The following is a 53,663-nucleotide window of genomic DNA, read 5'->3' as shown; positions in this document are numbered from 1 at the left end:
CGCGATCTTGAGCTTGCGGATAGCCTCGGCCTTGCCGACGCCACCAGCCACACGGCGGCGGCCATGGAAACGGCACATGCCCTTGGTGGCCTGCGTGAACGGGTCGCGCGTCAGGGCCAGCGGGATGCGGTCGAAGATGCGGTAGCCGGCGGAGAAGTCGCCGAAGACGATGGGGTACGCACCCGCGCCAACGTCGGGCATGTCCGGGGCCTCGATCACCGGGCGTCCCAGGATCGTGGTCGCCATGGAGCCGGCAAGGCCGGTGGTGGCGAGAAGGTACTGGCCGTTGCCGTCCTTCAGCTTGCGCACGGTGCCGATGGTGGTCGAGTTCATCATCCACACGGCATTGGCGCGGTAGGGCGTGGGCACGGCGTGGTACAGGTCGATCAGACCATCCGCCGTAACCTGCGAGGCGTGCCCGCTGGTGGTGAAGCTCAGGCCGGTATCCGACATGAAGCCCAGCGGCTTCTTGGTGCCGTTGCCGGTGACGAAGGCGGCGCCTTCCTTGCTGCCGAACTCCTCCGCGAACTCGAACGCCAACAGGGCGTTGATGTCGAAGGCCGAGTCCTCCAGCAGACTGAACGGCACATCCACCCAGGCGGCCAGTTCGGCAACGTCGTAGGTGGCGGCACCGAAGGTGACGGTGGTCTCGGGCCGGTCCTCGGTGTCACCCACCCACGAAGCCGTCATGCCGCCCGTGCGCTTCGGCATGGTGGCGGAGCCGGAGCCGATGCCGCGGACGTTGGCGACGGCGCGGACCGGGCTGAACAGCACCACGTTGCGCTGAAGCTCGGCGATGAACTCGCCGGGGGCCAGGGCGCCGCCCTTGGTGTCGTCCGACGCCAGCAGCGAACGAACCTCGTCCGCCGACATGCACTCTCGGCCGTTGCGGATGAACGCCTCGAAAGCGCGCGTCTCCGGGGCCGGCCCCTGCCGCTCCTGCCGCTGCTCCTGCGAGCCGGGCCGGCGGAGCACGCGCTCGATGGCCTCCATGCGGGCGCGGATCTCGGTCACGGTGGCCTCGGTGCTGTCCAGCCGGCCCGTGGCGTTGCCGGTGAACTGCTCCAGCGCGGCGCGGATCTCGTCCAGGCCCTCGCCGCCGTTCTCGTCTCCCTGTTCCTCACGCACCTCCCAGTCTCGCGACCGGGCGTTCAGACCCTTAAGCATGCTGTCCTCCAATGATTGCCGCAAAGCGGCGGATGTGCTCGGCTAGCCCGGTCGGGCTGGCGGTTGCGCTGCGAACGTCCGTGACGCGCGCCCTCGGGTTGGAGGGGCGCCGCACGGGCGAAATCTCGATGAGGTCGGCCTGTAGGATGGCGGTGCTCCCATCGGCCAGAAGCGAGGTCTTGCGCCGGCGGAACCCCACCGACAGCCCGCGCACCTCGGCACCCTTCAGCATCCGGTGCGCCTTCGCTCCGCCTGGTGCTTCGAGGTCGATGCGCCCGCGGACGAACAGCCCTTGCGGGTCTTCCCGGATCTCCAACCATTCGCCGATCTCGCGGGAGGGGGAGTGCTGCCAGAGCATCATGGGGACAGTGCCGGCCGCCCGGTGCTCGGTCAGGGACGCGGCGAACACGCCCGGCATGAACACCGTGTTGTAGCTGTCCAAGACGCCGTACACGCTGCCGTAGCCCTCGAAGACACCGGGGGCGGTCTCGTCCAGCGCGAACCGAACCTCTACGGCGCGATAGCCCGTCTTCATGCGTCACCTCCCGCAGCGTCCGTTCGGCTGGGGTCGCTGGCGTTGTTGAAGTCGGAGGCGGGGGTGTAGTTGAGCGAGCGCCCGTAGACTTCACCGCCCTCATAGCCGGGGCGGTTCTCCATCGCGCGGGCCTCGTTCGGGTTCAGCACACCGGAGTCGATCGCCTTACCGTACGCCTCGAAGCGCTTCAGGATCTCGGCGCGGGCGAGGTCATCGACCAAGAATTCAAAGTAGTGCGTTTCGCGCTCGTCTTCGGTCAGCAGCGAAATCGCCAGCGCGTCGCACCACAACTTGAGAATGGGCAGGATGCAGAAGGTGAGGAACTGTTGCCCCATCGCCTCCGCATTGTTGTGCGTGGCCCGCTCCAAGTCGTTCAGCATGTGGAGCGGGATGCGCCAGTACCGGGAAATCTCCGCGATCTGGAACCGGCGCATCTCCAACGTCTGCGAGTCCACAGAGGAAAGCTGAAGTTGCTGGAACTCGGTGCCGTCCTCCAAGATCATCGTCTTGCCGGCGTTGGCGCCGCCGGTATACCACTTGCTGAAGCTGCCGCTGATGCGAGCGAACACCTTGTCGCTCATGGTCTTGGCGTGCTTCAGGATGCCGCTCGGCTTTGCGCCGCGCCCGAACAGCCCAGCGCAATGCTTCTCCAGGGTCAGGGCAAGGCCGATGGCCTCCCGTGCCAGCGAGACGGTGGAGGCGCCCTTGTAAACGTCCAGCCCGACGCCGCGGACGTGGAAAATATCAGCCCGGCTGTAGTCCCTCGTCTGCCCGTCCGGGGTGGTGACGGTATAGATCGGCTCCAGCGTGAGCGGGTCTTGCTTCACCGCGACCAACCGGGCGTCCAGCGGGATCAGCTCGGCCGGCCGGCCACCCCCGTCCCGCCCGATGAAGGCATAGCCGTTGCCGACGCTGGCGAAGTGCGTTCCGACGATCAGCCGGAATTCGCTGGCCGGGGTCCATGGGTTGGCGGCCTTGGCTACCAGCTTGTAGGCGGGGTGGTCCGTGGCGCGCTCGCGGTCGTCGTCACCCTTCTTGCGGTACAGGTGCGGGGTGAGCTGCGCCAGCGTTTCACCCACGATGCGAATGCAGGCGAAGGCGGCAGAGCACCGCAGCGCGCTATCAGGGGTGACGTTCTCGCCGGCAACAGTCGGACCCATGCCGCCAAGGATGAACGCAACATAGGGGTCGGTCAGGTCGTAGCTTTCGCTACGCTGCTCAACCGCGCCTTTCTTGCCCTTGCCTAACTTCCACACGCCGCCCGTCCGGTATGGCTATAATTCAGCCTTGACCTTGACGGGCGGTTACTGAAAGAGAAAGACGCATTATTTGTCAGTAAAGCGCATCTCGATCCGCAGTCTTCAGGATCTCGAATATCCTGCGGCGGCTTGTCGGAAAGCGAACGCCCAACTTCATCGCTCGCCATAGTAGAGCGGCGGTCGGATCTTCTGGCGGGATCGGCTGCTCTCGCTGAAGCTTCCACGTGGCGGCAGCATACCGTTGCTGTACGGTGATGATCTGCTCGGCCGCCTCCCAAGCGGGGAGGTCGGGGAACCGCTCCCGCCAGAGGCGGAGGATCAGCCCGTCACGAAGGCGCTGACGCTCCACCCGCCACCATGGCGGTTCCCCTGGTGCGCAGTCGAGCCACAGGGCGTGCTCGAGACCGCGCTGCGGATTGCGCAGGTAAGAGCCCAGACGGGCGGACAACCATGTCAGGTCATCCGCCGACGCCTCGCCGGCCGCCACCCGCTTCAGACGGTCAATGGCCTGCATGGGCCGCCCACCTACAGGACGGCGATCCCGCCGCCGTTGTCCCAGAAGCTCCTTTGCTTGGCCTCCAGTTCGGCGACGATGGACTTGAAGCGCTCGACACGGGCGTCCATCCCGATGGGACCGGGCGATGCGGCCAGCAGGCCCACACCCATAGCTGCGTCGGTGCTGGCGTCGTCCACCGCGGCGCGGGCAAGCTCGCTGTAAGTGACCAGGATAGCCGGCTCGGGTGTCGGCTCGCCCTCCAGCGCGACGGCCAGCAGCTTCAGGGCAAGGGCGTTCATCTTGTCTTCGTACTCGGACATCACTCGTCTCCAGGTTGGTTGGTGAAAAGGTCGAGTTGATGCGCGCCACTGCGGCGCGGCTTCCTGCGCGGCTTCGGTCGTTGGCCGGGCATGGCACTGGTGGCGGCCATCTTGAAGCAGCCGATCACCAGCTTCCCCTTGGGCTGCGCCGGGATGGCGTCGCCCGGTTCTGTGGACTTGGGTTGGGTGCGCCGGATCATGCGGCCCTCGTCTCGTCTAGGATCTGACGCAGGACGGCGGCGGCGGTCGGGTTCAGTCCGAAGGTGCCGCTCTTGAAGTTCGAGAGCTGCGGCCGGCTCAAGCCAACGCGCTCAGCGAGCCGCTTCAATTCGCCCGGCGGCGACTTGCTCACATGCTCGGCAAGATCGGCGCGCAGACGATCAATGGGCGGGGGCTCGGTTGAGGTCGGCCGCCCGCTCTTGGCCGCGATGATCTCTTCTAGGTCGATCTGGCGCGGATCGGCGATGACGGCCGGCGCCGCGTCAGATTGCCCACGCATAGCAGCTCGGGCGGAGGCGGCGGCGATGGTGGTCGATGCGGGGTCTACGTGCCCACGCCTATCGGCGCGGGTCCATTGCGCCCTTTCGGGCGCACCACCTACCAACCTACCATTTTCACATTTGGGCTTGGCGACGATGGTATCGGCAGCCGCTGCGATGTCAGCCGCAACGCCGTCTTCATCGCCACCCCCATGGTATATAGAAGTGTCCGGTAGGCCGGACCGAGAAGGCGCTGTTTCGGCCTCTGACGGTCCGGTACACCGGACCAATCCGGGCAATTTCGTTGCGCGTCGGTGCCCACGGTCCGGTACACCGGACTGTGTGTCCGCTACACCGGACCGTGTTTTGATTTTCGGCGCCTCGTCCTCAGGTCGCTCCCACCGCATGAAATCCTTCGTCGCCGGCTGGTCTTGGTAGCGCTCCATGGTCAGGATCCAGGTCCGCGCCTCCTTGGTCTTCAGCGTGAACGTCGAATTGCGCGCCACCTTCAGAAAGCCGCGCTGCTGTAGGTCGGCCAGCGCAACCGCCGTCTGGGATTTCCCGATGCCCAGCCGCTCGGCCTCGCGGGTGCCGAACACGATCTCGCCGTTGTTGATGCCGTTGTGTCGCTTCCACACCTCGATGAGGATCTTCATCGACGTGCCGCTCATCGTCTCCCAGGCTGGGCACTTGAGCATGTAGTGGTGCAGTGCCACGAACCGGACGGTTTCATTCCGGCCGGTCGCGTTGGCTCTGCCGTGGCGGACCTTCTTCGGCATCGGTGCCCCTCAGTGCGAGCCGTGCCGGCGCAGCAGTTCGTCGGCCTCCGCGTCGCTCGCCACGTTGACGAACTCGACGCGGTGCCGCTCGGCCCGGCCGCTAGCGATGATGCGTTCCAGCTCGGCCCGGCCCTTCACTACTCGGTGCGCGCCATCGGGCAGAACGGCAACAATCACATCGGGGACAGCCGTCATTGCGCGGCCCTCCCCTCCTGCTCGGCAATCCAACGCACGATGGTGCTCTTCCGGGCGAAGAGCTTTGCGCCGATCTGGAACACCGGGAGCTTGTCTTGCAGGTGGTAGACCTGTCGGGGCTTCAGCCCCATGAAGGCACCGATTTGCTCGGCGCCTTCAAGCATATCGTCAGCCAGCGCTTCGCCGTGGGGCTTTCCACCCCGACCATTTGCGCTGTCGCCGATGCTATGTTGGCCCTGGCTCATAGTCTTCCTCATCATATTTGTCGGGATCATCCTGGTAGTTCTCACTGCGCTCCACCGGTAGCCCCAGCAGCTTTCGGAACGTCACCGAAAGCCCCATGTAGAGCGCGATTATTTGGAAGTAAGATGGAAAGTCGCTAGGGACACTAAGCATGTAGCGCGGCTTTCCGTTATCTGCTTCAATTTTTTTCCACTCTTCCTTAGATACGACTTTGAGAGCTAGCGTCTTGGGGTCGATATCCGACACCCCCACTCTACGGGGCGCGCCATCAACATTGCTGGCGTACATTCCCCAGTAGAATTGGGAGGGGTCCTTGTAAGTGACATAGGTATTCGTTGAGCGATCGATGTATCCAAAAACGGTCGGTGACTGAGCAAGCGCGTCCGTATAAACAAATCCTCCCTTTGCGATCACCACATGCCCAATGCGACGCCAGTAATATTCAAAGGCCCCGGCGTCCGGGTGCATCAGTTCGGCGAAATCTGGGTCGTCACGTTTCCCAAGCTCCTCCCAAAGATCCACGTCATAAAACATCAGCATGTCATCAAGCGGCAGGGCGTAAGCAAGCGTATGGGCCATGCGAAGACTAAGCCCCGCATTGAAAAGCTGTGCCGTGACGCTGATACGGTTCGCCTGATTAAAATCCCACAAGCGTACCTTTCCACGTCCGCCACCTGACTGTACTGGTCGGACTGCACCCCATTGGATCAGCTTTCGGAGATTTTCCTGGCTGATCTCACAGGCGTCCATAACCTGCTCGTCTGTGAACGTTCGTTTCTGGGTCATTCCATCCACTCCACAGGCTCCAACCTATAAACATGCGCTGCGCGGCGCAAGATAAAACTTGCGCCCTTCAGCGCAGGTAACGTACATTCCTATCCGTTACCACGCATTACGGCAATGGGAGGCGCAGCATGGCATCAGTCCGCAAGCGCACCCTGCCCAGCGGCGAAACCCGCTGGCAGGTGGACTACAAGGATCAGGCCGGAAAGCGCCGGTCGAAGCAGTTCGAGACAAAGAAGGAAGCGGTCGGCTTCGAAACCCAGGTTCGGGCCGCCATCGCCAATGGCACCTACATTCACGCGGCCGACTCGATCACGGTGGAGGAGGCGTGCCGGCAGTACCTTGAGCACCTAACGGTTCGCCGGGACACCGGCCAGGAGATGGAGCGCGCCACCTACCGCAACTATGAGGGCGCGATCCGCCTGCACATCCTCGAACCGGAAATCGGCATCGGCGGCATGAAGCTGGCCGAGTTGAAGGCGAAGCACGTCAACGCCTTCCGTGACCGCCTCTTGGCCGGCGGCCGATCCGTCACCCGTACCCGGCGCATCCTCATCATCCTCGGCTTCGTCCTGAAGCACGCACGCTCGAACGAACTCATCTTCACCAACCCACTCGAAGGCGTCGAGGTGAAGCGCCAGAGCCGCGCCAGCGGCGCCATGACGAAGGAGGCGGCGCGGTCGCTCAAGGAGAACGTGAAGCGCCTCATTGACGCCGCGGAGGGTGATGAGTTCCGCACCTATCTAATCGTCGCGGCGCTGGCCGGGCTGCGCGCCTCTGAACAGCGCGGGCTTCGCTGGGAGAATGTGGACCTGGAGGCGGGTTACATCCGGGTTCGGGAGCGTGCCGACATCTTCAACGCCATGGGCGAGACCAAGAGCGAGGCAGGCAACCGCGACGTTCCCATTGGCCCGTTGATCGTCAACACGCTGAAGCGGTGGAAGCTTCAATGCCGGAAGTCGGATCTGAACTTGGTGTTCCCGACCAAGGCCGGCGGCATCATCGCCCACACCAACGTGCACTCCCGGTGGTTCAAGCCGCTGTGCCGGAAGCTGGGGATCAAGATGCGCTGGCACGATCTGCGGCACTTCGCCGTGTCGGCCTGGATCGACCAGGGGTTCAGCGTCAAGGCAGTGATGGAGTTCGCCGGCCACAAGGACTACCGGCAGACGATGGAGCGGTACGGCAAGCTCTTCCCGTCCGAGGATCACCACAAGGCGATGGCAGCCATGGAAAAGCGGTTGCTGGGGTGAAAGCCCCCCGCATGCAACACCAATGCAACACGAACTGCTAAGTTAATTGATTTGTTTAGCTTTTTCGAGCCAATCCATCATCAACATGGGATGATGGGGTAAACATGGGTCAGGCACGCCTCCAGCGCGTGCCTGACCTTCCATTCCCGCAGCCGTATGTCCATTGTGTCGGTAGGAAAAAAGGATCAAGGTCCCGGCATTCCCCGTTTGCACATCTGGACGTTCCACCGTGAGCTTCATCACCCTTCAGCCCGTCGCCGGCGCTGACGACCGCACCCCTGCGCAGCCGACCGCCCTGTTGCTGCTGACCGGCAGGTTCCGCGCCTTCTTCGCCACCATGCGCGCACGCCGCGAGTTGAAGGCGATGGACGATCGCCAGCTCCGGGACGTCGGCATCCATCGCTCGGACATCACCATCTTCACCGCCATGGGCCGGATGGGCGGCTGAGTTTTGGTTCCGCTCGGCCCGCCGGTGCACTAGGGTGCGCCCTCCAACCAGCGAGGACGACGATGGACAGCGACGTGACGTGCCCCGAGTGCAGCTCCGAACACGCCTATCACGACGGCAGCCTGTGGATCTGCCCGGAATGTGGGCATGAGTGGAACCCGGAGACCGCCGGCGCCGCTGCGGCCGACGCCTCGCAGGAGCAGAGCGTGCGCGACGCCAACGGCAACGTGCTCGCCGACGGGGACAGCGTGACCGTGATCAAGGACCTGAAGGTCAAGGGCTCGTCGCTGGTGGTCAAGGGCGGCACCAAGGTGAAGGGCATCCGCCTCGTGGACGGCGCCGACGGGCACAACATCGCGTGCAAGATCGACGGCATCGGCGCGATGAACCTGAAGTCGGAGTTCGTGAAGAAGGCCTGACGCGCGCCGAAGGGGGAGGGCACCGCTTTCGCGCAGTGGCATCGGCGCCCCATGCCCATATCTGTATCCAGACGACCCGGGTCCCGGGTCGGGAGGACACAGATCATAGGTGCTGCCATGGAGATCGTTGAAACGGATGCCGTCGAGGCACTTCGCCATCGCCATGCCGAGCTCGAAGCCCAGCTTCGGGCGGAGTATGGCCGCGCAAGACCGGACGACCTGGCCCTCAAGCGCCTGAAACTCGAAAAGCTGTACGTCAAGGAACGGATCGACCGGCTCAGCATCCACTGAGCCTCGGCCGACCTATCGTGCCGCGCGTCACCCCGTCCGCAGGCCGGGCGGGGTGACGAAACCTCGCCTCAGCCCCGCCCCGGCGTGCCGCGCGGCGGGAATCGGCTGGAGGTGGCGCGAACCGTATTGCCCGGCCCACCTTCATCGCCGTTCCGGCGCGCTTCGCGGTCCAGCGCGCGGGCGTTCTCGATGCGGGCGATGGAGCCCTCCAGGTCGCGGATACGCTCCTTCAGCGATCCCAGGATCGCCCCGCCGGCCTGCCGGCTGGTGAACTGCTCCAGATCCTGCTTGAGCCGCGCCAGCTGGCTTTTCTGCTCCGCAAGGGTCGGGCCGTCCTTGCTGCGGGTCATCCGGTAGGCTTTTTCATCGTAGTTCGGCATTGGCATCCCTCCTGGCTCGCACGACCATATCGGGTCTGCGCGCCGCTGTCGCCATAGTGCGTATGGAGGATGTGTCACGCCAGCCCGCACGCGATGCTGTCTCGCCCGCCCGCCTGCACTATGTTGGAGGCTGGAATGGCGGACGGGTTTCCGGAATGCGGCGTTTCCTGAAGATCATCGCGGCGGTCGTGCTGGCCGTCGTCGTGCTGCCGGCGCTGGTCGGCGGCGGGCTGTTCCTGTGGCTGCGCGGCGAACAGCCGCAGCACGCCGGCTCCCTCTCGCTGCCCGGTCTGGACCGGCCGGTGGAGGTGCTGCGCGACGCCGACGCCGTGCCGCACATCTTCGCCGAGACCGAGGCGGACGCCTACTACGCCCTGGGCTTCGTGCACGCGCAGGACCGGCTGTGGCAGATGGAGGGCATGCGGCGCCTGGGCAGCGGCCGGCTGGCCGAGCTGTTCGGCACGCGGTTCGGCGACTTCACGCTGCGGCTCGACCGGTTGACGCGCACGCTGGGCTTCTACCGCCGCGCCCAGGAGAGCGTCGCGCTGCTGTCGCCGGACGCCAAGCGGGCGCTCGACGCCTACGCCAAGGGGGTCAACGCCTACATCGCCGCCCGCAAGGAGGCGCTGCCCATCGAGTTCCAGCTGACCCGCCTGGAGCCGGAGCCGTGGAAGCCCGCCGACAGCCTGGTGTGGGGCAAGCTGATGGCGCTGCAACTCGCCGGCAACTACCGCGAGGAACTGACCCGTGCCCGGCTGGCGCAGGCGCTGACCCCGCAGCAGATCCGCGACCTCTACCCCGGCGACCCGCCCGGTTCGCCGGTGACGCTGGCGGCGGATCTCCGGGGGATGCGCTTCGACAAGGCGGAAGCCGCGCTGCCGCCGCCGCTCGGCTTCGACCTCGCCTCCAACGAGTGGGTGCTGGCCGGCAGCCGCACCGCGACGGGCAAGCCGATCCTCGCCAACGACCCGCACCTGGGGTTGGACGCGCCGGTGCTGTGGTACTTGGCGCGCATCGTCACGCCGAATTTCACGATCACCGGCGCCACCGCGCCGGGCATGCCGATGCACGCGCTGGGGCAGAACGGCGCCGTCGCCTGGGGCTTCACCAACACGCACAGCGACGTGCAGGACCTGTTCGTCGAGCGCGTCGACCCGCAGGACCCCGGCCGCTACCTGACGCCGAAGGGCAGCGAGCCCTTCGCCACCCGCACCGAGATCATCAAGGTCGCCGGCCAGCCGGACGAGGAGCTGACGGTGCGCGAGACGCGCCACGGCCCGGTGCTGAGCGGGCTGGAGGGCATGGACGGCGCGCCAGCCGGGCACGTGCTGGCGCTCGCCTGGGCCGGCCTGCGCGAGCCGGACACCACCGCCGAGGCGCTCTACCGACTCAACCACGCCCGCACCGCCGCCGAGGTGCGTGCGGCGCTGGCCAAGCACGTGACGCCGCAGCAGAACGTGGTCTACGCCGACACCGCTGGCACGGTGGGGTTCATCGTACCGGGCCTCGCCCCGGTGCGGCGCAGGGGCGACGGCACGCTGCCGGTGCCGGGCTGGGACGGCGACTACGACTGGACCGGCTTCATCCCCTTCGAGGCGCTGCCGCAGTCGGTCAACCCGCCCTCCGGCCAGATCGTCAACGCCAACAACGCGGTGGTCGGGGCGGGCTACCCGTACCTGCTGGCGGCCAACTGGCCGGAGCCGCTGCGCGCCGCCCGCATCCAGCAGATGCTGGCCGGCGGCGCCTTCACCGTGGACGACGTGGCGGCGCAGCAGCTCGACGTCACCTCGCTGGCCGCCCGGGAGCTGCTGCCGCTGATGACCGCGGCGCCGGCCGCGGGGCGGGCGGCGGAGGCGGTGGCCCTGCTCAAGGCGTGGGACGGCCGCATGGACCGCGCCCGGCCGGAGCCGCTGATCTTCGAGGCGTGGTTCCGCGCGTTGAACCGCGCGCTGCTCGGCGACGAGCTGGGGCCGCTGTACGGCGAGTATTTCTGGCAGCAGACGCGCACGGTGAAGCTGGCGCTGGCCGACCGCCCGGCGTGGTGCGACGACGTCCGCACCGCCGACCGGACGGAGACCTGCGCCGAGGTGCTGGCGGCGTCGCTGGACGCCGCGCTCGACGAGCTGGCGCGCAAGCACGGGCCGGCCATGGCCGCGTGGCGCTGGGGGGCGGAGCACGTGGCGCCGCTGCCGCACCCGCTGCTCAGCCGGCTGCCGCTGGTCGGGGGCTGGTTCACCCTGGCGGTGGAGACGGACGGCGACAGCTTCACCGTCAACCGCGGCACCACGCGCTTCTCCGACCCGGCGGCACCTTACGCGCACGTGCACGGGGCCGGATTCCGGGCGGTCTATGACTTGTCCGACCTCGGCAACTCGCGCTACGTCATCGCCACCGGGCAGTCGGGCAACCCGCTGTCGGCGCACTGGGGCGATTTCGTCGGGCGCTGGCGGCAGGGGGACAACGTGCGGCTGGCCGGCGACCGCGAGGCGCTGCGCAAGGCCGGCGCCCAGGTCCTTTCGCTCAAGCCCAGCTTCGGAGGCCGTTGATGAGCACCGTTACCGCCGCGGATGTCCAGGCCGCCGCCGCCCGCCTCTTCGGCCGCATCGCCGCCACCCCGGCCGAGGCGGCGCCGCGCCTGTCGGAACTGGCCGGCTGCGAAGTGTTCCTGAAGCTGGAGAACCAGCAGCACACCGGCTCCTTCAAGGAGCGCGGCGCGCTGAACAAGCTGCTGAGCCTGTCGGAGGCGGAGCGCGCTGCCGGCGTCATCGCCATGTCGGCCGGCAACCACGCGCAGGCGGTGGCCTGCCACGCCGCGCGCCTTGGCATCAAAGCGACCATCGTGATGCCCAGCTTCACCCCCTTCACCAAGGTGGAGCGCACCGAGAGCTACGGTGCCCGCGTCGTGCTGGAGGGCGAGACGCTGAGCGACGCGGCCGCCTTCGCGCAGGAGATGGCGGCGCGCGAGGGGCTGGTCTTCGTCCACCCCTACGACGACGCGCACGTCATCGCCGGCCAGGGCACGGTGGCGCTGGAGTTCCTGGAGCAGGTGCCCGACCTCGACGCGCTGGTGGTGCCGGTGGGCGGCGGCGGGCTGATCGCCGGCATGGCGGTGGCGGCCAAGGCGGTGAAGCCGGACATCCGGGTGATCGGCGTGGAGTGCGCGCTCTACCCCTCGATGCGGCAGGCGGTGCGCGGGGAGCCCATCGTCTGCTCCGGCGTCACCATCGCCGAGGGCATCGCCGTCAAGGCGCCGGGCGGGCTGACCAAGGCCTTGGTCGAGCAGCACGTCGAGGATATCCTGCTGGCCTCGGAGGAGGCGCTGGAATCCGCGGTGTTCCGCATGGTGACGGTGCAGAAGCTGGTCGCCGAGGGCGCGGGCGCGGCGGCGCTGGCGGCGGTGCTGGCCGAGCCAGGGCGCTTCCAGGGCAAGCGGGTCGGGCTGGTGGTGTCGGGCGGCAACATCGATGCGCGGCTCCTGGCGCAGGTGCTCATGCGCGGGCTGGTGCTGGAGGGCCGCATCGTGCGCCTGCGCATCGCGCTGACCGATGCGCCCGGCGCGCTGGCCAAGGCGACGCGGATCCTCGGCGAGGCCGGGGCCAACATCGTCGAGGTCTATCACCAGCGCCTGTTCCATGACGTGCCGGTGAAGATGGCGGAGATCGACGTCATCCTGGAGACGCGCGACCGCACGCACGTGCAGGCGATCGTCGACCGGCTGGCGGCCGGCGGCTTTCCGACGGAGCTGATGGTGGACGTGTCGTGAATTCCCTCTCCCGTCCCGGGAGAGGGTGGCCGCGCAGCGGCCGGGTGAGGGTAAAATCAAGGATCCTTGCAGGCACCCTCACCCTCCCACGCTTACGCGTGGGCCCCGCCCTCTCCCGGGACGGGAGAGGGAATCAAAGCTGCGCGTAGCTCCCGCGGAAGTACAGCAGCGGCTTGCCCTCGGCGACGGCGCGCAGGCAGCGCACGCGGCCGACGACGATGGCGTGGTCGCCGCCGTCGTGCACCGCGTGGCGGTCGCACTCGATGTTGGCGAGGCAGCCGGTGAGGATCGGCACGCCGGTGTCCCAGCGCTCGACGCCGACACCGTCCCAGCGCTCCTGCAGGTCGCGGCGCGAGAAGCGGTTGGACAGGTCCTCCTGGTCGGCCGCTAGGATGTTCACCGCGAACGCCGTACCACCCACGAAGAAGTCGTAGGCCTGCGAGGCGCGGCCCAGGCTGAACAGCACCAGCGGCGGGTCGAGCGACACCGACGAGAAGGAATTGACCGTCACCCCCACCGGGTGGCCGTCCGGGCAGCTCGTGGTGACGACGGTGATGCCGGTGGCGAAGCAGCCGAGCGCGTTGCGGAAGGCGCGGGGATCGATGGTCATGGCAGCCTTGGCTCGGACCCGTAAAGCGGTGGTGGGCGGGGATTAAACCACCCCGCGGCCCGGCGCAAGCCGGTTCTGTCCACCGTAACATCAGGATTTGCCCGAGAGTCCGTTAAACGGATCTTAAGGAAAACCGCGCACCGTGGCGGCGTCGCATTCCGGCCCGGATTTCCTGGGGTTACGATGGCAGCCAATCCGGCCGGCACCGAACAGCCGATCATCATCAAGAAGAAGAAGGGCGGCCACGGCGGCCACCACGGCGGCGCCTGGAAGGTGGCCTACGCCGACTTCGTCACCGCGATGATGGCGTTCTTCCTGCTGCTGTGGCTGCTCAACGTCACCACTTCGGACCAGCGCAAGGGCATCGCCGACTACTTCGCGCCGGTGTCGGTCAGCCGCGAGACCTCGGGCTCCGGCGGCATGCTGGGCGGGCAGACGGTGACGGCGCCGGGCGCGCAGATCAACTCCAGCTCGCCCATGACGCCGGACATCCCGTCGACCCCCAGCCTCACCGGCGTCGGCGGCGAGGAGCCGATGAGCGGCGCCGAGGGCGGCCCCAACTCCGGTGCGGCCCAGAGCGAGCAGAAGCCCAACGAGAACCGCCTGGAATACCAGCAGCGCCTGGAGCAACTGGCCAAGCAGCTGGGCATTCCCGGCCAGAAGCCGGGCGAGAAGCTCGCCGACTTCGCCGACCGCGTGTCGGAGGCCACCGCCAAGCTCCAGGAGCAGCAGTCCGAGGGCAAGCAGTTCCAGCAGACCGCCAACGAGATCCGCCAGGCCATCCAGTCGATCCCCGAGTTGCAGCCGCTGGCGCAGAACCTGATGATCGACCAGACGCCGGAGGGGCTGCGCATCCAGATCGTCGACCAGGACCGGGTGTCGATGTTCCCCGGCGGCTCGGCGCAGATGTACCCGCAGACGCGCCAGCTGGTGATGCAGGTGTCGCAGGCGCTGGCCAAGCTGCCCAACAAGCTGTCGATCAGCGGCCACACCGACGCCACGCCCTTCGCCGGCGGCGGGCGCGACAACTGGGACCTGTCCACCGAGCGCGCCAACGCCACCCGCCGCGCCCTGCTGGCCGGCGGCATCCCGGAGACCCGCGTCCAGGACGTGGTCGGCCGCGCCGACCGCGACCTGCTGGTGCCCGACCAGCCCGGCAGCCCGCGCAACCGTCGCATCAGCATCGTGCTGCTGCGCGACGCCCAGGCCAAGGCCCCGGCGACCGGCGGGCAGTCGGCCAAGCCGGCCGCGGCACCGGCTCCCGCGCCGGCTCCGGCCGCTCCGGCACGGCGCTGATTCCGCTGATCCTTCCGATGGGAGGAGGAAACACAGAGACACAGAGTTTCTATTTCTCTGTGTCTCTGTGGTAAACCCCTGCCGACCCGATGAGCCATCGGCTGGCGGCATCGCCCAAAAAAACGGCAACCTGCCCGCGCACCGCGCACCCTCCACGAAAAACCCCACGGCGACTCAACCGTTCGCCCTATTGGCCCTGTTGATGCATAGGGCATTGCTCCATACTTCCTGCGGTGCAGCTGGCACCGCGTCTCGAGCGGGAGGAGCGGGTGAGCGTGAACGGAGCGACGGCGCCACAGGCGGGCGCGCGGAACCTCCTGGCGTCCTACGACGCCGGCATCTTCTATGACGAGCTGTTCGGCAACGCCGACAAGCCGGCCGGGCACACGCGGCTGATCCGCGAGCGTCTCAACCAGCTCGACTTCGAGGACCTCCGGCGCCGGGCCACCGACGCCGAGAAGGAGCTGTACAACCTCGGCATCACCTTCCTGATCTACGCCGCGCAGGGGGCGGAGGACCGCATCCTGCCCTTCGACGTGATCCCGCGGGTGATCTCGGCCCGGGAATGGGCGCACCTGGAGGCGGGGATCAAGCAGCGCGTCGCCACGCTGAACCTGTTCCTGCACGACATCTACCACGACCAGAAGATCCTCAAGGACGGGATCATCCCGGCCGAGCTGGTGCTGGGCAACGCCAACTTCCGGCCGCAGATGGCTGGGCTGGACGTGCCGTTCGACACCTACATCCACATCATGGGCGTGGACCTCGTGCGCGACCGCGAGGGCACCTTCCGCGTGCTGGAGGACAACGGGCGGGTGCCGTCCGGCGTCTCCTACGTGGTCGAGAACCGGCACATGATGCAGCGGGTCTTCCCCGACCTGATGCGCGACATCGGCATCCGCCCGGTCGACAACTACGGCCACAAGCTCTTGGAGGCGATGTCGGAGATCGCGCCGGTGGCCGAAGGCGACCCGGAGGTGGCGCTGCTCTCCCCCGGTTCCTACAACTCCGCCTATTTCGAGCACATCTTCCTGGCCCGCGAGATGGGTGTGCCGCTGGTCGAGGGGCGCGATCTGGTGGTGGAGAACCACCGCGTCTACATGAAGACCACCGACGGCCTCGCCCCGGTGCACTCGATCTACCGCCGCATCGGCGACGACTTCCTCGACCCCACCGCCTTCAACCCGGACAGCCTCCTGGGCGTGCCGGGGATCCTGGAGGCGTACCGGCGCGGCAACGTGGCGCTGGCCAACGCCATCGGCACCGGCGTGGCGGACGACAAGGCCGTCTATGCCTACGTGCCGCGGATGATCAAGTACTACCTGGACCAGGACGCCCTCATCCCGAATGTCGACACCCGCATCTGCCGCGAGCACGACGCGCTGACCTACACGCTGGACAACCTGGACAAGCTGGTGGTCAAGCCGGTGGGCGAGGCCGGCGGCTACGGCATCACCATCGGCCCGCGCGCCAGCAAGGCGGAGCTGGACGACTGCCGCGCCAAGCTGATCGCCGACCCGGCCAACTACATCAGCCAGCCGGTGGTCGACCTTTCCGTGTGCCCGACCGTCACGCCCGACGGCATCGAGCCGCGCCACGTCGACCTGCGCCCGTTCGCGGTGACCGGATCGAAGACCTGGGTGCTGCCCGGCGGCCTGTCGCGGGTGGCCTTGCAGAAGGGAACGCTGATCGTGAATTCCAGCCAAGGCGGCGGGTCGAAGGATACGTGGGTCCTGGAAAACGGGGGTGCGGCATGAACCTGCTGGCCCGCTACGCCGAGAACATCTTCTGGATGGCGCGCTACATGGAACGCGCGGAGAACCTGGCGCGCGTCCTCGATGTGCAGGAGACCTTCGTGCGCGACGAGCGCGGCGGCACCAACTGGCTGTCGGTGGTGCAGCTCTACGCCGACGAGGAGGCGTTCCTCAAGCGCCACGCCGTCGCGTCCGCCGAGACGGTGGTGGCGTTCTATCTACTGGACGCGACCAACCCGAACTCCATCGTCTCGACGATCCGCGCCGCGCGCGAGAACGCCCGCACGCTGCGCCCCTGGATCTCGACCGAGATGTGGTCGCAGATCAACGTCTTCTACAACCAGCTGCTGGCGCTGACGCCGAGGGACGTGGCGATGCCGCACCTCAGCCGCGTCTGCCGCATGGTCAAGGAGGCGTGCCAGACCCACACCGGCATCACCGAGGGCACCTTCTACCGCGACCAGGGCTGGTACTTCTACCAGATGGGCAAGGCGATCGAGCGCGCCGACCAGACCACGCGTCTGCTCGATATCAAGTACCACACGCTGCTGCCGTCGCCGGACGACCTCGGCTCGTCGCTCGACATGCAGCAGTGGTGCACGGTGCTGCGCTCGGCCGCCGGCTACCACGCCTTCCGGCGCGTCTACCCGCGCGGCATGACGCCGACGACGGTCGCCGGCTTCATCCTGTTCAACGAGGGGTTCCCGCGCTCCGTCGTCATGTGCGTGCGGCAGATCGACGGGTTGTTGACGCGGCTGAAGTCGCGCTACACTTTGCGGCGTGGCAGCGAGGCCATGGAGAAGGTCGACGAGCTGCTGGCCGCCCTGTTGAGCCGCCCCATCGAAGCCGTGATCGCCGACGGCCTGCACGAGTACCTGGACTGGGTGCAGAGCCAACTGATCGGGATCACCGCGGAGATCGGCCACGCGTTCTTCGGCCAGGAGCCCGCCCCCCTCGCGCAGGTGGAGGTCCAGTAGAGAACGCATGTCGATCATCCCGCCGCATCACCGGCCGCTCCAGCAGTTCTTCCGTTCCGGCCCGATGCCGTGCCCCTACCTGCCCGGCCGGGTCGAGCGGAAGCTCTTCACCCGGCTGAGCGGTCCGTACGCGGCGGAGGTGAACTCGACGCTGTCGCGTGCCGGCTTCCGGCGCAGCCACGACATCGTCTACCGGCCGGTCTGCCCGACCTGCTCGGCCTGCGTGCCGGTGCGCATCGCGGTGGACGCGTTCGAACCGACCCGCTCCCAGAAGCGCGTGCTGCGCATGAACGAGGACCTGCGGCTGGGGCAGGCGCCGGCCAACGCGACCACCGAGCAGTATCGCCTGTTCGCCACCTACCAGGCGTCGCGCCACGGCGATTCCGACATGGCGCGCATGGCGATGGCCGATTTCGCGGCGATGATCGACGAGGGGCGGGCCGACACCTCGCTGGTCGAGGCGCGGGACGGCGACGGCCGGCTGATCGCCTGCATGCTGACCGACCGGCTGGGCGACGGCTGGTCGGCGGTCTACAGCTTCTACGACGCGGCGCAGGAGAAGCGCAGCCTGGGCACCTACATGATCCTCGGCCTGATCGCGCGGGCGCGGGCGGAGGGGCTGCCCTACGTCTATCTCGGCTACTGGATCGCGCAGAGCCGCAAGATGGCCTACAAGGCGCGCTTCCGTCCGCTGGAGGCGCTGGGCCGCGACGGCTGGTACCGGGTGCCGGACGACGAGATGCTGTAACCTGTTGGCATTTACTTATTTTTTCCTCATCCCCGCGAAGGCGGGGATCCAGTGCCCGCGTCTGCGGGCCTCATGAGTCATGTCGCCGCTGCCGCGGCTCTCTCTGGATCCCCGCCTTCGCGGGGATGACGGAAGGGATGCTCCCTCCAGGAAGCGTTCCTACAGCGCCGCCTGCACCGCCTGGACGAACTTCTGCAGGCCCACCTGCCGGGTGCGCTTCAGCCGCTCGGCGCGCAGGATCGCCTGGACCGAGGCGACGCTTTCCTCGATGTCGTGGTTGACGATCACGTAGTCGTACTCGGCCCAGTGGCTGATCTCGTCGGACGCCTTGGCCATGCGCTGGGCGATCACCTCGGCCGAATCCTGGGCGCGGCTGTGCAGGCGACGCTCCAGCTCCTCGCCGGACGGCGGCAGGATGAACACGCTGACGAGGTCGGTGCGCGCGTTCTCGGCCAGCTGCTGCGTGCCCTGCCAGTCGATGTCGAACAGCACGTCGCGGCCGGCGCCCAGCGCCTCCTCCACCCGGTTCTTCGGCGTGCCGTAGCAGTTGCCGAACACGCGGGCGTATTCCAGCAGCTCGCCGGCCTCGGCCTTGCGCTCGAACTCGGGCATGTCGATGAAGTCGTAGTCGACGCCCGGCTGCTCGCCGGGGCGCATCGGCCGCGTCGTCACCGACACCGACATGGTGATGCCGGCGTCGCGGTCGAGCAGGCGGCGCGAAATGGTCGTCTTGCCCGCGCCCGACGGCGACGACAGCACAAGCATCAGGCCGCGCCGACGGATGTCCTTCGGGGCGGGGTGGTCGGTGGTAGGCATGCGGATCACTCGATGTTCTGCACCTGCTCGCGCAGCTGCTCGATGGAAGCCTTCAGCGACAGGCCGATGCGGGTCAGCTCCACATCGGCCGACTTGGAGCACAGCGTGTTGGCCTCGCGGTTGAACTCCTGGCACAGGAAGTCGAAGCGGCGGCCGATGGCGCCGCCCTCGGCCAGCAGGTCGCGTGCCGCCTGGACGTGGGCGCGCAGCCGGTCCATCTCCTCGCGCACGTCGCCCTTGGCGATGATCAGCGCCGCCTCCTGCGCCAGCCGGTCCTCCGACAGCGCCGGCACGGCGTCGAGGAGCGCCGCGACCTGGGCGCGCAGCTTCTCCTTCAGCACCTCGGGCTGCACCGAGGAGCAGGCGGCGGACGCCTCGGTCAGGCGGGCGATCTCGTCGAGGTGGCCGTTCAGGATCGTCACCAGCCGCGCGCCCTCGGCAGCGCGGGCGGATGCCAGGCGACCGACCACGGCGCCGAGGTCCTTCTTCAGGGCGGCGTCCAGGCGCTCGCGCGCCTCGGTCTCATCCTCCTCGACCGGCTCGATGATGCCGCGCACGGTGAGCAGCGCGTCGAGCCGCGGCGGGGCGGCGCCTTCGCCCTCGATCTCGCGGGCCAGTTCCAGCACCTGGGCCAGCAGCTCGCGGTTGATGCGGATCTGCGAGACGGTCGAGGTGCGGGTGACGTTGAGCGTCAGGTTGACGGTGCCGCGCGCCAGCGTCTTCGGGATCTCGGCGCGGGCCTGCGCCTCCAGCTGGTCGAAGCCCGAGGGCATGCGGCAGCGCAGGTCGAGGTTGCGGCCGTTGACGCTCTTGGCCTCCAGCGTCCAGGCGTAGCCGTCGGCGTGGCCGTCCACGCGGGCGAATCCGGTCATGCTGGCGACGGGGCGGTGGGCGGTCACATCGGCCTCGGCTACAATTTGTGGGCTTTGGGGGAACACCTTATAGCCCGCGTTCGGCGGGCCAACAAGCGGCGAGGCGCGATGACTCCAGTCCGTTCCGTGGTGATCACCGGTGCGTCCAGCGGCATCGGCGAGGCTCTGGCGCTGGCCTACGCCGGCCCCGGCGTGGCGCTGGGCCTGACCGGGCGCGACGCGGCGCGCCTTGATGACGTGGCGGCGCGCTGCCGGGGCAGGGGGGCGGTGGTCGAGGCGGGCGTGGTGGACGCCGCCGACCGCGCGGGCATGGCGGCGTGGCTCGCCGGGTTCGACGCGGCGCACCCGGTGGATCTGGTGATCGCCAACGCCGGCATCTCCGCCGGCACCGGCCTGAACGGCGAGACCGAGGAGCAGGCGCGGCGGATCTTCGCGGTGAACCTGGACGGCGTGCTGAACACCATCTACCCGGCCATCGACGCCATGCGCGGGCGGGGGAGGGGGCAGGTCGCGCTGATGGCGTCGCTGGCGGGGTTCCGCGGGCTGCCCGGGGCGCCGGCCTACTGCGCCAGCAAGGCGGCGGTGCGGGTCTTGGGCGAATCGCTGCGCGGCGATCTGGCCGGGCAGGGGATCGGCGTGTCGGTGATCTGCCCCGGCTTCGTGCGCAGCCGCATGACCGCGCGCAACCCCTTCCCCATGCCGTTCCTGATGGACGCCGGGCCGGCGGCGGAACTGATCAGGCGGAAGCTGGAACGGAACGTCGGGCGGATTTCGTTTCCCTGGCCGATGGCGGCGGCAGTGTGGCTGCTGTCGGCGCTGCCGTCCGCCTGGGTGGACCGGATTGCGGCGCGGGCGCCGCGGAAGCCGGCGGGAGCGTAGGGCCAAACGAAAACGCCCCTTCCACACGGAAAGGGGCGTTTTCACAGACCGGAGAAAGATCCGTCAGGCCTTCCAGTACGCCCACACCGAGGCCGGCGGGACGTTCTGCCAGGTGAAGCCGATGCGCTTTCCCTTCAGGCCCAGCGCCGGCATGTTGAGCGGCGAGTTGATCATGTAGGTGTACAGCAGGAAGCGGCGCCCCTCCGGCATGACCGAGAAGGTGGCGTCCACGATCCCCTGCTGCACGTCCATGGGCAGCACCTTCATGGGAATGCCGATCACCACCGTGCCGACCTTGCCGACGAGGTCCGGCCCCAGCGTCTCCGCCACCTTGCGGCAGTCGGTGTTGATGACGTTCACGTCGGGGTAGACGCCGTGCACGTAGCGGGCGAGGTGCGGGTCGATCTCGAAGGAATAGACGCGCTGGGCGGGGATGCCGGCCTCCAGCAGCGCCTGGGTGATGGCGCCGGTGCCGGGGCCGAACTCGGCGATCACCTCGTCGGGGCCGCAGACCAGATTCTCACGGATGATCTTGCGCAGGCCGGGACCGGACGGCGTGATCGATCCCACCGCCATGGGGTTGGCCATCCACCGCTGGAAGAAGATCAGCGCCGGGTGCGGCGCCTTGGCATTCTTGGCTTTCGCGGCGACGGAGTATTCCGAAGGAGTCATGATCGGCCTTTCGCCGGTGGTTATTGCCTGATGCCCCCGGTTAACACGATCTTGTGCCTGGGGGTCCCGAACCATGGTTTCCTGAGCTTCTTATCCAACAAAAGGACGGGATCTTGCAACCCGCTGGACGCCGCACGCTTACGGAATAGGCTCATTGGACAGAAGCTCGTGGCCCGCGTACGACAGGCCGGACACCAGGACCACCGCCGCGACGACAGCGGCGACCGACAGCAGAAGCCCCACTCCGATGGCGCCGCCGTCGCGCTCGATCAGCCCCAGCGATATCAGCACCAGCGCGAATCCGGGCAACCAGCCCATCAGCGGCACCGGCACGATGCAGACGCTGATCAGCACGACGATGAGCACGCCGAACCAGCGCTCGCCGTCCACGTGCGCCAGCCGCGGCAGGCGCGGCTTCAGCATCGCCTCGATCCACAGGAGGCGCGGCATCACCGCGTCCAGCATGCGCGCCGCGTTGTCCCGCGACACCGAGCAGCGCAGCAGCCACGCCGGCAGCACCGCGTCGCGCTTGCCGAACAGCAGGCGCAGCGAGAACAGGAACAGCGGCAGGTCGCACAGTACCGAGACGCCGAGCGGCACCGGCGCGATGGTCGGCAGCGCCAGCCCCAGCAGAACCGTGCCCAGCGAGCGGTCGCCCAGCGCCGCGATGAGGTGGGCGAGCGTCACCCGCTCCGCCGGCAGATCGGCGCGGAACGCCGCCAGCACGTCCGACGTGCGCTGCTCGTCGGCCAGCGCCGGGCAGTCCTGGTCCAGCTCTGCGCTCATGCGGCGATGCCCGCGTCCGCCGCGGCGGCCTCGTAGGCCTCCAGCGCCTCCAGCCAGGTCTCCTCGGCGGCCGAGAGCTTCTTCTCCACCGCGCCAAGGTCGATCTGCAGCTTCCGCAACGCCTCGCTCGGCCCCTCGTAGAGCTTGGGGTCGGCCAGCTTGCCCTCGATCTTCGCCTTCTCGGCGCTGAGCTTGTTCACCAGCGCCTCGGCGTCGGTGGCCTTCTTCTTCAAGGGCGCCAGCGCGGCGCGCGCCTCGGCCGAGGCGCGGCGCTGGTCCTTGCGGCTGGGGCCGGTGTCGCCCTTGGCCTCGGCGCGTTCGGCCCGCGCCTTGTCGAGCAGCAGGGCGCGGTAGTCCTCCATGTCGCCGTCGTAGGGCTTGCAGGTGCCCTCGGCGACCAGCCACAGGCGGTCGGCGGTCAGCTCGATCAGGTGCGGATCGTGGCTGATCAGGATCACCGCGCCCTCGAAGCCGTTGATCGCCTGGATCAGCGCCTCGCGGCTGTCGAGGTCCAGGTGGTTGGTCGGCTCGTCGAGCATCAGGATGTGCGGCGCCTCGCGGCTCATCATGGCGAACAGCAGCCGCGCCTTCTCGCCGCCGGACAGGCTGGAGATCTTCGTCTCCGCCTTCTGCTGCGGGAAGCCGAAGCGGCCGAGGTGGGCGCGCACCTTCTCCTCCAGCACGTCCGGCATGACGCGGGCCATCTGCTGGACGGGCGTGAGGGTCAGGTCCAGCTCCTCCGCCTGATGCTGGGCGAAGTAGCCGACCTTGAGCTTGCCGGAGCGGCGCATCTCGCCGCCCATCGCCTTCAGCCGGCCGGCCAGCAGCTTGACCAGCGTCGACTTGCCGTTGCCGTTGGCGCCCAGCAGCGCGATGCGGTCATCCATGTCGATGCGCAGGTCGAGCCGCCTGAGGATCGCCTTGTCGCCGTAGCCGACGGTGGCGTCCTCCAGCGCGACCAGCGGCGGCGACAGGCCGTCGGGCTGCGGGAAGTTGAAGCTGACCCGCTCCTCCTCGGCGATCTCGGCGATCGGCTCCAGGCGCTCCAGCGCCTTCAGGCGGCTCTGCGCCTGCCGGGCCTTGCTGGCCTTGAAGCGGAAGCGGTCGATGTACGACATCATGTGCTTGCGCACCGCGTCCTGCTTGGCGGCGGTGGCCTGCAAGCGCTCGATGTTGGCGCGGCGGGTGGCGACGAAGCGGTCGTAGTTGCCGCCGTAGGTCACCAGCTTGCCCTGGTCGACGTGGACCGTCGTCGTCGGCACCGAGTTCAGCAGGTCGCGGTCGTGGCTGACCAGCAGGATCGTGTGCGGGTAGTTCTTCAGGTAGTTCTCGAGCCAGATCGTGGCCTCGAGGTCGAGGTGGTTGGTCGGCTCGTCGAGCAGCAGCAGGTCCGGCCGCGCGAACAGCACGCCGGCCAGCGCCACGCGCATCCGCCAGCCGCCGGAGAAGGCGGAGCAGGGTTGCAACTGCTGTTCGGCGTCGAAGCCCAGGCCGGAGAGGATCTGCGCGGCGCGCGCCGGGGCGGAGTGCGCCTCGATGTCGGCGAGGCGCGTGTGCACCTCGGCGATGCGGTGCGGGTCGGTGGCGGTCTCGGCCTCGGCGAGCAGCGATGTCCGCTCGGTGTCGGCGGCCAGCACGGTGTCGATCAGGCTGGTGGCGCCGGCCGGTACCTCCTGCGCCACCATGCCGAGCTTCATGCCGGCGGGCAGCGTGATGGAGCCGCCGTCGGCGTGCAGGGTGCCGGCGATGAGCTTCAGGAGCGTGCTCTTGCCGCAGCCGTTGCGGCCGACGAGCGCCACGCGGTGCCCCTTGGGCACCACCGCGGTGGCCTGGTCGAACAGCACGCGGCCGCCGTAGCGGAACGTCAGGTCGTTGATGTGCAGCATGTCGTCGGGGGATGTAGCACGTCGGCGGCGTGGTTTGAAGGGATCGGGTGGGGACACGCTTGCCGAGCCGCCACCCGGCCGCTATAACGCGGCGCAACGCGGTGCCCCCGTCCGGGGAGCGCCGGGAAAACTATTTTCATGTGGAGCACCACCGCCATGGCCCTCGAGCGCACCCTGTCGATCATCAAGCCCGACGCGACCCGCCGCAACCTGACCGGCAAGATCAACGCCCGCTTCGAGGACGGCGGCCTGCGCATCGTCGCGCAAAAGCGCCTCCAGCTGTCCCAGGCCCAGGCCGAGACCTTCTACGGCGTGCACCGCGAGCGTCCGTTCTTCGGCGACCTCGTGAAGTTCATGGTCTCCGGCCCGGTGGTCGTGCAGGTGCTGGAAGGCGAGAACGCCATCGCCCGCAACCGCGAGATCATGGGCGCCACCAACCCGGCCAACGCCGCCGAGGGCACCATCCGCAAGGACTTCGCCGAGTCGATCGAGGCGAACTCGGTGCACGGCTCCGACGCCCCGGAGACCGCCGCCCAGGAGATCGCCTACTTCTTCTCCGGCCTGGAGCTGGTCGGCTGATTCCAGCCCGATCGGACACGGAAACGGAAAAGGCCGCCCTTCGGGGCGGCCTTTTTTGTGCCTCGACGGCGGCAGGAACGCTTTGAAACGGATAAGTTGAGCTTTACGCTCCTTGTGCCTACCCTGCCTGCAAATCCATAGATTCAATAGGGCTTCTTGGGGGGTGCATGATGCGCGCGTTTGGGTTGATTGTGACGTTGAGTTTGGCGGCATGCCAAACTTCCGATTTGGCTCCAAGTGCATCCGACGCGTTGAATGCTCAGCGCAATCATCCCGGTGCCGTTTATGACGACCTTCCTGGGCCGAATTGCTATGGCGTTCCGTACGCAGAGGAAAAGCCAAAATTTGATATAGTAAGACAAGCCAGACAGGAAGATTTTGAACAAATAGATGCTGATGGCAAAGAGGTTGATAATCAGCGTTGGGGGAGTCTAGTAATTTCGCTGAAGCCGCTTGGTTTTCCTGTCGAGATTTCTCGTATAAGACGAGGGTTTGTGGGAGTAAGGCAGGGAATGAGCGTCAATGATGGGCTATCGAGTTGGAGTGGCGTTGACTTAGATCGGAAGGAAGTTGTTTTTATTAATCGATATACTTATGCTCCGCAAGCCGCGTTTAGCCGCCCATTTGGTGATCCAGTTCTTCCAAGTGAGCAACCGGAAATACATGCGGGCAAACGGATTTATACGCGCAAATGGTTTGATGGCGATCGGGTTGAGATGGAAATAATTCAACGAGCTTTATTGAGCAATGGAGAAATCAAGGCTTTCATATGCTTAGCAAATTCCGCGCTGGAGCGAGTGCCCCTTAGAAAAGAGAAGCAATATGCCGTGTTGACTCCCGATCATGCGCAATATGATGTTATATTGCGAGATCTAAGGATATCGGGCGAGCGTATGCTGAGATACGAAAAATATTTTGATCCTGGGGTGCTTGATGAATTTGTCGGAGCTATGCGTATAAAGATCCAAAAATATGAGTGGATCAGAAAATAGCGGTGTTGGGCCGCGCTGTTGCTCGGCCCAACCCAAGCTCCGACTTGTGGCTACAGCAGGAAGATCGCCATCAGGATGAGCAGGACCGCGACGCCGATGACGGCGACCCTCATGAAGTGCGTGAAGGATTCCCAGCCGCGCGCGTGCTCGCGCACCAGTTCCTCGCTGACGGGCCGGTCGTGTGGTTGCGCCAGGGCCATGATGACAATCCCTCCTCGTTCCTGCGGTTTTGCGAGGAAGTGGTGGCCGCGGGGCGCCCCGGCAAGTCCTGGCTTACGGCGCGGGGTTGAGCAGCACCGACGCGCCGTCGGGGGCGTGCCCCTCGACGCGGACGCGCTCGTTCTCGACGCGAACCCGGCCCTCAGCGATCAGCCGCACGGCGAGCGGGTAGGCGCGGTGCTCCTGCGCCAGCACGCGGCCGGCCAGGGCGTGGGCGTCGTCGTCCGGCAGCACCGGCACCGCCGCCTGCACGATGATCGGGCCGACGTCCATCTCGGAGCGTACGTAGTGCACCGTGCAGCCGTGCACGCGGACGCCGGCGTCCAGCGCCCGCTGGTGGGTGTCCAGCCCCTTGAAGGCGGGCAGCAGAGACGGGTGGATGTTGATCATCCAGTCGCGCCACGCATCGACGAACCACGGCGACAGCAGCCGCATGAAGCCGGCGAGGCACACCAGCTCCACCCCGGCGTCGCGCAGCCGGGCGTCCATGGCCGCCTCGAAGGCGGGCTTGTCGCCCGGGAAGCCGCGGTGGTCGACCACCGCGGTCGCAATGCCGGCCCCGGCCGCGCGCGCCAGCCCGGCGGCGTCGGCCTTGTTGGAGAGCACCAGCGCGATCTCCGCGGGGAAGTCGGGATCCGCCGCCGCGTCGATCAAGGCCTGCAGGTTGCTGCCGCGTCCCGAGATCAGGACGCCGACCTTCAGACCGGCCATGCCGCGTCCGTTCCGGCGACCGTCACCCGCTCGTCGCCCGTCACCGGGCCGATGGTGCCGACGCGGTAAACGGTCTCGCCGTGCCGGCGCAGGATCTCCGCCGCCTCGTCCGCCTTCTCCGGCGGGCAGACGACGACCATGCCCAGACCGCAGTTGAAGGTGCGGGCGAGGTCGGTGGCGCTCAGGCCCCCGGTCTTCGCCAGCCAGCCGAACACCGGCAGCAGCGGCCACTGCGCGGCGTCCAGGCTGACGCCCAGGCCGTCCGGCAGCACGCGCGGGATGTTCTCGATCAGGCCGCCGCCGGTGATGTGGGCCAGCGCCCGCACCGTGCCGGCGCGCACCGCGGCGAGCGCACTCTTCACATAGATGCGCGTCGGCGTCAGCAGCGCCTCGCCCAGCGTCTTCGACTCGTCCCAGGGGGCCTTGTCGGCGTAGCTCAGCCCGCTCGTCCCGACCAGCCGGCGCACCAGCGAATAGCCGTTGGAGTGCACGCCCGAGGAGGCGAGGCCCAGCACCACGTCGCCGGCCTGCACGCCGGCCCCGGTCAGCGCCTGGTCGCGCTCGACGGCGCCGACCGAGAAGCCGGCGAGGTCGTAGTCCCCCCCGGCGTACATGCCCGGCATCTCGGCGGTCTCGCCGCCGACCAGGGCGCAGCCGGCCTGCCGGCAGCCCTCGGCGATGCCGGCGACGATGGCGCGGCCGGCCCCGACGTCCAGCTTGCCGGTGGCGAAGTAGTCGAGGAACAGCAGCGGCTCGGCGCCCTGCACGACGAGGTCGTTGACGCACATCGCCACGAGGTCGATGCCGACCGTGTCGTGGCGGCCGCTGTCGATGGCGACCTTCAGCTTGGTGCCGACGCCGTCGGTGGTGGCGACCAGCAGCGGGTCATGGTAACCGGCGGCCTTCAGGTCGAACAGCGCGCCGAAGCCGCCCAGGCCCGCGTCGGAACCCGCGCGCGCGGTGGAGCGTGCCAGCGGCTTGATGGCCTCGACCAGGGCGTTGCCGGCGTCGATGTCCACGCCTGCCTGCTTGTAGGCGTCGGACGCGTTTTTTGCGGGAGTGCTGATGGTATCCTCGCTTGGGCTGGGCTATATACCGGGCCAAAGATCGGGCCGAAACATACTCGAATCGGAAGGCATTGCAATGCTCCACCGCAGCCGCCGGGCGCTTTGCGCCGGCATCGCCGCCCTGCTTCTGGCGCTGGCCGGGCACACGCCCCCGGCCAGCGCCCAGGTCGCGCCCGCGGCGCAGGCCGACGCCTTCACCGTCTCGGGCGTGAAGGTGGACGTCACCACCGCCAACCCCAACGCCGGACGCGACCAGGCGATCGGCGAGGCACAGCGCAAGGCATGGGACACGCTGTACCAGCGCCTCGTGCCCGGCGGGCGGGCGCCGAAGCTGTCGGACAACGACATCGCCCGCCTGGTGGCGGGCTTCGAGATCGATGAGGAGAAGCTGGCGGCCAACCGCTACGTCGGTTCGATGACCGTGCGCTTCCGGCCGCAGGCGGTGCGCGACCAGCTCGGCGGCAGCGGCGCCGCCTACATCGAGCCGCCGGGCCAGCCGCTCGTCGTGCTGCCGGTGACCGTGGTGGACGGCCGGCCGGTCCTGTGGGAGGACCGCACCCCCTGGCGCTCGGCCTGGGAGGTGCGCGAGCGCGGCAGCTCGCTGGTGCCGCTGGTGGTGCCGGAGGGCGAGATGGAGGATCTCCAGGCCATCGGCGCCCAGGACGCGGTGAACGGCGCGGCCGACCCGCTGGCCGCCATCGCCCGGCGCTACAGCGCCGGCGGCGTGGTGGTGGCGCGCGCCGCGCTGCCGGCGTCGGGAGAGCCGACTCGGGGGCAGCCGCTGGCGGTGGACGTCGTCCGCTACGGCCTGGACGGCTCGCGCGAGCAGTTCCCGGTCAGCGTCCGCGTCGATGGCGACGACCGCCCGTCGGACGCGCTGGCGCGCGGAGTGACCTTCGTCGCGGCGGCGCTGGACGAGGCGTGGAAGCGCGATAACGCGGCGGTGACCGGTGGCGAGCAGACGGTCGCGGTCGCGGTGCCGGTCGGCCGGCTGGAGGATTGGATCGAGACGCGCAAGCGGCTCGCCACCGTGCAGGCGGTGACCCGCACCGATCTGCTGGCGCTGAGCCGGGTGGAGGCGCTGGTGGCGCTGACCTTCCGCGGCGACGTCGAGCGGCTGCGGCAGGCGATGGCGCGCCGCGACCTCGGCCTGACGCAGGCGGCGCCGCGCGTCGATGCCGGCGTGGTGCCGGCCCCGGCGCTGGAACTGCGCGCCCTGCCCAGGGGCGCCGGGCTGAGCCAGCCGGCGGCGTCGCTGCCGGCCCCGGCCCCGGCGGCGGTGCCGATGGCCGCCCCGGCCGAGCCGGGCACCATGATGGGGGCGCCGCCGCGCGACCTCGGCACGATTCCGGCGCGGCGGTATTGATGCGGTGGCGGGCTTACCGCACAGTGGCCGCCGTTTCTTCCGCCCCTCTCCCTTGACGGGATCGGCGCGCGCAAGCGCCGATGGTTGGGGAGAGGGTGGCAAACGTAACCTGCGGGCTTCGCCCGCGCCCCCTCTCCCCAACCCCTCCCCCGCGAGGGGGGAGGGGCTTGACCATGCCCCGCAGAAGGAGAGGGGAAGCGCGTGAGCATCCCCAACACCATCACCCTGGGCCGGCTGCTGTCCGCCCCGCTGGCCGTCTACCTGATCCTGGCCGGCGAGCTGGGCTGGACGTTCTGGCTGTTCATGGCGGCCGGCGCCTCGGACGCGCTGGACGGCGCCATCGCGCGCATGTTCCGCGCCCGCACGGCGCTGGGCGCCTACCTCGACCCGATCGCCGACAAGGTGCTGCTGGTCAGCGTCTACGTGGCGCTGGGCAACGTCGGGCAGCTGCCGCTGTGGCTGGTCATCCTGGTGGTGTTCCGCGACCTGATGATCGTCGGCGGCGTGCTGCTGGCCTACACGCTCAAGGAATCGCTGGCGATGCAGCCGCTCGGCATCAGCAAGCTCAACACCGCGGTGCAGCTGGTGCTGCCGGTGGCGGTGCTGGCGCCGCACGGGCTCGACTTCACGCAGCCGGTCTTCTACGGCTACGACCTGGTGCGGCTGCTGGTGTGGCTGTGCACCGTCACCACCGTGGCCTCCGGGCTGGCCTATCTGGGGCGTGGCCGGATTCTGTTCGACCGCACCGGGGGCATCAAGTGAACCAGGCCCGGCACCTGCGCTTCTGGCTGATCGGCTTCGCGCTGTTCGCGATGGTGGTGTGGGTGCTGGCCGGCATGCTGCTGCCCTTCGTGGCGGGGCTGGCGATCGCCTATTTCCTCGACCCCTCGGTGGATCGGCTGGAGCGCGCCGGGCTGCCGCGCTGGACGGGGGCAGTGGTGGTGCTGCTGTCCTTCGTGCTGGTGGCGTTCTGCTTCGTGCTGCTGCTGCTGCCGCTGGTGCAGGCGCAGGCGGTGCTGCTGGTCGACACGCTGCCGCACTACGCCCAGGTGCTGCGCGAGCGCGTGCAGCCGACCATCGAGGACCTCGTGCACCGCCTGTCGCCGGAGGACGTGGAGCGCCTGCGCACCGCCGCCGGCGAGTACGCGGGCGAGGCGGTGGGCTGGGTCGGCCGGGTGCTGCGCGGCCTGCTGTCGGGCGGGCTGGCGCTGTTCGACGTGTTCTCGGTGCTGTTCATCACGCCGGTGGTCGCCTTCTACCTGCTGCGCGACTGGGACGTGCTGGTCGCCCGGGTGGACGGCTGGGCGCCGCGCCAGCACCTGTCCACCATCCGCGCCCAGGCGCAGGAGGTGAACCGCACGCTGGCCGGCTTCGTGCGGGGCCAAGCGCTGGTGTGTCTGGTGCTCGGCCTGTTCTACGCGCTGGGGCTGTCGGCGGCGGGGCTGAACTTCGGGCTGGTGGTGGGGCTGCTGTCGGGCCTCCTGTCCTTCATCCCCTTCGTCGGCACGCTGTTCGGCTTCGTCACCTCGACCGGGCTGGCGCTGCTGCAGTTCGACTCGCTGTGGCGGGTCGGGATCGTCGTGGCGATCTTCATCATCGGCCAGATGGTCGAGGGCAACGTGCTGACGCCCAAGCTGGTCGGCGACAAGGTCGGGCTGCACCCGGTGTGGGTGATGTTCGCGCTGCTGGCCGGCGGCAGCCTGTTCGGCTTCGTCGGTGTGCTGCTGGCGGTGCCGGTGGCCGCGGTGATCGGCGTGCTGACCCGCTTCGCCCTGGGCCGCTACCTGCAGAGCGACTACTACAACGGCGCGGTCGACAGCCCATGACCGCTCCGGCCCAGTTGCCCCTGGACCTCGGCTTCCGCCCGGCGATGGGCGGCGAGGACTTCCTGGTGGCGCCCAGCAACGGCGACGCGGTGGCGTGGCTCGACCGCTGGCCGGCGTGGCCGGCGCCGGCGCTGACCGTGTGGGGGCCGCCGGGCTGCGGCAAGACGCACCTCGGCCAGGTCTGGCGGGCGCGCAGCCGCGCCCCGCAGGTGACCGGCGCCGCGCTGGAGGACGCCGACCTGCCGGCGCTCATCGACGCGGCGCGCGCCGTGGTGGTGGACGACGCCGATGCGGTGGCGGGCAAGCCGGGGCGGGAGCGGGCGCTGTTCCACCTCTACAACCTCGCCCGCGACTGCGGCGGGCACCTGCTGCTGCTGGCGCGCAAGGCGCCGGCGCGCTGGCGGGTGAAGCTGCCCGACCTGCGCTCGCGCCTCAAAGGCGCCCCGGCGGTGGGGGTGGAGGCGCCGGACGAGGCGCTGCTCGCCGCGGTGCTGGTCAAGCTGTTCGCCGACCGCCAGCTGATCCCGAGCCAGGAGGTGATCGGCTACCTGCTGGCGCGCATGGAGCGCTCGCTGGACGCGGCGCGCCGGGTGGTGGCGGCCATCGACCGCGCCTCGCTGGCCAAGCAGCGGCCGGTCACCGTGCCGCTGGTGCGCGGGGTGCTGGCGGAGATGGAGGGGTAGGCCGCACCCGCGCCGGGTTGCCGGCCACGGTGGCGCCGGGCGGCACATCGCGGGTCACCACGCTGCCGGCGCCGATCACCGCATCGTCGCCGACCGTGACACCGGGCAGCAGGATGGCGCCGCCGCCGATCCAGACGTTGCGGCCGATGCGCACCGGCCGGCCGAACTCCAGGCCCTGGCGGCGCGGCTCCGGGTCGCGCGGGTGGTCGGCGGCGTAGACCTGCACGGCCGGGCCGATCTGCGTGCCGTCGCCGACCTCGATCCCGACCACGTCGAGGAACACGCAGTTGAAGTTCAGGAACACCCCGGCGCCCAGGCGGATGTTGAAGCCGTAGTCGCAGTGGAACGGCGCGCGGACCAGCGTACCCTCGCCAACGGCGCCGAGCAGCGCTCCGAGGGCGGAAGAATCGCCGCTGTTGAAAGCGTGCAGCAGCGCCTGGGTGCGCTGCTGGTCGGCCTGGATCTCCGGGTCGGCGGCGCAATAGAGGTCGCCGGCCAGCATGCGCTGCTTCTGGGTGCGGTCGTCGGTCATGGCGAGGAGATGGGGCGGTTTCCGCCGCCGTCACCCCCAGAACACCGCCGCCGCCCGGAATGCCTTCACGCGCTCCGCCAGCGCCTTGCGGTGCTGCGCCGCCGTCCGTTCCAGCGGCTTGACCGCCTTGCCGCCGGCCAGGGTCGCCAGCCGCTTCTCCGCCACCCGCAGGTCGTGCAGCGCGTCCAGCGTGCCGTACAGCGTGTCCAGCGCCGCGCCGTAGGGGCGCACGGATGCCGGCGGGTAGAGACCGCGGAAGAACTCCACGCCGTAGCGCAGCGTGCGCAGGCGGCGGCGCAGGCGTTCCGGAGTCTCGGTCTTGCGCGCCCTGGTGTGCCGGGCCGCCAGCCAGGGGCCGGCGAGGTCGGCCATCGGCGCGTCGAGGCGGGTGCGGGCGATGCCGGCGTGCCAGTGCCCCTCCTCCAGCCAGACCCCCAGCGCCAGCAGCAGCGCCGTGCAGCGCGGCTCGCGCAGGGCGGCCACGGCGCGCTCCGCCGCCGGGCTGCGGGCTTCGGCCAGGGCGGGGGCGAGCGCCGGGTCGGGCAGGGCCGAGGCCAGCACGTCCCACGCCCGCGCCGGCTTCAGGCGGTGAGCCAGCCAGCGGATCTCGTGCTCCAGCCGCGTCGCCTCGGCCGGGGCGATGACCGGCGCGAACAGCGTCAGCGCGGTGCGCAGGTGGCGCAGGGCGACGCGGATCCGGTGCAGGCCCTCGGCGTCGCCGCCAGCCAGCACGCAGGGCTCGTTGGCGAGGATCTGGCGCAGCCCGTGCCGCACGATGTGGCGGAACGCCTCGGCCACCGTGCTGAGCGGCGACAGCATGGGCGGGTCGCCCAGCACCGGTGCCGGCGCCCGCCCGGAGACCATGCGGTAGCCCAGCTCGGCCTTGCTCTCCATGCCGATGCGCAGGGGCACGGCGCGGTGCAGCTCCTGCGCCAGGGCGAACAGGCGGCCGATGCGGCCGGACTTCAGCTCCAGCTCCACCTCGCTGATCCGCTCGTCGCCGCGGCCGGCGGCGATGCTGCCGTCGTCGATGGCGACCTCGACGCTGGTCTGCGCGTCCAGGCGCAGCAGCGCCGCGGTGCGGGTGAAGTCGGTGGCGAAGATCGGCATCAGCTCGCCGCGCGCGTCCTCCGGCACCAGGGCGCCGGCGCCCTCGGCGTCGAGGCGGGTGAAGTCGATGGCGTCGCCTCCGGTATTGCCATCGAGGGGCCATTCCCACTCGCGCCGCACGGCGACCGCCGCGGCGTCGGCCTGCGGGTCGGCGGCGACGGTCTTCAGGCCCTGGATCCGCCGCGTCCCGTCGTGGCGCAGGCGCAGCGCGATGCCGCGCCCGTACAGGCGCAGGTCGGGCGTGTCGAAATAGACGGTGCGCAGCCGGCTGCTCACCGGTGCTCCCTCCGCCCGTTCCGCCAGCAGGGGCAGCGCCGCCAGCCGGGCGAGGTCGTCCGGGTGCACGTGGAGCTTCAATTCCACTTCATGCGCCATGGCGCCGGTCGGGGATGCGGGGAGCGGAGCGGTTGCCAACGCGATGCGGCCTCGGGTTCCGGGACGGGTGTCCTGAAATACCCCAAGGCCGGGGGTTATGCCAGCAGGCGTGGCCGCACGAACTCCACCAGATGGCCCTGGCCGGGGGAGACCGCGCGCCAGCGGCCGGTCTCGAAGGTCAGGATGGCGCAGCCGCCGGTGGGAAATTTCTCGGCCACCGCGCGCAGAACCTTCGGGTCTCCGAAGCCGGCGAGATGCTGGCTGAGGTGGTGCATGTCCGGGTTGTGGCCGACCAGCATCAGCGTTCCCACCGAATCGGGCGCCCCGCGCAACGCCTCCAGCAGGGCCGGCGCGCCGGCCAGATAGAGCCCGCGGTCGTGCTCGACGGGCACCTCGCGGCCCAGCGCCTCCAGCACCAGCGTCAGCGTGTCGGCGGCGCGTCTGGCGGTGGAGCACAGCACCAGATCCGGGTGGACGCCGCGGTGCTTCAGGTGGCGGCCGACCAGACCGGCGGCCTCCACCCCGCGCTCGTTCAGCGGCCGGTCGTGGTCGGCCAGCGTGGGGTCGTCCCAGCCGGACTTGGCGTGGCGCATCAGGCAGAGCGTCTTCATGGCGCAGGGCCTCCCGGCAGGGGGTTTTCACTGGACAAGCATGCCGTTTCGCCAAATCGTAATCCAGCTGTTGTAGGCTGTACGCCTATTTGAAACCCGTTCCCACCCCGGTTCTCCAGCGAGGCACCCGTGTCCGACGTTCAGCAGCTCGACGACTTCACCATCGACCCGGAATCGCCCGAGCGGTTCATCAACCGTGAGGTGTCGTGGCTGGCCTTCAACCAGCGTGTCCTGGAGGAGGCCTCGAACCCGCACCACCCGATGCTGGAGCGGCTGCGCTTCCTGTCGATCTCGGCCAGCAACCTGGATGAGTTCTATATGGTGCGCGTCGCCGGCCTGAAAGGGCAGGTGGCTGCCGGCGTCAAGGCGCCCAGCCCGGAGAACCTCACCCCCGCCCAGCAGCTGGCCGCCGTCAACCAGCGCATCATCGAGCTGATGAGCGCGCAGCAGAACGTCTGGCGCACGCTCAAGAAGGAGCTGCGCGACAACGGCATCGCCGTGGTCGAACCGGACGAGCTGTCGGACGCCGAGCGCGACTGGCTGGAGGCCAAGTTCCTCGACGACATCTTCCCGATCCTGACGCCCATCGCGGTGGACCCGGCGCACCCGTTCCCGTTCATCCCGAACCTGGGGTTCTCGCTGGGCCTGCAGCTGCACGACACGGTCAAGGGCACGCACCTGGACGCGCTGGTGCCGCTGCCGGCACAGCTCGACCGGTTCATCCGGCTGCCGGGGTCGGACATCCGTTTCATCCAGCTGGAGAAGGTGGTGCTCACCTTCATCGACCAGCTGTTCCCTCCGTTCCAGGTCAAGGCGCACGGCGTCTTCCGCATCCTGCGCGACAGCGAGATCGAAATCGAGGAGGAGGCGGAGGATCTGGTCCGCACCTTCGAATCCGCGCTCAAGCGCCGCCGCCGCGGCAGCGTCATCCGGCTGGCCGTCGATGCCGGCATGGCCGCCGACCTGCGCGAGTTCCTGCGCGGCGAGCTGGGCGTGTCGAACGACGACGTGTTCATCCTGGACGGGCTGATCGGGCTGGTCGACACCAAGCAGCTGATCGTCGACGAGCGCCCGGACCTCGTCTTCCGCCCGTTCAACGCCCGCTTCCCGGAGCGCATCCGCGACTTCGGCGGCGACTGCTTCGCCGCGATCCGCCACAAGGACATCGTGGTCCACCACCCCTACGAGAGCTTCGAGGTGGTGGCGCAGTTCGTCCGGCAGGCGGCGCGCGACCCGCAGGTGGTGGCGATCAAGCAGACGCTGTACCGCACCTCCAAGGATTCGCCCATCGTCGCCGCGCTGATCGAGGCGGCGGAGGCCGGCAAGTCGGTCACCGCGCTGGTCGAGCTGAAGGCCCGCTTCGACGAGGAGGCCAACATCCGCTGGGCCCGCGACCTGGAACGCGCGGGCGCCCAGGTGGTTTATGGATTCGTGGACCTGAAGACGCACGCCAAGATCTCGCTGGTCGTGCGGCGCGAGAACAAGGCGCTGCGCAGCTACGTGCATTTCGGCACCGGCAACTATCATCCGATCACGGCCAAGGTGTACACCGACCTGTCCTTCTTCACCTGCGACCCGGCGCTGTGCCACGACGCGGCGGTGATGTTCAACTTCATGACCGGCTACGCCACGCCGAAGGTCCTGGAGAAGATCGCCATCGCGCCGATCACGCTGCGCAAGCGCCTGGTCGAGCTGATCGACGCGGAGATCGCCAACGCGAAGGCCGGCAAGCCGGCGCAGATCTGGGTGAAGCTGAACTCGCTGGTCGATGCGGAGATCATCGACAAGCTCTATCAGGCGAGCCAGGCCGGCGTGATGGTGGACATGGTGATCCGCGGCATCTGCTGCCTGAGGCCCGGCATCAAGGGCCTGTCGGAGAACATCCGCGTGCGCTCCATCGTCGGACGCTTCCTGGAGCACGGGCGCGTGGTGTGCTTCGGCAACGGCCACAAGCTGCCCAGCCCGCACGCCAAGATCTACATCTCCTCGGCCGACTGGATGCCGCGCAACCTCGACCGCCGCATCGAGACGCTGGTGCCCATCGAGAACCCGACGGTGCACGAGCAGGTGCTCGACCAGATCATGGTCGCCAACTACAAGGACGAGACCAGCTCCTGGCTGCTGGGGCCGGACGGCGTGTACCACCGCGTCCAGGAATCGGGGCCGGACGCGTTCAGCGCGCACACCTACTTCATGACCAACCCCAGCCTGTCCGGCCGCGGGTCGGCGCTGAACAGCAAGCGCACGCCGCCGCGCCTGAAACTGAAAACGGTGTCGTAAGATGGCAGCCGAGGAACGCCGGGGGGCGCCGCGCCCGGAGACCATCGCGGTCATCGACATCGGGTCGAACTCGATCCGATTGGTGGTCTACGATGGGCTCAAGCGCTCGCCGGTGCCGATCTTCAATGAGAAGGTGCTGTGCGGCCTGGGCCGCGGCGTCGAGAAGAGCGGGCGGCTGAACCCCGACGGCGTGCGCGCCGCGCTGGCCCACCTGCCGCGCTTCCGGCAGATTGCCGAGGGCATGCGGGTGCCGCGGGTGGACGTGCTGGCCACCGCCGCGGTGCGCGACGCCAGGGACGGCCCCGCCTTCGTCAAGGCGGTGGAGCAGGCGACCGGGTTGAGCGTGCGCATCGTCAGCGGCGAGGAGGAGGCGCAGCTCGCCGCCAACGGCGTGCTGTCCGGCACGCCGGAGGCCGACGGGCTGGTCGGCGACCTCGGCGGCGGCAGCCTGGAGCTGGTCACCGTCTCCGGCCACGCGCTGGGCCAGCAGGTGACGCTGCCGCTCGGCCCCTTGCGGCTGATGGAGGCGGGGGAGAGCCGCGGCGCGCTGATCAAGGCCATCGACCAGCATCTCGACTCCCTGCCGTGGCTGGGCGAGGCCAAGGGGCGCACCTTTTATCCGGTGGGCGGCAGCTGGCGGGCGCTGGCCAAGCTGCACATGGAGCAGACCCGCCATCCGCTGCACATCATCCACCATTACACGGTGCCGGCCGGCGACCTGCGGCAGTTCGCCGACCTGATCGCCCGGCAGAGCACGGCGACGCTGACCAAGCTGGCCGGCTCGCGCCGGCGCGGTGACACGCTGCCCTACGCGGCGCTGGTGCTGGAGCGGCTGATCAAGGCGGCGGGGCCGCGCGACGTGGTGTTCTCCGCCTACGGCCTGCGCGAGGGGCACCTGTTCTCGCTGCTGGCGCCGGACGTGCGGCAGGAGGACCCGCTGCTGGCGGCCTGCGCCGACTGGGGGCAGAGGTTCTGCCGCTTCGGCGACCCGTCGCTGCTGGTGCCGTGGACGGCCGGCCTGTTCGCCGGCGAGGACGCGCTGGGCCAGCGGCTGCGCAACGCCGCCTGCCTGCTGAGCGACGTCGGCTGGGCCGAGCACCCGGACTACCGCGCCGAGCACGCCTTCCTGCGTGTGCTGCGCTACCCGTTCCCCGGCTGCGATCACGCCGAGCGGGTGTTCCTGGCGCTGGCCTGCTACGCCCGTTACGCCGGCACCATCGACGCGCCGGTGACGATGGGGGTGCGCGGCCTGCTGTCTGACGCGCAGCAGAAGCGGGCGCTGGTGCTCGGCCTGGGGCTGCGGCTGGCACTGAACCTGACCGGCGGGGCGAGCGCCTTCCTGCAGCGCACGGCGCTGAAGCTCGGCGGCGAGTCCCTGGTGCTGACTCTCCCCGACGACACCGAGGCGCTGGACGGCGAGACGGTGCGCCGGCGGTTGGACGCGCTGGCCAAGGCGCTGAACCGGCGGGCCGAGGTGGTGACCACCCCGCCGCGCCCGCTGGCGGCTGAATAGCGGTATGGATGTTCCCGCGGAATTCCCGTCGCTGTCAACCGACCGCCTGACCCTGCGCGCCGTCACGCCGGACGATGCGGGGATCTTTCATGCGATCCTGTCGGTGCCGGAGGTCACGCGTTTTTCAAACTGGCCCGACGCACCGACGGAGGAGCAGGCGGCGGCGATGGTGCGCGAGATGGCGGGCAAGTTCGCCGCTGGATCGGGATGCTCCTGGATCATTGTGGAGCGCCCGACCGGTGACGCCATCGGTGCAGTGCGCTTCAACTACGTCATCCCACCGTGGAAATGCGGCGGAATCGGCTACGAACTGCACCCGCGCGCATGGGGCCGCGGTTTCATGACCGAGGCTCTGCGGGCGGTCGTCGGATGCGGCCACCGGGTGTTCGGGCTGAACCGCATCGAGGCCTGGACGCTCGCCGGCAACGGCGCCTCCGACCGCGTGCTGGAGAAGGTCGGCTTCCGCTACGAGGGCACTGCGCGAGGCCGTGCGTGGTTCAAGGGTGCCTTCCACGACTTCCGCAACTTCGGCCGCGTCGCCGCCGACCCTACAGGCTGACGGCCGGGCGGCGGTCTCAGTCCGTCATGCCCTTGGCGGCGGAGATGGCGTCGCGGATGCTGACGCCCTTGCGCAGGATGTTGTCCACCGCACGGCCCTGCACCAGCTTGATGCCGGCCCTGTAGGCGTACACCAGGCTCGACACCGTGTCGCAGCGGGCCAGGATGAACTTGCAGCGGTCCTGTTCGCCGATCCGCTCGAAGAAGTACTTCTCGAACGCCGGGTCCATCTCCAGCATGTCGTTGGACCAGAAGATTTTGGCGTAGTCGGCGTTCAGGTACTCCAAGTCGAAGTTGGTGACCCAGAACGGGTTCAGCCCGTCCACCGCGATCTGGTAGCGGCGGTCCTGCGCGAAGTCGACGACCTCCTGGAACAGCTGGAGGTTCTCGATCAGGTCGCCCTTGGAGATCTCCAGCACCACCTGCCCGCGGAAGTCGATGGGCAGGCGTTCGTCGAACTTGATGAAGCCGGTGGAGATCACCGTGGACAGGTTGATGTTGATGCCGATGCGCCGGCCGCGCATGAAGCTGAGGCCGTGGTTCAGCGCCCGCAGCACCGACTGGTCGAGGTTGGCGGTGAAGTAGTTGAACAGCCACTTGTTGGCCGTCAGGTCATACTCCGGGCACAGCCGCTCCTGCAGCAGCTTGATCGAGATGTACAGCTCGAAGTACGCCATCTCGTCCTCGGCCGTCGGGTCGAGGTTGGCGATCGCCTGGTTGAAGAGGAACGGCGACAGGTCGAACATCTGCATCGAGCGTTCGAGCTTGCCCAGTTCCTCCAGCGTGATCGGCGGCTTGGTCTCGGCGACCGCGGTGCCGGACTCGCCGGACGCCAGCTCCTCCACGAACCGGATGACGTTGATGAAGTTCAACGCCAGTTCCATGATCGAGTAGAGCGAGTACTCCTTGTACGGGTTCGGCCCGGTCAGCGTCGTCTTCGACAGGAAGACCTGCTCGACCTTCTGGCAGACGTCGGTGACGCCGGTCAGCTTCAGACCCTTGTAGAGGACGATGACGTCGCCGTTCGAGATGTTGAAGGACTGCAGGTAGGACGCCTTGGTCCCCAGCTCCTGGATGATGGTGCGCACCACCATCTGCGCCGTCGGGTCCTTGTCCTTCAGCAGCGACAGGTGCATGTGGATGAGCCGCATGCCCTGCAGCTCGCTCTTGGCCGAGCGCAGCAGGTTCAGCAGCTTGTCATTGTCGAAGACCGGGCCCTTTTCCTGCTGAGCGGCGACGGCCTGCTGCTTCTCCGAGGTGGAGAGGCGTACCCGGTCTCTGCCGACCGGCGGCCTGCCGCGAAAACTGCTCATCCAGAAGTCCCCCAGACCGCTTTCTCGTTTACCTTGCCCCGGTGGGGACCGCAACGATCATCCGCGGCGGGCCGCCCCTCGAACCCAATACCGCTCGGGTATGTTACGCTTAGGTATCTTTAACAAGGCATTAAAGCGTGGTTAACATAGGAATTACCAATCAAATTTTCCTAGTTTGCGGGCGCAATCATGCACCGCGCCACCTCCAGCCGGTCATTTTGCTTAACGGAAGGGGAGGCCGGAGCCTCCCGATCCTACTCTTCGACCACCTCGGTGGGGACGATGCGCACCCGGCGATCGAGGATCGCCAGCGCGATTCGCCCGTGCTTCAGAGCCAGCGCGTCGTTGCCGAACATCTCGCGCCGCCAGCCGTGCAGGGCCGGCACGTCGGCGTCGTCGTCGGCGGCGATGGCCTCGAGGTCGGAGGCCGAGGCCACCAGCTTGCTGGCGACATGGTTCTCGTCGCACTTCATCTTGAGCAGCACGCGCAGCAGCTCGACGATCGGGGCGATGCCCTGCGGCGGCTCCTCGCGCGGCTCCAGGCGCGGCAGCTCCGACTCCGGCAGGTCGAGCGCGCGCTGCACGGCGGCCAGCACGTCGGCCCCCTGGCGCCCCTCCGCGAAGCCGCGGCCCATGCCGCGGGTGCGGGCGAGGTCGTCCACGGTGGTCGGCGCGTGCGCGGCGATCTCCAGCATCGCCTCGTCGCGCAGCACGCGCGAGCGCGGCAGGTCGCGGCGCTGCGCCTCGCGCTCGCGCCACGCCGCCAGCTCCTTCAGCACGGCCAGGAAGCGCGGCTTGTTGGTGCGCACCTTGAGGCGCATCCAGGCGGTCTCGGGGTCGGACTCGTAGGTGGCGGGGTCGGTGAGCACCGCCATCTCCTCCTCCAGCCAGTGCTCGCGCCCGGTCTTGTGCAGGCGGCGGCGCAGCTTCTCGTAGGCGGGGCGGAGGTGGGTGACGTCGGACAGCGCGTACTGCAACTGGCGGTCGGTCAGGGGGCGCTGCGACCAGTCGGTGAAGCGGCTGGATTTGTCGATGCGGGCGCCGGCCAGCTTGGTGACCAGCGTCTCGTAGCCGACGCTGTCGCCGAAGCCGCAGACCATGGCGGCGACCTGCGTGTCGAACAGCGGGTGCGGGATCTTGCCGGTGAGGTGGTAGAAGATCTCCACGTCCTGGCGGGCGGCGTGGAAGACCTTGAGGATCGCGGGATCGTTCAGCAGCTCGATCAGCGGCGCGAGGTCCATCCCCTCGGCCAGCGGGTCGATGGCGGCGGCCGACTTCGGCCCGGCGACCTGCACCAGGCAGAGCTGCGGGTAGAAGGTCTTCTCGCGCAGGAACTCGGTGTCGACGGTGATGTAGTCGGCGCCCGCGAGGTCGCGGCAGAACGCCGCGAGGTCGGATGTGGTGGTGATGAGAGTCATGGCCGCGTTACATACACGAGCCGCGGGCGGTGGGAAAGGGGGGCGTCACGCTTCCCACCCTTGACATTCCCGCGCTCCCGGTGTGCTCTGGCGGCCATTTTCCGCGCGGAAACCATCGATTCCCAAGGCAGCTCGACCCATGCACCCCTATCGCACCCACACCTGCGGCCAGCTTCGTGAAGAGGATGCCGGCTCCACCGTCCGCCTGTCGGGCTGGATCAACCGCAAGCGCGACCACGGGCAGCTCCTGTTCATCGACCTGCGCGACCACTACGGCATCACGCAGTGCGTGATCGACAACTCCAAGCCGGACTTCGCCACCGCCGACCGGCTGCGGCTCGAGTCCGTCGTCACCATCACCGGCAAGGTGGTGAAGCGCACGCCCGAGACCATCAACGACAAGATGGCCACCGGCCGCATCGAGGTGCAGATCCAGGAGCTGACGGTCCAGTCCGAGGCCGAGACGCTGCCGATGCCGGTCAACCAGGAGGCCGATACGGGTGAAGAGGTGCGCCTGCGCTACCGCTTCCTCGACCTCAGGCGCGAGCGCATCCACGAGAACATCCTGCTGCGCTCGCGCGTCATCGCCTCGGTGCGCCGCCGCATGATCGACCAGGGCTTCACCGAGTTCCAGACGCCGATCCTCACCGCCTCGTCGCCGGAGGGGGCCCGCGACTATCTGGTGCCGAGCCGCAACCACCCCGGCAAGTTCTACGCGCTGCCGCAGGCGCCGCAGCAGTTCAAGCAGCTGCTGATGGTCGCCGGCTTCGACCGCTACTTCCAGATCGCGCCGTGCTTCCGCGACGAGGACGCGCGCGCCGACCGCAGCCCGGGCGAGTTCTATCAGCTCGACTTCGAGATGAGCTACGTCACCCAGGACGACGTGTTCGCCTCCATCGAGCCGGTGCTGCACGGCATCTTCGACGAGTTCGGCGCCTTCCGCCGCGAGGCGAAGCCGGCGGTCGATGGCTACCCGTTCCGCCGCATCGCCTTCGACGAGGCGATGCTGAAGTACGGCTCCGACAAGCCGGACCTGCGCAACCCGCTGGTCATCACCGACGTCACCAGCGTGTTCAAGCGTGACGACGTGGAGTTCCGCGCCTTCCGCCAGACCGTCGACAAGGGCGGCGTGGTGCGCGCCATCCGTGCGCCGAAGGTCTCCGACCGGCCGCGCAGCTTCTTCGACAAGCTGAACGACTGGGCGAAGGAACTGGGCGCCCCGGGCCTCGGCTACATCATCTTCGAGGCGGCGGGCGGCAAGGGCCCGATCGCCAAGTTCGTGCCGGAGGCGGCGCAGGCCGAACTGCGCACGCTGGTCGGCCTGGAGGACGGCGACGCGGTGTTCTTCGTCTGCGACCAGCCCGGCCCCGCCGCCAAGCTGGCGGGCCAGGCCCGCACCAAGCTGGGCCAGGAGCTGGACCTCATCGAGAAGAACGCCTTCCGCTTCTGCTGGATCGTCGATTTCCCGATGTTCGAGTACGACGAGGAGGCCAAGCAGGTCATCTTCTCGCACAACCCCTTCTCCATGCCGCAGGGCGGGCTGAAGGCGCTGCAGGAGATGGACCCGCTGGAGATCAAGGCCTACCAGTACGACATCGTCTGCAACGGCGTGGAGCTGTCCTCGGGCGCCATCCGCAACCATCTGCCGGAGGTCATGTACAAGGCCTTCGAGATCGCCGGCTACCCGGCGTCGGAGCTGGAGGCGCGGTTCGGCGGCATGCTGAGCGCCTTCAAGATGGGCGCCCCGCCGCACGGCGGCTCGGCCCCGGGCATCGACCGCATCGTCATGCTGCTGGCCGACGAGCCGAACATCCGCGAGGTCATCGCCTTCCCGCTGAACCAGCGCGCCGAGGACCTGCTGATGCAGGCGCCGGCCCAGGTGGACCAGACGCGGCTGCGCGAGCTGCACCTGAAGCTCGACCTGCCGAAGCCGAAAGTCGCCGCGCCGAAGGAGTGATGGCGGTTGGATCAAAGAAAAGCCCCGCTCGCTGGAGCGGGGCTTTTTCATGCCTGGGGCAAGAATTCACACGGATTTTGCGGATTGGGGCACGGATTACACGGATTTTCTTTTTTCGTGCTCAGCAACAGCTTGCGGGAAGGTGCAGGCGCCGCAAGCATAAAAAGATCCGTGTAATCCGTGCCCCAATCCGTGAAATCCGTGTAAACCCTGTTGCCCGCAAGGATCCGGTCACGCCGCCGCGGCGGGCGCCGCTTCGATCATGCGGTAGTAGCCGGTGTCGGAGAGAATCAGGCAGCTCAGCGTCTTGCTGTCGCCCTCGTCCTCGGTGCTGACGACGCGGGCGTGCGGGATGCCGAAGAGGTCGATGGTGTCCCTGACGCGCCAGGACCGGCCGTTCGCCGCGCCGACCGCCTGATAGACCTGCCCGACCTGCACGTGGTGCTTCTTGCGCATGCGCAAACCCTTTCCTGAAACCGAGGCGTCGGCAGCGGCCGCACCATGACTGCCACTCTGCCCGACTTGTGTCAAAATTGAGTAAACTTTTGCAACCGGCGTTCAGCAACCGGATTTCGGCAGCGCCTGCAGGGTTTCCAGGATCGCCTTGATGGTGAAGTCGCCGTAGTCGATCTGCATCGACTCCGCGATGCCGTTCTGCAGCAGGCGCAGGCTCATCTCGTACTCCGGCTGTGCAGAGTCGCTGTGCAGCGGGAAGAAGGCCATGCGCACCGGCCAGCCCTTCTTGCCCTTGGTCAGCTCGCCGCCCTGCGCGCCGTCGGCGCTGCCGGCCGCGCCGATGAAGGCGTTGACCTCGGTGCTGCCCTCGGCGTCGGCGCCGTCGAACACCGTGGCGTTGAAGAAGCGGTCACCGGCCTTGGCGTGCTGCAGGATGCCCAGCGTGTGCGAGGTGGGGAACATGCTGCCCACGGGCAGCGCCATCTCCTGCTCCTCGGGCTTGCTGAAGCGGGCCTTGCCGGCGGCGCCGGCCTTGTCCAGCGTCGCCTCGCCGCGGATGTCCTCGTCGGTCTCGCCGTTGACCTTCTTGAGGACGTTGAAGCGGTAGCGCAGGCCGTTCTTCGCCTCCCAGGTCGTGTAGTTGGTGTTCATGTTCATCGCCTCGCCTTCGGAATAGACGAAGCGGAGCTGGAAGCGCTGTTCGGTGGTCCAGCCGTCGCAGGCGTCCGCCCACTCGAACATCATGCGGCCGGTGACGCCGCTGACCTTCGAGCTGTTGCGCGCCGAGGACAGCGACATCTTGTAGATGGCGCGGTGCGGCTGGATGTCCGCGATCACGCCGGCATCGAGCGCCCGGGCGGGCGGCACCGTGGCGGCGAACAGGGCGCCGAGCACAGCGGCGGCGGCGATGCGGGCGGCGGATCGGCGGTTGCGCAAGGTGGCGTCCACGGTGATTGGGGCCTATCACTGGAAGAGTATGGGTGTTGTGGCGCGGATCGGAAGGCCCGCCAAGCCCTTTTCAACGAACGGGGAGGTGGTGTGATGCAATCTTCGCACGCTGTGGCGCGGCCGTCGCTGTTGTTGACACGCAAGCTGCCGGACGCGGTGGAAGCGCGCGCGGCGCGCGATTACCGCGCCGTGCTTAATACGGATGACACGCCGCTCTCCGGCGCGGAGATCGCAGCGCGGGCATCCGGCATGGACGGAATCCTGTGCTGCGCCGGCGACCGGCTGGACGCCGCCGCCATCGCCGCGTTGCCGGACAGCGTGCGCATCCTCGCCACCTTCTCGGTCGGTACCGACCACATCGACCTCGCCGCGGCCAGGGCGCGCGGGCTGATCGTCACCAACACGCCGGACGTGCTGACCGACGCCACCGCCGACATCGCGCTGCTGCTGATGCTGGGCGCCGCCCGGCGCGCGTCGGAGGGCGAGCGGATGATCCGCGCCGGCGCCTGGACCGGCTGGACGCCGACCCAGCTGATGGGCACGCACCTCGGCGGCAAGCGCCTCGCCATTCTCGGCATGGGTCGAATCGGCCGGGCGGTGGCCGAGCGCGCCCGCGCCTTCGGCATGGCCATCCACTACCACAACCGCAGCCGCCTGACGCAGGACCTGGAGCAGGGGGGCACCTTCCACGCGGACGCGGAGGCGATGCTGGAGCACGCCGACGTGCTGTCCTTCCACTGCCCGGCGACCAGGGAGACCACGCACTGGCTGAACGCCGCGCGCATCGAGCGGCTGCCCCGCGGCGCCATCGTCGTCAACACGGCGCGCGGCGCGGTGGTGGAGGACGCGGCGCTGATCGCCGCGCTGAGGAGCGGCCGGATCGCCGCCGCCGGCCTGGACGTGTTCGAGGGCGAACCGAACCTCAACCCCGCCTACCGCGACCTGCCCAACACCTTCCTGCTGCCGCACCTGGGCAGCGCCACGGTGGAGACGCGCAACGCCATGGGCTTCCGCGCCCTGGACAACCTGGACGCCCACTTCAACAAGAGACAAATACCGGACAAAGTTATCTAAAATACGGCAGATTCTGCCGGGCGTGCCGGGAGGCGCGGGCAGTTCCTGCCGGGGATGAGGGGGCGGCGGCGGCTTTTGCCGGGTCATGGAGTAAGAGATTCCAAGGCGTTAGCGATTGGCACGACGGTTGCTTGGATCCAGGCGAAACGTGCCTCGTACCGACGGAGCCGACCCATGAACGCCACGGTGACCGCCTTCCCGCCCTCCGCTCTCCTGCGCTCCGACGCGCCGGGCCCGGCCGGTGTCTGGTTTCGCGACGTCGCCAGCGACCCGGTCCGTCTCGCCGCCCTGCTGTCCAAGCTGGCCGAGGCGGAGGAGACGATCACCCAGCAGCAGGAGCGGATCGCCTACCTGGAAAGCCTGACCATGACGGACGAACTGACCGGGCTGGTGAACCGCCGCGGCTTCAACCTGCAGCTGAAGCGCGAGCTGGCGGCGGCGCGCCGGGCCGGGCAGGGCGGCGGCGTGCTGGTGATGATCGACCTGGACGGCTTCAAGGCGATCAACGACACGCACGGCCATCTGGCCGGCGATTCCTACCTGCGGCAGGTGGCCCGGCTGCTCCAGGCGCACGTGCGCCAGCACGACGTGGTGGCGCGGCTGGGCGGCGACGAGTTCGCTGTGCTGCTGACCGACACCGACCCGGCGACCGGCGCCGCGCGCGCCGCCGAACTGGCGCAGTTCGCCAATCGCGCGCACGCCATGTGGAACGGGCAGGAACTGCCGGTCCGCTTCTCGGTGGGCGTGCAGCCCTACGGCCCGGCCGACCACGAGGACGAGGTGATCCGCCGTGCCGACGCGAAGATGTACCGCCACAAGGGCAGCAAGGGCGGCAGCAAGATCCGGCGCGACCGCAAGCCCAAGCGCGCCAAGCCGGCCAAGGCTGTCCGCCGCGCCGCCTGACCAGTTACAGGGGTGCGGAGATCCGCCGGGGCTTTGCCCCCATGATCTCCCCGGCGCCTCCGTGCCCCTGTACCCCCTCTACCGCCGCCAGCGGTTCCCCGCGTCCGGCACGCTGCCCCGCCGCCTTACCGCGGCCGAGGCCGGCATCACCGCGAAGGGCGTGCTGTGCGCCGGCTCCAGCACCTCCACGCCGCGCCGCTTGAACGGGAACACCAGCAGCGCCCCGGCGACGAAGCCGCCGACGTGCGCCCAGAAGGCAACGCCGCCCTCGTCCGATGTCGGCGTGGCGACGCCGCTGAGGATCTGGCCGAGGAACCAGACGCCCAGCACGATCAGCGCCGGCACGTTGATCAGCCGCACGAAGATGATGATCCACATCAGCACCCGCACGTTGGCCCGGGGGTGCAGCACGAGGTACGCCCCCAGCACGCCGCCGATGGCGCCGCTGGCGCCCAGCATCGGTACCTCGGACAGCGGGCTGGCGAGGCTCTGGGTCAGCGCCGCCGCGGCGCCGCACAGCAGGTAGAACAGCAGGAAGCGGCCGCGCCCCATGCTGTCCTCGACGTTGTTGCCGAAGATCCAGAGGTACAGCATGTTGCCGCCCAGGTGCAGCACGCCGCCGTGCAGGAACATGGAGGTCGCCACCGTGGCCCAGGACGGCACCACCTGCAGCGCATCGGGCAGCTCGGCGTAGCCGAACAGCACCGCCGGCACCACGCCGTAGGCGTACACCGCCAGCTCCCCGCCCCGCGGCCCCAGCGACACCTGCCAGCCGTACACCAGGATGCACAGCGCGATCAGCGCGATGGTGACGACGGGGGTGCGGCGCGTCGGGTTGTCGTCGTACAGGGGTATGAAGAACATGCGGGTTCCTGTATGACAAAGGGGCAAAGGTAACGACAATTTAACCCTCACCTTGTATCTGGGAAGACGGGAAAAGCACCCCCGGCGCCGTCGGCGGCGGGGATCGCCAAACGCGAACGTGGTCGAGGGCCGCACAGCCGCCGGGCTGGACGGGACTCCGGGGGAGCAAGTCAATGTCGGCACCGAATGGCTTCGCCGAGGCGGCGGACCAGGGCAGAGCGGCCAAGCGGGTCCTCATCGTCGAGGACAACGAGCTGAACATGAAGCTCTTCCACGATCTGCTGGAAGCCCACGGCTACGCCACGCTGCAGACGCGCGACGGCCTGGAGGCGCTGAAGATGGCGCGCCTGCATCGGCCCGACCTCATCCTGATGGACATCCAGCTGCCCGAGGTGTCGGGCCTGGAAGTGACCAAGTGGATCAAGGAGGACGAGGAGCTCAAATCGATCCCGATCATCGCCGTGACCGCCTTTGCGATGAAGGGGGACGAGGAAAAGATCCGCGAGGGCGGCTGCGAGGACTACATCGCCAAGCCGATCTCCGTGACCAAGTTCCTCGAAGCGGTCCAGCGGTTCCTGAGCTGAGACGCCGATGTCAGCCCGCGTCCTCGTCGTTGACGACGTCCTGCCGAACGTGAAGCTGCTGGCGGCGAAGCTGACCCGCGAGTACTTCGACGTCATCACCGCCTACAACGGCCCGGAAGCCCTGGACCAGGTGCGCAAGGAAGCGCCCGACATCGTGCTGCTCGACGTCATGATGCCGGGCATGGACGGGTTCGAGGTGTGCGAGAAGATCCGCTCCGACCCCTCCACCATGCACATCCCGGTGGTGATGGTGACGGCGCTCTCCGACGTGGCCGACCGCGTGCGCGGCCTGGAGTCCGGCGCCGACGATTTCCTGACCAAGCCGGTCAACGACATCGCGCTGTTCGCGCGGGTGCGCTCGCTGGTCCGTCTCAAGATGATGATGGACGAGTGGCGGCTGCGCGAGAACACCTCCGGCCAGTTCGGCGTGATCGAGCCGACCACCGGCACGCTGCTCAGCGAATCGCACGAGAAGGCGCGGGTCCTGGTGCTGGAGGACTCGGCGCTCGACCTGGACAAGATCACCGACACGCTGGCCCGCGACAGCAACCACGTGGTCGCTGCCGAGACCGGCGCGCGGGCGCTGGAGCGCGCGCTGTCCGACGATTTCGAGCTGGTGATCATCAGCCTGACCCTGCTGAACGAGGACGGGCTGCGCCTGTGCTCGCAGCTGCGCTCGCACGAGCGCACCCGGCAGGTGCCGATCCTGCTGGTGGTGGACGAGGGCGACCTCAACCGCGTCGCCAAGGGGCTGGAGCTGGGCGCCAACGACTACGTCATCAAGCCCATCGACCGCAACGAGCTGCTGGCGCGCGTGCGCACGCAGATCCGCCGCAAGCGCTACCAGGACCGGCTGCGCGCGAACTACGAGCAGAGCCTGTCGATGGCGCTCACCGACAGCCTGACGGGGGTGTTCAACCGCCGCTACGTCAGCGCGCACCTGCCGCGCCTGCTCGACCGCGCCATCGACAACCACAAGCCGGTGTCGGTGCTGATGTTCGACATCGACCACTTCAAGGTGGTCAACGACACCTATGGCCACGACGTCGGCGACGAGGTGCTGAAGGAGGTGGCGACGCGCGCCAGCCGCAACCTGCGCACCTTCGATCTGGTGGCGCGCCTGGGCGGCGAGGAGTTCATCGTCATCCTCCCCGACACCGACGGCGAGGGCGCGGCCACGGTGGCCGAGCGCCTGCGCCAGCGCATCGGCGACACGCCCTTCACGGTCTCGGCCCCGGTGGGCGAGATCGCGGTGACGGTGTCGGTCGGCGTGTCGATCGGCGGCCGGCTGGGCGACACCGCCGAGGCGGTGGTCAAGCGCGCCGACGAGGCGCTCTACGACGCCAAGCGCCGCGGCCGCAACTGCGTGGCGGTCGATCCGCGCGGCGACATCGCGGAACTGCACATCAGCCCGGTGCGGTAGGGGCTTCTTTTCAAAAAGTATGGTGAAGTCCTCCCCCGCCTCCGGCGGGGGCGTGGAGCCGATGCCGAAGGCATTCGCGGCAAGGCCGCGAAAGGCGGAACGCGGTTGCCCGACTTGCGGGCAACCGTGAGGGGACCCGCGCCGCAGGCGCGGGAAGGTGGGGGCTACGGCGCGGGTGGCAGGCGTTGATTCTCGTGCGCGCGGCTGCCCCCCACCCAACCCTCCCCCGCCGGAGGCGGGGGAGGGGGCTTTTGATGGCCTTACGCCGCCTCGGTCTCCAGCTTCGGCTCGGCCATCGCCGTGATCTCCGCGCCGCTCAGCGTCTCGTGCTCCAGCAGCGCCTCGGAGATGGCGTCGAGCGCGGCGCGGTTGCCGGTCAGCAGGCGCCTGGCGCGCTCCATGCCCTCGTCGGTGATGCGGCGAACCTCCTCGTCGATCAGCCAGGCCATGCGTTCCGACGTGGCGCTGCCGGGCTCCGCCGTGTGGGCCACGAAGCCGACGCTCTCGCTCATGCCCCAGGCCTTCACCATGCGCCGGGCGATGTCGGTGGCGGCGCGGAAGTCGGCCTCGGCGCCGGTGGTCACCGCGTCGGGGCCGAACACCAGCTCTTCCGCCGCGCGGCCGGCCATGGCGACGGCGATGTCGGCCAGCAGCTTGGCGCGCGACAGCGACACCCGGTCGCCATCCGGCAGCCGCACCACCATGCCGAGCGCCCGGCCGCGCGGGATGACGGTCGCCTTGTGGATCGGGTCGGCCTCCGGGATCTTCACCGAGACCAGGGCGTGCCCGGCCTCGTGAACCGCGGTCAGCCGGCGCTCGTGGTCGGAGAGCGCCAGGGTGCGGCGCTCGGTGCCCATCAGCACGCGGTCCTTGGCGGCCTCGAAATCGTTCATGTGGATGATGACGCGGCCCTGGCGCGCCGCCGACAGCGCCGCCTCGTTCACCAGGTTGGCCAGCTCGGCGCCGGAGAAGCCGGGGGCGCCGCGCGCCACCGTCTTCAGGCAGACGTCGGTCGCCAGCTTGCAGCGGCCGGTGTGCACGCCGAGGATCGCCTCGCGCCCGGTCACGTCGGGCGGGCTGACGTGGATGTGGCGGTCGAAGCGACCGGGGCGCAGCACCGCCGCGTCCAGCATCTCCACCCGGTTGGTGGCGGCGATGATGACCACGTCGCCGCCATCGACGACGCCGTCCATCTCGACCAGCAGCTGGTTCAGCGTCTGCTCCTTCTCGGAGTGGGAGTTGGCCTCGCCGCGCTTGCCGGCCAGCGCGTCGATCTCGTCGATGAACAGGATGCAGGGCGCCTTGGCGCGCGCCTGCTTGAACAGGTTGCGCACGCGCGCGGCGCCCAGGCCGACGAACATCTCGACGAAGTCGGAGCCGGACGCGGCGAAGAACGGCACCCCGGCCTCGCCGGCCGCCGCCTTGGCCAGCATGGTCTTGCCGGTGCCCGGCGGGCCGACCAGCAGCAAGCCCTTGGGCACGCGGGCGCCGGCCATGGCGAAGCGGTGCGGGTCCTTGAGGAACTCCACCGTCTCGCGCAGTTCCTCCTTCGCCTCATCGACGCCGGCGACGTCGTCGAAGCGGACGCGGCTGTCGTCGGGGTGCAGGCGGGTGGCGCGGCCCATGCCGAAGAAGTTGCCGCCGCTCAGCGCCAGCGCGCCGATCATCAGGCCGACGATGATCACCGGCGCCAGCTTGTCGAGCACCGTCATGGTCTGCGGCATCAGCCCGTCCGGGCCGTCGTCGAAGGAGATGGCGATCCTGCGCCCGCGCAGCTCGCTCAGCAGGTCGTCGGTTACGGGCACGACGATGCGGTACTGCTTGCCGTCGGCGGCGGTGGCGCGCGCCACGTTGTTGCCGAACACCACCGAGGCGACGTCGCCGCGCGCCGCCATGTCGACGAATTCGGTGTAGGTGGCGTTGTCCTGCGCCGCCTTGCGCGAATAGTCGTTCCAGGCGGCGAAGATGAACCAGCCGCTCACCAGAGCGAGGACGGCGGCGATGGCGATGGTCGCTCGGCGGGGCAGGTGCGGCATGTCCACTCTTACGGCTCGGAACGCGATTCGGATCATGAATGCGTTGCCGGCGCCGCGGCATCAACCGCTTTCGTAGTGCGGCTTTTCTTTGACACGGATGAAGAAGCGTGGCCTGCGCCGTAAAAGCGCGAAGGGACGGCGCGTCGGCCGCCCCTCCAGTCCGGTGTTTACTTGTGGCCGCGCAGGGCGTCCTTGATGCCGCCGATGGCGTTCTGGATCTTGCCCTTGACCTTGTCCATGGCGCCTTCCTGCTGGAGCTTCTGGTCGCCGGTGACGCGGCCGGCGGCCTCCTTCAGGTCGCCCTTCATCTTGGTGCCGGAGCCTTCGATGCGATCGCGGTCCATGGTCTCCTCTCCAAAGCTGTGTCGCCACCACAAACAGGAGAGGGTGCGCGAAAGTTTCCCGGAAAATGCATGGCTGGGGCTGTCCGGTGCAGTTCGGCCTTCCCATATCGCCGCGAGGCACTATTGTCGCGCCCATTCCCACAAACATCGCGGAACCGCCATGCCGCCCAGCAAGCCGACACAGGCCGCCAAGTTTTCCGACACCGAGATCGCCCGCGTGCAGATGTACCTGCGCCGGACCTTCGGCAACGACAAGATCGCCGTGGAGGCACCGCAGAAGGCCGGCCAGTCCGCCGAGGTGACCATCGCCGGCGAGTTCGTCGGCACCCTGCACCGCGATGTGGAGGACGGCGAGGTCTCCTACGCGCTCCACGTGGTGATTCTGGAAGAGGACCTGCCGACGCCGCAGGTGCCGAAGCCGGCACGCTGACCGCCGTCCGCCTCCTCCCCATACCTTCGGTGGAAGGGAGTAGGCGGTTTGACACGGCTGCTAACCCCTCTGTCCGGCTGGGCGCCGCGGCGCCCTTCCGGTAAAAGGCGCCCCCAGCGAAACAGGGGGCTTCCGCCCGAGGGGAAAACGTGCCGCGTCTGTTCTGTGCCTGCTGTGGTCGTCCGTTCGAACGCCCGTCGACGCGCGGGCCGTCTCCGCTCTACTGCTCGGCCGACTGCCGCCGCCAGATGGCGGTGCGCCGCCGCGCCTGGACCCGCGCCGACCTGATCGGCGCGCTGTCGTTGCCGCAGCAGGGCGGGCGCGACATCACACGCGCCCCCAGCCGCGGCCGGTACGCGGCCTGATCTGACCCGAGGAACTTACTCGCCGCGGGGCGGCGGGCGCAGCGGGCGGCGCTCGACGATCGGGGCCGGGCGCGGCTTGTTGAAGCCGCCGCCGGGGCCGCCGCCGTAGCCGCCTCCGGCCGGACGCGGCGGCGCCGAGTCGTAGGAGGGCATGTCGCGCACGCGGAACACCCCGCGCTCCGCCGGCAGGCTCTCCGCCAGGACCACCACCGAGTTCAGCGAGACCTGCCCGTCGGCGCCGCCCGCGAAGGGCTTCAGCCGGCCGTCGGCCACGTAGCCGCTGACCTCCTCGACGGTGCATCCCAGCCACTTGGCAGCTTCGGTGAGTGAGAGCGGCTGATCGCGCATGGTGGGTCCCTGTGCCTTGGCGTTGTCTTGCGTGTCGTCTCGACCATCACATGGTCGGCGCATCGGGGACGGAACAGCCCCGCCGCGCCGCGGGGGCGCGCCGTGGAACGGCACACTCCACCCGTGACAATAGGCGGTTTGCTCGCGCGTGTCGCGCGTTGTGTGCGCCGCCGCGCTACTTTCGCCGGATCATGCGCAGCGCCAGCGCCGCGCCGACGCCCCAGGCGCCGTTGACCAGCGGGCCGACCAGCACGCCGGGGAAGCTCCAGCCGCCGGCGGACGGCAGTCCCTTCAGCGGCTGCACGACGAACCACGCCACCAGCGTCGGCCCCAGAGCGCCGAACGCGGCGGCGGCCAGCCAGTACCCGGCGCCGCGCGGGAAGCGCCCGGCGACGCCGGCCAGCGCCACGCCCCACACCCCGCCCCAGAAGGCCGAGGACAGCACCGCCGGCACGCCCAGCGGCGGCACCGGCTGGAGCTGGAAGGGGGCGCGCGCCACGATGCCGGCAAGGTGGAGCAGCCCCACCATGCCCTGGTGGAACACCAGCACGGCGAGGAAACCGGACAGAAAGCCGGCGAGGGCGCAGGCCGCCGGGCGGCGGAAACGCGGTTCGGGATGCGGGATGGGGAATTGAGTATGGGTCATGCGGGGCGGGGGGGGGGCCCGGGGCC

59 protein-coding genes (1 of these 59 running past the window's edge) are annotated in these 53,663 nt (G+C 68.8%); 27 read left to right on the top strand and 32 right to left on the bottom strand.

The window, feature by feature from the left end; all coding sequences use genetic code 11:
* The 10 genes from TSO221_RS11570 to TSO221_RS34965 form a co-directional block, all read right to left on the bottom strand.
* Positions 1 to 1,167: the 5' portion of a phage major capsid protein gene (locus tag TSO221_RS11570; protein WP_109118641.1), read on the bottom strand. The gene continues 6 nt to the left of window position 1, outside the view; 1,167 of the gene's 1,173 nt are visible here — the first part of the coding sequence; it begins with the start codon at positions 1,165 to 1,167; its stop codon lies off the left edge, out of view.
* The gene (locus TSO221_RS11565) at positions 1,160 to 1,702 is read right to left on the bottom strand and encodes an HK97 family phage prohead protease (RefSeq protein WP_109118640.1); all 543 of its coding nucleotides are present in this window, start codon (positions 1,700 to 1,702) and stop codon (positions 1,160 to 1,162) included. The genes TSO221_RS11570 and TSO221_RS11565 overlap by 8 nt, the downstream gene beginning before the upstream one ends.
* Entirely contained in the window at positions 1,699 to 2,958 is a 1,260-nt protein-coding gene (locus TSO221_RS11560; RefSeq protein ID WP_109118639.1) for a phage portal protein, read from the bottom strand. Before TSO221_RS11560 ends, TSO221_RS11565 begins: the two co-directional genes overlap by 4 nt.
* A 76-nt stretch (positions 2,959 to 3,034) precedes the next feature.
* Complete coding sequence (locus TSO221_RS11555; RefSeq protein WP_109118638.1) at positions 3,035 to 3,475, bottom strand: hypothetical protein; 441 nt, start codon at positions 3,473 to 3,475, stop codon at positions 3,035 to 3,037.
* 11 nt (positions 3,476 to 3,486) lie between these two features.
* The gene (locus tag TSO221_RS11550) at positions 3,487 to 3,777 is read right to left on the bottom strand and encodes a hypothetical protein (RefSeq protein ID WP_109118637.1); all 291 of its coding nucleotides are present in this window, start codon (positions 3,775 to 3,777) and stop codon (positions 3,487 to 3,489) included.
* Complete coding sequence (locus TSO221_RS11545; RefSeq protein ID WP_109118636.1) at positions 3,777 to 3,977, bottom strand: hypothetical protein; 201 nt, start codon at positions 3,975 to 3,977, stop codon at positions 3,777 to 3,779. Before TSO221_RS11545 ends, TSO221_RS11550 begins: the two co-directional genes overlap by 1 nt.
* The gene (locus TSO221_RS34975) at positions 3,974 to 5,035 is read right to left on the bottom strand and encodes a hypothetical protein (protein WP_146208779.1); all 1,062 of its coding nucleotides are present in this window, start codon (positions 5,033 to 5,035) and stop codon (positions 3,974 to 3,976) included. The genes TSO221_RS11545 and TSO221_RS34975 overlap by 4 nt, the downstream gene beginning before the upstream one ends.
* 9 nt (positions 5,036 to 5,044) lie before the next feature.
* Complete coding sequence (locus TSO221_RS34970) at positions 5,045 to 5,230, bottom strand: hypothetical protein (RefSeq protein ID WP_146208778.1); 186 nt, start codon at positions 5,228 to 5,230, stop codon at positions 5,045 to 5,047.
* Positions 5,227 to 5,475, bottom strand: coding sequence for a hypothetical protein (locus tag TSO221_RS11530; protein ID WP_199229456.1), 249 nt, complete (start codon positions 5,473 to 5,475; stop codon positions 5,227 to 5,229). The genes TSO221_RS34970 and TSO221_RS11530 overlap by 4 nt, the downstream gene beginning before the upstream one ends.
* Positions 5,456 to 6,259, bottom strand: a complete 804-nt coding sequence (locus tag TSO221_RS34965) for a hypothetical protein (protein WP_146208777.1) — start codon at positions 6,257 to 6,259, stop codon at positions 5,456 to 5,458. The genes TSO221_RS11530 and TSO221_RS34965 overlap by 20 nt, the downstream gene beginning before the upstream one ends.
* Before the next feature lie 128 nt (positions 6,260 to 6,387).
* On the opposite strand from TSO221_RS34965, the gene TSO221_RS11525 reads away from it, so the two are divergent.
* The 4 genes from TSO221_RS11525 to TSO221_RS11510 all read left to right on the top strand — a co-directional run bounded on the left by TSO221_RS11525 (position 6,388) and on the right by TSO221_RS11510 (position 8,667).
* Positions 6,388 to 7,509, top strand: coding sequence for a tyrosine-type recombinase/integrase (locus TSO221_RS11525; protein ID WP_109118633.1), 1,122 nt, complete (start codon positions 6,388 to 6,390; stop codon positions 7,507 to 7,509).
* A 229-nt stretch (positions 7,510 to 7,738) separates the two neighbouring features.
* A complete protein-coding gene (locus TSO221_RS11520) occupies positions 7,739 to 7,957 on the top strand; it encodes a DUF1127 domain-containing protein (protein WP_109118632.1) in 219 nt (72 codons plus the stop codon).
* 62 nt (positions 7,958 to 8,019) lie between these two features.
* On the top strand, positions 8,020 to 8,376 hold the full coding sequence (locus tag TSO221_RS11515) for a zinc ribbon domain-containing protein YjdM (RefSeq protein WP_109118631.1): 357 nt from the start codon (positions 8,020 to 8,022) through the stop codon (positions 8,374 to 8,376).
* A 117-nt stretch (positions 8,377 to 8,493) separates the two neighbouring features.
* Positions 8,494 to 8,667, top strand: coding sequence for a YdcH family protein (locus TSO221_RS11510; RefSeq protein WP_109118630.1), 174 nt, complete (start codon positions 8,494 to 8,496; stop codon positions 8,665 to 8,667).
* Positions 8,668 to 8,735: 68 nt separating this feature from the next.
* Here the strand turns inward: TSO221_RS11510 and TSO221_RS11505 are convergent, their stop codons facing one another.
* Entirely contained in the window at positions 8,736 to 9,047 is a 312-nt protein-coding gene (locus TSO221_RS11505; protein ID WP_109118629.1) for a Gas vesicle protein V, read from the bottom strand.
* 155 nt (positions 9,048 to 9,202) lie between these two features.
* On the opposite strand from TSO221_RS11505, the gene TSO221_RS11500 reads away from it, so the two are divergent.
* Both TSO221_RS11500 and TSO221_RS11495 read left to right on the top strand, forming a co-directional pair.
* The gene (locus TSO221_RS11500; protein WP_247878012.1) at positions 9,203 to 11,593 is read left to right on the top strand and encodes a penicillin acylase family protein; all 2,391 of its coding nucleotides are present in this window, start codon (positions 9,203 to 9,205) and stop codon (positions 11,591 to 11,593) included.
* Positions 11,593 to 12,810: a threonine ammonia-lyase gene (locus tag TSO221_RS11495; RefSeq protein WP_109118627.1), complete on the top strand. Its 1,218-nt coding sequence runs from the start codon at positions 11,593 to 11,595 to the stop codon at positions 12,808 to 12,810. Before TSO221_RS11500 ends, TSO221_RS11495 begins: the two co-directional genes overlap by 1 nt.
* Before the next feature lie 133 nt (positions 12,811 to 12,943).
* On the opposite strand, the gene TSO221_RS11490 is transcribed toward TSO221_RS11495, so the two are convergent.
* Entirely contained in the window at positions 12,944 to 13,420 is a 477-nt protein-coding gene (locus tag TSO221_RS11490) for a flavin reductase family protein (RefSeq protein ID WP_109118626.1), read from the bottom strand.
* A 183-nt stretch (positions 13,421 to 13,603) separates the two neighbouring features.
* Between TSO221_RS11490 and TSO221_RS11485 the strand changes: the two genes are divergently transcribed.
* The 4 genes from TSO221_RS11485 (at position 13,604) to TSO221_RS11470 (ending at position 18,195) form a co-directional block, all read left to right on the top strand.
* Positions 13,604 to 14,716 (top strand): flagellar motor protein MotB, encoded by a 1,113-nt coding sequence (locus TSO221_RS11485; protein ID WP_109118625.1) that lies wholly within the window; start codon positions 13,604 to 13,606, stop codon positions 14,714 to 14,716.
* A 269-nt stretch (positions 14,717 to 14,985) separates the two neighbouring features.
* Positions 14,986 to 16,473 carry a circularly permuted type 2 ATP-grasp protein gene (locus TSO221_RS11480; protein ID WP_247878011.1) on the top strand — a complete coding sequence of 496 codons (1,488 nt, stop codon included), beginning with the start codon at positions 14,986 to 14,988 and terminating at the stop codon, positions 16,471 to 16,473.
* Positions 16,470 to 17,447, top strand: coding sequence for an alpha-E domain-containing protein (locus tag TSO221_RS11475; protein WP_109118624.1), 978 nt, complete (start codon positions 16,470 to 16,472; stop codon positions 17,445 to 17,447). The genes TSO221_RS11480 and TSO221_RS11475 overlap by 4 nt, the downstream gene beginning before the upstream one ends.
* Positions 17,448 to 17,454: 7 nt before the next feature.
* Positions 17,455 to 18,195, top strand: a complete 741-nt coding sequence (locus tag TSO221_RS11470; RefSeq protein ID WP_109118623.1) for an arginyltransferase — start codon at positions 17,455 to 17,457, stop codon at positions 18,193 to 18,195.
* A gap of 159 nt (positions 18,196 to 18,354) precedes the next feature.
* Here the strand turns inward: TSO221_RS11470 and gmk are convergent, their stop codons facing one another.
* The gene (gene gmk, locus TSO221_RS11465) at positions 18,355 to 19,011 is read right to left on the bottom strand and encodes a guanylate kinase (RefSeq protein WP_109118653.1); all 657 of its coding nucleotides are present in this window, start codon (positions 19,009 to 19,011) and stop codon (positions 18,355 to 18,357) included.
* Between the two features lie 5 nt (positions 19,012 to 19,016).
* Positions 19,017 to 19,883, bottom strand: a complete 867-nt coding sequence (locus TSO221_RS11460; RefSeq protein WP_109118652.1) for a YicC/YloC family endoribonuclease — start codon at positions 19,881 to 19,883, stop codon at positions 19,017 to 19,019.
* A 108-nt stretch (positions 19,884 to 19,991) separates the two neighbouring features.
* Here TSO221_RS11460 and TSO221_RS11455 point away from each other — a divergent pair, with 108 nt between their 5' ends.
* On the top strand, positions 19,992 to 20,762 hold the full coding sequence (locus TSO221_RS11455; RefSeq protein WP_109118622.1) for an SDR family NAD(P)-dependent oxidoreductase: 771 nt from the start codon (positions 19,992 to 19,994) through the stop codon (positions 20,760 to 20,762).
* Between the two features lie 63 nt (positions 20,763 to 20,825).
* Here the strand turns inward: TSO221_RS11455 and TSO221_RS11450 are convergent, their stop codons facing one another.
* From TSO221_RS11450 to TSO221_RS11440, 3 genes are all read right to left on the bottom strand, one after another.
* On the bottom strand, positions 20,826 to 21,434 hold the full coding sequence (locus TSO221_RS11450) for a phospholipid methyltransferase (protein WP_109118621.1): 609 nt from the start codon (positions 21,432 to 21,434) through the stop codon (positions 20,826 to 20,828).
* A gap of 138 nt (positions 21,435 to 21,572) precedes the next feature.
* Positions 21,573 to 22,220 (bottom strand): exopolysaccharide biosynthesis protein, encoded by a 648-nt coding sequence (locus tag TSO221_RS11445; protein ID WP_109118620.1) that lies wholly within the window; start codon positions 22,218 to 22,220, stop codon positions 21,573 to 21,575.
* A complete protein-coding gene (locus tag TSO221_RS11440) occupies positions 22,217 to 24,106 on the bottom strand; it encodes an ABC-F family ATP-binding cassette domain-containing protein (RefSeq protein WP_109118619.1) in 1,890 nt (629 codons plus the stop codon). The genes TSO221_RS11445 and TSO221_RS11440 overlap by 4 nt, the downstream gene beginning before the upstream one ends.
* Before the next feature lie 156 nt (positions 24,107 to 24,262).
* Between TSO221_RS11440 and ndk the strand changes: the two genes are divergently transcribed.
* Together ndk and TSO221_RS34960 are read left to right on the top strand one after the other, a co-directional pair.
* Positions 24,263 to 24,685, top strand: a complete 423-nt coding sequence (gene ndk, locus TSO221_RS11435) for a nucleoside-diphosphate kinase (protein WP_109118651.1) — start codon at positions 24,263 to 24,265, stop codon at positions 24,683 to 24,685.
* A 167-nt stretch (positions 24,686 to 24,852) separates the two neighbouring features.
* Entirely contained in the window at positions 24,853 to 25,677 is an 825-nt protein-coding gene (locus tag TSO221_RS34960) for a hypothetical protein (RefSeq protein ID WP_146208776.1), read from the top strand.
* 50 nt (positions 25,678 to 25,727) lie between these two features.
* Here TSO221_RS34960 and TSO221_RS11430 read toward each other — a convergent pair whose 3' ends face one another.
* From TSO221_RS11430 to purM, 3 genes are all read right to left on the bottom strand, one after another.
* On the bottom strand, positions 25,728 to 25,877 hold the full coding sequence (locus TSO221_RS11430) for an aa3-type cytochrome c oxidase subunit IV (protein ID WP_109118618.1): 150 nt from the start codon (positions 25,875 to 25,877) through the stop codon (positions 25,728 to 25,730).
* Positions 25,878 to 25,950: 73 nt separating this feature from the next.
* A complete protein-coding gene (gene purN, locus TSO221_RS11425; RefSeq protein ID WP_109118617.1) occupies positions 25,951 to 26,607 on the bottom strand; it encodes a phosphoribosylglycinamide formyltransferase in 657 nt (218 codons plus the stop codon).
* The gene (gene purM, locus TSO221_RS11420; RefSeq protein WP_109118616.1) at positions 26,595 to 27,674 is read right to left on the bottom strand and encodes a phosphoribosylformylglycinamidine cyclo-ligase; all 1,080 of its coding nucleotides are present in this window, start codon (positions 27,672 to 27,674) and stop codon (positions 26,595 to 26,597) included. The genes purN and purM overlap by 13 nt, the downstream gene beginning before the upstream one ends.
* Before the next feature lie 76 nt (positions 27,675 to 27,750).
* On the opposite strand from purM, the gene TSO221_RS11415 reads away from it, so the two are divergent.
* The 4 genes from TSO221_RS11415 (at position 27,751) to TSO221_RS11400 (ending at position 31,549) form a co-directional block, all read left to right on the top strand.
* Positions 27,751 to 29,040 carry a DUF2066 domain-containing protein gene (locus tag TSO221_RS11415; RefSeq protein WP_109118615.1) on the top strand — a complete coding sequence of 430 codons (1,290 nt, stop codon included), beginning with the start codon at positions 27,751 to 27,753 and terminating at the stop codon, positions 29,038 to 29,040.
* Between the two features lie 201 nt (positions 29,041 to 29,241).
* Complete coding sequence (locus tag TSO221_RS11410; protein ID WP_109118614.1) at positions 29,242 to 29,802, top strand: CDP-alcohol phosphatidyltransferase family protein; 561 nt, start codon at positions 29,242 to 29,244, stop codon at positions 29,800 to 29,802.
* On the top strand, positions 29,799 to 30,866 hold the full coding sequence (locus TSO221_RS11405) for an AI-2E family transporter (RefSeq protein WP_109118613.1): 1,068 nt from the start codon (positions 29,799 to 29,801) through the stop codon (positions 30,864 to 30,866). The genes TSO221_RS11410 and TSO221_RS11405 overlap by 4 nt, the downstream gene beginning before the upstream one ends.
* A complete protein-coding gene (locus tag TSO221_RS11400; protein WP_109118612.1) occupies positions 30,863 to 31,549 on the top strand; it encodes a DnaA/Hda family protein in 687 nt (228 codons plus the stop codon). Before TSO221_RS11405 ends, TSO221_RS11400 begins: the two co-directional genes overlap by 4 nt.
* Here TSO221_RS11400 and TSO221_RS11395 read toward each other — a convergent pair.
* The 3 genes from TSO221_RS11395 to TSO221_RS11385 all read right to left on the bottom strand — a co-directional run bounded on the left by TSO221_RS11395 (position 31,503) and on the right by TSO221_RS11385 (position 34,177).
* Entirely contained in the window at positions 31,503 to 32,081 is a 579-nt protein-coding gene (locus TSO221_RS11395; RefSeq protein ID WP_109118611.1) for a sugar O-acetyltransferase, read from the bottom strand. The two genes, TSO221_RS11400 and TSO221_RS11395, sit on opposite strands and share 47 nt — an antisense overlap.
* 30 nt (positions 32,082 to 32,111) lie before the next feature.
* Complete coding sequence (locus TSO221_RS11390) at positions 32,112 to 33,566, bottom strand: CYTH and CHAD domain-containing protein (RefSeq protein ID WP_247878010.1); 1,455 nt, start codon at positions 33,564 to 33,566, stop codon at positions 32,112 to 32,114.
* Between the two features lie 95 nt (positions 33,567 to 33,661).
* Complete coding sequence (locus TSO221_RS11385) at positions 33,662 to 34,177, bottom strand: histidine phosphatase family protein (protein ID WP_109118609.1); 516 nt, start codon at positions 34,175 to 34,177, stop codon at positions 33,662 to 33,664.
* A 129-nt stretch (positions 34,178 to 34,306) separates the two neighbouring features.
* On the opposite strand from TSO221_RS11385, the gene TSO221_RS11380 reads away from it, so the two are divergent.
* The 3 genes from TSO221_RS11380 to TSO221_RS11370 are packed head-to-tail and all read left to right on the top strand — an operon-like array spanning position 34,307 to position 38,529.
* A complete protein-coding gene (locus TSO221_RS11380) occupies positions 34,307 to 36,457 on the top strand; it encodes an RNA degradosome polyphosphate kinase (RefSeq protein WP_109118608.1) in 2,151 nt (716 codons plus the stop codon).
* Between the two features lies 1 nt (position 36,458).
* Positions 36,459 to 37,970: an exopolyphosphatase gene (gene ppx / locus TSO221_RS11375; protein WP_109118607.1), complete on the top strand. Its 1,512-nt coding sequence runs from the start codon at positions 36,459 to 36,461 to the stop codon at positions 37,968 to 37,970.
* A 4-nt stretch (positions 37,971 to 37,974) separates the two neighbouring features.
* Positions 37,975 to 38,529 carry a GNAT family N-acetyltransferase gene (locus TSO221_RS11370; protein ID WP_109118606.1) on the top strand — a complete coding sequence of 185 codons (555 nt, stop codon included), beginning with the start codon at positions 37,975 to 37,977 and terminating at the stop codon, positions 38,527 to 38,529.
* 16 nt (positions 38,530 to 38,545) lie between these two features.
* Here the strand turns inward: TSO221_RS11370 and TSO221_RS11365 are convergent, their stop codons facing one another.
* Together TSO221_RS11365 and rnd are read right to left on the bottom strand one after the other, a co-directional pair.
* Positions 38,546 to 39,841: a hypothetical protein gene (locus tag TSO221_RS11365; RefSeq protein ID WP_109118605.1), complete on the bottom strand. Its 1,296-nt coding sequence runs from the start codon at positions 39,839 to 39,841 to the stop codon at positions 38,546 to 38,548.
* 254 nt (positions 39,842 to 40,095) lie between these two features.
* Positions 40,096 to 41,259, bottom strand: a complete 1,164-nt coding sequence (gene rnd, locus TSO221_RS11360) for a ribonuclease D (RefSeq protein ID WP_109118604.1) — start codon at positions 41,257 to 41,259, stop codon at positions 40,096 to 40,098.
* A 139-nt stretch (positions 41,260 to 41,398) separates the two neighbouring features.
* Here rnd and aspS point away from each other — a divergent pair, with 139 nt between their 5' ends.
* Positions 41,399 to 43,216, top strand: coding sequence for an aspartate--tRNA ligase (gene aspS, locus TSO221_RS11355; protein WP_109118603.1), 1,818 nt, complete (start codon positions 41,399 to 41,401; stop codon positions 43,214 to 43,216).
* A gap of 231 nt (positions 43,217 to 43,447) precedes the next feature.
* Here aspS and TSO221_RS11350 read toward each other — a convergent pair whose 3' ends face one another.
* Together TSO221_RS11350 and TSO221_RS11345 are read right to left on the bottom strand one after the other, a co-directional pair.
* Entirely contained in the window at positions 43,448 to 43,672 is a 225-nt protein-coding gene (locus TSO221_RS11350) for a hypothetical protein (RefSeq protein WP_109118602.1), read from the bottom strand.
* Positions 43,673 to 43,774: 102 nt separating this feature from the next.
* A complete protein-coding gene (locus TSO221_RS11345; RefSeq protein WP_247878009.1) occupies positions 43,775 to 44,608 on the bottom strand; it encodes a cell envelope integrity EipB family protein in 834 nt (277 codons plus the stop codon).
* Positions 44,609 to 44,713: 105 nt separating this feature from the next.
* On the opposite strand from TSO221_RS11345, the gene TSO221_RS11340 reads away from it, so the two are divergent.
* Both TSO221_RS11340 and TSO221_RS36375 read left to right on the top strand, forming a co-directional pair.
* Positions 44,714 to 45,694 (top strand): D-glycerate dehydrogenase, encoded by a 981-nt coding sequence (locus tag TSO221_RS11340; protein ID WP_109118600.1) that lies wholly within the window; start codon positions 44,714 to 44,716, stop codon positions 45,692 to 45,694.
* Positions 45,695 to 45,868: 174 nt separating this feature from the next.
* A complete protein-coding gene (locus TSO221_RS36375) occupies positions 45,869 to 46,597 on the top strand; it encodes a GGDEF domain-containing protein (RefSeq protein WP_109118599.1) in 729 nt (242 codons plus the stop codon).
* Between the two features lie 78 nt (positions 46,598 to 46,675).
* On the opposite strand, the gene TSO221_RS11330 is transcribed toward TSO221_RS36375, so the two are convergent.
* Entirely contained in the window at positions 46,676 to 47,461 is a 786-nt protein-coding gene (locus tag TSO221_RS11330) for a rhomboid family intramembrane serine protease (protein WP_109118598.1), read from the bottom strand.
* Between the two features lie 173 nt (positions 47,462 to 47,634).
* On the opposite strand from TSO221_RS11330, the gene TSO221_RS11325 reads away from it, so the two are divergent.
* Positions 47,635 to 48,045, top strand: a complete 411-nt coding sequence (locus TSO221_RS11325) for a response regulator (protein WP_109118597.1) — start codon at positions 47,635 to 47,637, stop codon at positions 48,043 to 48,045.
* A 7-nt stretch (positions 48,046 to 48,052) separates the two neighbouring features.
* On the top strand, positions 48,053 to 49,468 hold the full coding sequence (locus TSO221_RS11320; protein ID WP_109118596.1) for a PleD family two-component system response regulator: 1,416 nt from the start codon (positions 48,053 to 48,055) through the stop codon (positions 49,466 to 49,468).
* 260 nt (positions 49,469 to 49,728) lie between these two features.
* Here the strand turns inward: TSO221_RS11320 and ftsH are convergent, their stop codons facing one another.
* Complete coding sequence (gene ftsH / locus TSO221_RS11315) at positions 49,729 to 51,504, bottom strand: ATP-dependent zinc metalloprotease FtsH (protein WP_109118595.1); 1,776 nt, start codon at positions 51,502 to 51,504, stop codon at positions 49,729 to 49,731.
* A 167-nt stretch (positions 51,505 to 51,671) separates the two neighbouring features.
* Positions 51,672 to 51,848, bottom strand: coding sequence for a CsbD family protein (locus TSO221_RS11310; RefSeq protein WP_109118594.1), 177 nt, complete (start codon positions 51,846 to 51,848; stop codon positions 51,672 to 51,674).
* Positions 51,849 to 52,008: 160 nt separating this feature from the next.
* On the opposite strand from TSO221_RS11310, the gene TSO221_RS11305 reads away from it, so the two are divergent.
* Both TSO221_RS11305 and TSO221_RS34955 read left to right on the top strand, forming a co-directional pair.
* Complete coding sequence (locus TSO221_RS11305) at positions 52,009 to 52,278, top strand: DUF3126 family protein (protein ID WP_109118593.1); 270 nt, start codon at positions 52,009 to 52,011, stop codon at positions 52,276 to 52,278.
* A gap of 149 nt (positions 52,279 to 52,427) precedes the next feature.
* On the top strand, positions 52,428 to 52,643 hold the full coding sequence (locus TSO221_RS34955) for a hypothetical protein (RefSeq protein ID WP_146208775.1): 216 nt from the start codon (positions 52,428 to 52,430) through the stop codon (positions 52,641 to 52,643).
* 15 nt (positions 52,644 to 52,658) lie between these two features.
* Here the strand turns inward: TSO221_RS34955 and TSO221_RS11300 are convergent, their stop codons facing one another.
* Together TSO221_RS11300 and TSO221_RS11295 are read right to left on the bottom strand one after the other, a co-directional pair.
* Complete coding sequence (locus TSO221_RS11300; RefSeq protein ID WP_109118592.1) at positions 52,659 to 52,991, bottom strand: hypothetical protein; 333 nt, start codon at positions 52,989 to 52,991, stop codon at positions 52,659 to 52,661.
* Positions 52,992 to 53,166: 175 nt separating this feature from the next.
* Positions 53,167 to 53,637 carry a hypothetical protein gene (locus TSO221_RS11295; protein WP_199229454.1) on the bottom strand — a complete coding sequence of 157 codons (471 nt, stop codon included), beginning with the start codon at positions 53,635 to 53,637 and terminating at the stop codon, positions 53,167 to 53,169.
* Between the last annotated feature and the right edge of the window lie 26 nt (positions 53,638 to 53,663).

The organism is Azospirillum sp. TSO22-1, from assembly GCF_003116015.1.
GTDB lineage: Bacteria > Pseudomonadota > Alphaproteobacteria > Azospirillales > Azospirillaceae > Azospirillum.
Note: the sequence above shows the minus strand (reverse complement) of the source record. Positions and strands in the feature narration are given on the sequence as shown.

Excerpts from the sequence above, each read along its gene's own strand:
- TSO221_RS11370 (WP_109118606.1), top strand. The coding sequence starts at position 37,975 with ATGGATGTTCCCGCGGAATTCCCGTCGCTGTCAACCGACCGCCTGACC.
- TSO221_RS11385 (WP_109118609.1), bottom strand. The coding sequence starts at position 34,177 with ATGAAGACGCTCTGCCTGATGCGCCACGCCAAGTCCGGCTGGGACGAC.
- TSO221_RS11395 (WP_109118611.1), bottom strand. The coding sequence starts at position 32,081 with ATGACCGACGACCGCACCCAGAAGCAGCGCATGCTGGCCGGCGACCTC.
- TSO221_RS11545 (WP_109118636.1), bottom strand. The coding sequence starts at position 3,977 with ATGATCCGGCGCACCCAACCCAAGTCCACAGAACCGGGCGACGCCATC.
- ppx (WP_109118607.1), top strand. The coding sequence starts at position 36,459 with ATGGCAGCCGAGGAACGCCGGGGGGCGCCGCGCCCGGAGACCATCGCG.
- TSO221_RS11390 (WP_247878010.1), bottom strand. The coding sequence starts at position 33,566 with ATGGCGCATGAAGTGGAATTGAAGCTCCACGTGCACCCGGACGACCTC.
- TSO221_RS11300 (WP_109118592.1), bottom strand. The coding sequence starts at position 52,991 with ATGCGCGATCAGCCGCTCTCACTCACCGAAGCTGCCAAGTGGCTGGGA.
- TSO221_RS11475 (WP_109118624.1), top strand. The coding sequence starts at position 16,470 with ATGAACCTGCTGGCCCGCTACGCCGAGAACATCTTCTGGATGGCGCGC.
- aspS (WP_109118603.1), top strand. The coding sequence starts at position 41,399 with ATGCACCCCTATCGCACCCACACCTGCGGCCAGCTTCGTGAAGAGGAT.
- TSO221_RS11305 (WP_109118593.1), top strand. The coding sequence starts at position 52,009 with ATGCCGCCCAGCAAGCCGACACAGGCCGCCAAGTTTTCCGACACCGAG.
- TSO221_RS11495 (WP_109118627.1), top strand. The coding sequence starts at position 11,593 with ATGAGCACCGTTACCGCCGCGGATGTCCAGGCCGCCGCCGCCCGCCTC.
- TSO221_RS11530 (WP_199229456.1), bottom strand. The coding sequence starts at position 5,475 with ATGAGCCAGGGCCAACATAGCATCGGCGACAGCGCAAATGGTCGGGGT.
- TSO221_RS36375 (WP_109118599.1), top strand. The coding sequence starts at position 45,869 with ATGAACGCCACGGTGACCGCCTTCCCGCCCTCCGCTCTCCTGCGCTCC.
- TSO221_RS11295 (WP_199229454.1), bottom strand. The coding sequence starts at position 53,637 with ATGACCCATACTCAATTCCCCATCCCGCATCCCGAACCGCGTTTCCGC.
- TSO221_RS11485 (WP_109118625.1), top strand. The coding sequence starts at position 13,604 with ATGGCAGCCAATCCGGCCGGCACCGAACAGCCGATCATCATCAAGAAG.
- rnd (WP_109118604.1), bottom strand. The coding sequence starts at position 41,259 with ATGACTCTCATCACCACCACATCCGACCTCGCGGCGTTCTGCCGCGAC.
- TSO221_RS11490 (WP_109118626.1), bottom strand. The coding sequence starts at position 13,420 with ATGACCATCGATCCCCGCGCCTTCCGCAACGCGCTCGGCTGCTTCGCC.
- TSO221_RS11500 (WP_247878012.1), top strand. The coding sequence starts at position 9,203 with ATGCGGCGTTTCCTGAAGATCATCGCGGCGGTCGTGCTGGCCGTCGTC.
- TSO221_RS11400 (WP_109118612.1), top strand. The coding sequence starts at position 30,863 with ATGACCGCTCCGGCCCAGTTGCCCCTGGACCTCGGCTTCCGCCCGGCG.
- TSO221_RS11555 (WP_109118638.1), bottom strand. The coding sequence starts at position 3,475 with ATGCAGGCCATTGACCGTCTGAAGCGGGTGGCGGCCGGCGAGGCGTCG.
- TSO221_RS34960 (WP_146208776.1), top strand. The coding sequence starts at position 24,853 with ATGATGCGCGCGTTTGGGTTGATTGTGACGTTGAGTTTGGCGGCATGC.
- TSO221_RS11415 (WP_109118615.1), top strand. The coding sequence starts at position 27,751 with ATGCTCCACCGCAGCCGCCGGGCGCTTTGCGCCGGCATCGCCGCCCTG.
- TSO221_RS11445 (WP_109118620.1), bottom strand. The coding sequence starts at position 22,220 with ATGAGCGCAGAGCTGGACCAGGACTGCCCGGCGCTGGCCGACGAGCAG.
- TSO221_RS11515 (WP_109118631.1), top strand. The coding sequence starts at position 8,020 with ATGGACAGCGACGTGACGTGCCCCGAGTGCAGCTCCGAACACGCCTAT.
- TSO221_RS11470 (WP_109118623.1), top strand. The coding sequence starts at position 17,455 with ATGTCGATCATCCCGCCGCATCACCGGCCGCTCCAGCAGTTCTTCCGT.
- TSO221_RS11350 (WP_109118602.1), bottom strand. The coding sequence starts at position 43,672 with ATGCGCAAGAAGCACCACGTGCAGGTCGGGCAGGTCTATCAGGCGGTC.
- TSO221_RS11505 (WP_109118629.1), bottom strand. The coding sequence starts at position 9,047 with ATGCCGAACTACGATGAAAAAGCCTACCGGATGACCCGCAGCAAGGAC.
- ndk (WP_109118651.1), top strand. The coding sequence starts at position 24,263 with ATGGCCCTCGAGCGCACCCTGTCGATCATCAAGCCCGACGCGACCCGC.
- TSO221_RS11340 (WP_109118600.1), top strand. The coding sequence starts at position 44,714 with ATGCAATCTTCGCACGCTGTGGCGCGGCCGTCGCTGTTGTTGACACGC.
- TSO221_RS11460 (WP_109118652.1), bottom strand. The coding sequence starts at position 19,883 with ATGACCGGATTCGCCCGCGTGGACGGCCACGCCGACGGCTACGCCTGG.
- TSO221_RS11365 (WP_109118605.1), bottom strand. The coding sequence starts at position 39,841 with ATGAGCAGTTTTCGCGGCAGGCCGCCGGTCGGCAGAGACCGGGTACGC.
- purN (WP_109118617.1), bottom strand. The coding sequence starts at position 26,607 with ATGGCCGGTCTGAAGGTCGGCGTCCTGATCTCGGGACGCGGCAGCAAC.
- TSO221_RS11525 (WP_109118633.1), top strand. The coding sequence starts at position 6,388 with ATGGCATCAGTCCGCAAGCGCACCCTGCCCAGCGGCGAAACCCGCTGG.
- TSO221_RS11325 (WP_109118597.1), top strand. The coding sequence starts at position 47,635 with ATGTCGGCACCGAATGGCTTCGCCGAGGCGGCGGACCAGGGCAGAGCG.
- TSO221_RS11310 (WP_109118594.1), bottom strand. The coding sequence starts at position 51,848 with ATGGACCGCGATCGCATCGAAGGCTCCGGCACCAAGATGAAGGGCGAC.
- TSO221_RS11440 (WP_109118619.1), bottom strand. The coding sequence starts at position 24,106 with ATGCTGCACATCAACGACCTGACGTTCCGCTACGGCGGCCGCGTGCTG.
- gmk (WP_109118653.1), bottom strand. The coding sequence starts at position 19,011 with ATGCCTACCACCGACCACCCCGCCCCGAAGGACATCCGTCGGCGCGGC.
- TSO221_RS11455 (WP_109118622.1), top strand. The coding sequence starts at position 19,992 with ATGACTCCAGTCCGTTCCGTGGTGATCACCGGTGCGTCCAGCGGCATC.
- TSO221_RS34965 (WP_146208777.1), bottom strand. The coding sequence starts at position 6,259 with ATGACCCAGAAACGAACGTTCACAGACGAGCAGGTTATGGACGCCTGT.
- TSO221_RS11550 (WP_109118637.1), bottom strand. The coding sequence starts at position 3,777 with ATGTCCGAGTACGAAGACAAGATGAACGCCCTTGCCCTGAAGCTGCTG.
- TSO221_RS11510 (WP_109118630.1), top strand. The coding sequence starts at position 8,494 with ATGGAGATCGTTGAAACGGATGCCGTCGAGGCACTTCGCCATCGCCAT.
- TSO221_RS11565 (WP_109118640.1), bottom strand. The coding sequence starts at position 1,702 with ATGAAGACGGGCTATCGCGCCGTAGAGGTTCGGTTCGCGCTGGACGAG.
- TSO221_RS34975 (WP_146208779.1), bottom strand. The coding sequence starts at position 5,035 with ATGCCGAAGAAGGTCCGCCACGGCAGAGCCAACGCGACCGGCCGGAAT.
- TSO221_RS11330 (WP_109118598.1), bottom strand. The coding sequence starts at position 47,461 with ATGTTCTTCATACCCCTGTACGACGACAACCCGACGCGCCGCACCCCC.
- TSO221_RS34970 (WP_146208778.1), bottom strand. The coding sequence starts at position 5,230 with ATGACGGCTGTCCCCGATGTGATTGTTGCCGTTCTGCCCGATGGCGCG.
- TSO221_RS11450 (WP_109118621.1), bottom strand. The coding sequence starts at position 21,434 with ATGACTCCTTCGGAATACTCCGTCGCCGCGAAAGCCAAGAATGCCAAG.
- TSO221_RS11430 (WP_109118618.1), bottom strand. The coding sequence starts at position 25,877 with ATGGCCCTGGCGCAACCACACGACCGGCCCGTCAGCGAGGAACTGGTG.
- ftsH (WP_109118595.1), bottom strand. The coding sequence starts at position 51,504 with ATGCCGCACCTGCCCCGCCGAGCGACCATCGCCATCGCCGCCGTCCTC.
- TSO221_RS11320 (WP_109118596.1), top strand. The coding sequence starts at position 48,053 with ATGTCAGCCCGCGTCCTCGTCGTTGACGACGTCCTGCCGAACGTGAAG.